At 39.6% G+C, this 44,566-nt stretch carries 40 protein-coding genes (1 of these 40 running past the window's edge); 21 read left to right on the top strand and 19 right to left on the bottom strand.

Translation table 11 applies throughout. The annotated features are described in order from the left end of the window. The 6 genes from BLS33_RS22680 to BLS33_RS22655 all read left to right on the top strand — a co-directional run. On the top strand, positions 1–1,127 hold a 1,127-nt coding region (locus BLS33_RS22680; protein WP_143017673.1), incomplete at its 5' end, for a T9SS type B sorting domain-containing protein. A 28-nt stretch (positions 1,128–1,155) separates the two neighbouring features. Further along, positions 1,156–2,097, top strand: a complete 942-nt coding sequence (locus tag BLS33_RS22675; protein ID WP_089895285.1) for a PorP/SprF family type IX secretion system membrane protein — start codon at positions 1,156–1,158, stop codon at positions 2,095–2,097. A gap of 11 nt (positions 2,098–2,108) precedes the next feature. Then, a complete protein-coding gene (locus BLS33_RS22670; protein WP_089895283.1) occupies positions 2,109–4,022 on the top strand; it encodes an OmpA family protein in 1,914 nt (637 codons plus the stop codon). Between the two features lie 94 nt (positions 4,023–4,116). Beyond that, positions 4,117–5,148: a COX15/CtaA family protein gene (locus tag BLS33_RS22665; RefSeq protein WP_089895282.1), complete on the top strand. Its 1,032-nt coding sequence runs from the start codon at positions 4,117–4,119 to the stop codon at positions 5,146–5,148. 28 nt (positions 5,149–5,176) lie between these two features. Beyond that, entirely contained in the window at positions 5,177–5,671 is a 495-nt protein-coding gene (locus BLS33_RS22660; RefSeq protein ID WP_089895294.1) for an IS1096 element passenger TnpR family protein, read from the top strand. An 87-nt stretch (positions 5,672–5,758) separates the two neighbouring features. Continuing rightward, positions 5,759–6,817 (top strand): nucleoid-associated protein, encoded by a 1,059-nt coding sequence (locus tag BLS33_RS22655; RefSeq protein ID WP_089895280.1) that lies wholly within the window; start codon positions 5,759–5,761, stop codon positions 6,815–6,817. A gap of 82 nt (positions 6,818–6,899) precedes the next feature. Here BLS33_RS22655 and BLS33_RS22650 read toward each other — a convergent pair whose 3' ends face one another. Then, positions 6,900–7,985, bottom strand: a complete 1,086-nt coding sequence (locus BLS33_RS22650; protein ID WP_089895278.1) for a hypothetical protein — start codon at positions 7,983–7,985, stop codon at positions 6,900–6,902. 88 nt (positions 7,986–8,073) lie between these two features. Between BLS33_RS22650 and BLS33_RS22645 the strand changes: the two genes are divergently transcribed. The 4 genes from BLS33_RS22645 to uvrB are packed head-to-tail and all read left to right on the top strand — an operon-like array spanning position 8,074 to position 14,626. Beyond that, positions 8,074–8,976 (top strand): ABC transporter ATP-binding protein, encoded by a 903-nt coding sequence (locus BLS33_RS22645; protein ID WP_089895276.1) that lies wholly within the window; start codon positions 8,074–8,076, stop codon positions 8,974–8,976. A gap of 9 nt (positions 8,977–8,985) precedes the next feature. Further along, on the top strand, positions 8,986–9,825 hold the full coding sequence (locus BLS33_RS22640; protein ID WP_089895274.1) for an ABC transporter permease: 840 nt from the start codon (positions 8,986–8,988) through the stop codon (positions 9,823–9,825). 28 nt (positions 9,826–9,853) lie between these two features. Beyond that, positions 9,854–12,571: a T9SS type B sorting domain-containing protein gene (locus BLS33_RS22635; protein ID WP_089895272.1), complete on the top strand. Its 2,718-nt coding sequence runs from the start codon at positions 9,854–9,856 to the stop codon at positions 12,569–12,571. Positions 12,572–12,631: 60 nt separating this feature from the next. After that, positions 12,632–14,626, top strand: coding sequence for an excinuclease ABC subunit UvrB (gene uvrB, locus BLS33_RS22630; protein ID WP_089895270.1), 1,995 nt, complete (start codon positions 12,632–12,634; stop codon positions 14,624–14,626). 302 nt (positions 14,627–14,928) lie between these two features. On the opposite strand, the gene BLS33_RS22625 is transcribed toward uvrB, so the two are convergent. Next, complete coding sequence (locus BLS33_RS22625) at positions 14,929–15,354, bottom strand: Hsp20/alpha crystallin family protein (RefSeq protein ID WP_089895268.1); 426 nt, start codon at positions 15,352–15,354, stop codon at positions 14,929–14,931. Between the two features lie 284 nt (positions 15,355–15,638). Here BLS33_RS22625 and BLS33_RS22620 point away from each other — a divergent pair, with 284 nt between their 5' ends. Beyond that, entirely contained in the window at positions 15,639–16,001 is a 363-nt protein-coding gene (locus BLS33_RS22620) for a DUF1456 family protein (RefSeq protein WP_089895292.1), read from the top strand. 33 nt (positions 16,002–16,034) lie between these two features. Here BLS33_RS22620 and BLS33_RS22615 read toward each other — a convergent pair whose 3' ends face one another. The 3 genes from BLS33_RS22615 to BLS33_RS22605 form a co-directional block, all read right to left on the bottom strand. Continuing rightward, positions 16,035–16,379: a hypothetical protein gene (locus BLS33_RS22615; RefSeq protein WP_089895266.1), complete on the bottom strand. Its 345-nt coding sequence runs from the start codon at positions 16,377–16,379 to the stop codon at positions 16,035–16,037. A gap of 353 nt (positions 16,380–16,732) precedes the next feature. After that, a complete protein-coding gene (sucC, locus tag BLS33_RS22610) occupies positions 16,733–17,926 on the bottom strand; it encodes an ADP-forming succinate--CoA ligase subunit beta (RefSeq protein ID WP_089895265.1) in 1,194 nt (397 codons plus the stop codon). A 212-nt stretch (positions 17,927–18,138) separates the two neighbouring features. Further along, entirely contained in the window at positions 18,139–18,777 is a 639-nt protein-coding gene (locus BLS33_RS22605; protein WP_089895263.1) for an LON peptidase substrate-binding domain-containing protein, read from the bottom strand. Between the two features lie 168 nt (positions 18,778–18,945). Here BLS33_RS22605 and lysA point away from each other — a divergent pair, with 168 nt between their 5' ends. Beyond that, positions 18,946–20,187 carry a diaminopimelate decarboxylase gene (gene lysA, locus BLS33_RS22600; RefSeq protein WP_089895261.1) on the top strand — a complete coding sequence of 414 codons (1,242 nt, stop codon included), beginning with the start codon at positions 18,946–18,948 and terminating at the stop codon, positions 20,185–20,187. Between the two features lie 116 nt (positions 20,188–20,303). After that, complete coding sequence (locus BLS33_RS22595; RefSeq protein WP_089895259.1) at positions 20,304–20,789, top strand: thioredoxin family protein; 486 nt, start codon at positions 20,304–20,306, stop codon at positions 20,787–20,789. A 313-nt stretch (positions 20,790–21,102) separates the two neighbouring features. Here BLS33_RS22595 and guaB read toward each other — a convergent pair whose 3' ends face one another. The 7 genes from guaB to BLS33_RS22560 all read right to left on the bottom strand — a co-directional run bounded on the left by guaB (position 21,103) and on the right by BLS33_RS22560 (position 28,507). Continuing rightward, positions 21,103–22,575, bottom strand: coding sequence for an IMP dehydrogenase (gene guaB, locus BLS33_RS22590; protein ID WP_089895257.1), 1,473 nt, complete (start codon positions 22,573–22,575; stop codon positions 21,103–21,105). Between the two features lie 51 nt (positions 22,576–22,626). Further along, positions 22,627–23,148 (bottom strand): hypothetical protein, encoded by a 522-nt coding sequence (locus BLS33_RS22585; protein ID WP_089895255.1) that lies wholly within the window; start codon positions 23,146–23,148, stop codon positions 22,627–22,629. After that, complete coding sequence (locus BLS33_RS22580) at positions 23,145–23,684, bottom strand: FMN-binding protein (RefSeq protein WP_089895253.1); 540 nt, start codon at positions 23,682–23,684, stop codon at positions 23,145–23,147. The genes BLS33_RS22585 and BLS33_RS22580 overlap by 4 nt, the downstream gene beginning before the upstream one ends. A gap of 146 nt (positions 23,685–23,830) precedes the next feature. After that, on the bottom strand, positions 23,831–25,009 hold the full coding sequence (locus tag BLS33_RS22575) for a hypothetical protein (RefSeq protein WP_089895251.1): 1,179 nt from the start codon (positions 25,007–25,009) through the stop codon (positions 23,831–23,833). A 269-nt stretch (positions 25,010–25,278) separates the two neighbouring features. After that, positions 25,279–26,874 (bottom strand): alpha/beta hydrolase-fold protein, encoded by a 1,596-nt coding sequence (locus tag BLS33_RS22570; RefSeq protein WP_089895249.1) that lies wholly within the window; start codon positions 26,872–26,874, stop codon positions 25,279–25,281. Between the two features lie 109 nt (positions 26,875–26,983). Beyond that, complete coding sequence (locus BLS33_RS22565) at positions 26,984–27,850, bottom strand: hydroxymethylglutaryl-CoA lyase (RefSeq protein ID WP_089895247.1); 867 nt, start codon at positions 27,848–27,850, stop codon at positions 26,984–26,986. Between the two features lie 30 nt (positions 27,851–27,880). Then, the gene (locus BLS33_RS22560) at positions 27,881–28,507 is read right to left on the bottom strand and encodes a LysE family translocator (RefSeq protein WP_089895246.1); all 627 of its coding nucleotides are present in this window, start codon (positions 28,505–28,507) and stop codon (positions 27,881–27,883) included. Positions 28,508–28,650: 143 nt separating this feature from the next. On the opposite strand from BLS33_RS22560, the gene BLS33_RS22555 reads away from it, so the two are divergent. Continuing rightward, a complete protein-coding gene (locus BLS33_RS22555; protein ID WP_089895244.1) occupies positions 28,651–29,076 on the top strand; it encodes a Dabb family protein in 426 nt (141 codons plus the stop codon). Between the two features lie 31 nt (positions 29,077–29,107). Here the strand turns inward: BLS33_RS22555 and BLS33_RS22550 are convergent, their stop codons facing one another. The 3 genes from BLS33_RS22550 to BLS33_RS22540 form a co-directional block, all read right to left on the bottom strand. Next, positions 29,108–30,151, bottom strand: a complete 1,044-nt coding sequence (locus tag BLS33_RS22550) for a quinone-dependent dihydroorotate dehydrogenase (protein WP_089895242.1) — start codon at positions 30,149–30,151, stop codon at positions 29,108–29,110. A gap of 89 nt (positions 30,152–30,240) precedes the next feature. Next, complete coding sequence (locus BLS33_RS22545) at positions 30,241–30,687, bottom strand: hypothetical protein (RefSeq protein WP_089895240.1); 447 nt, start codon at positions 30,685–30,687, stop codon at positions 30,241–30,243. Between the two features lie 207 nt (positions 30,688–30,894). Further along, a complete protein-coding gene (locus BLS33_RS22540; RefSeq protein ID WP_089895238.1) occupies positions 30,895–33,750 on the bottom strand; it encodes a TonB-dependent receptor in 2,856 nt (951 codons plus the stop codon). 142 nt (positions 33,751–33,892) lie between these two features. Here BLS33_RS22540 and pepT point away from each other — a divergent pair, with 142 nt between their 5' ends. From pepT to BLS33_RS22520, 4 genes are all read left to right on the top strand, one after another. Beyond that, on the top strand, positions 33,893–35,128 hold the full coding sequence (gene pepT, locus BLS33_RS22535; RefSeq protein WP_089895236.1) for a peptidase T: 1,236 nt from the start codon (positions 33,893–33,895) through the stop codon (positions 35,126–35,128). A 185-nt stretch (positions 35,129–35,313) separates the two neighbouring features. Beyond that, positions 35,314–35,976, top strand: a complete 663-nt coding sequence (locus BLS33_RS22530) for a hypothetical protein (protein ID WP_089895234.1) — start codon at positions 35,314–35,316, stop codon at positions 35,974–35,976. Between the two features lie 133 nt (positions 35,977–36,109). Then, positions 36,110–36,538, top strand: a complete 429-nt coding sequence (locus BLS33_RS22525; RefSeq protein WP_089895232.1) for an SRPBCC family protein — start codon at positions 36,110–36,112, stop codon at positions 36,536–36,538. Positions 36,539–36,737: 199 nt separating this feature from the next. Further along, positions 36,738–37,862 (top strand): DUF6920 family protein, encoded by a 1,125-nt coding sequence (locus BLS33_RS22520; RefSeq protein ID WP_089895230.1) that lies wholly within the window; start codon positions 36,738–36,740, stop codon positions 37,860–37,862. Between the two features lie 45 nt (positions 37,863–37,907). On the opposite strand, the gene BLS33_RS22515 is transcribed toward BLS33_RS22520, so the two are convergent. From BLS33_RS22515 to nusB, 4 genes are all read right to left on the bottom strand, one after another. Next, a complete protein-coding gene (locus tag BLS33_RS22515; RefSeq protein ID WP_089895229.1) occupies positions 37,908–39,227 on the bottom strand; it encodes a Gfo/Idh/MocA family protein in 1,320 nt (439 codons plus the stop codon). A 214-nt stretch (positions 39,228–39,441) separates the two neighbouring features. Then, complete coding sequence (yajC, locus tag BLS33_RS22510; protein ID WP_089895227.1) at positions 39,442–39,729, bottom strand: preprotein translocase subunit YajC; 288 nt, start codon at positions 39,727–39,729, stop codon at positions 39,442–39,444. A gap of 25 nt (positions 39,730–39,754) precedes the next feature. Continuing rightward, on the bottom strand, positions 39,755–40,228 hold the full coding sequence (locus tag BLS33_RS22505; RefSeq protein ID WP_089895225.1) for a DUF1573 domain-containing protein: 474 nt from the start codon (positions 40,226–40,228) through the stop codon (positions 39,755–39,757). A gap of 76 nt (positions 40,229–40,304) precedes the next feature. Continuing rightward, a complete protein-coding gene (gene nusB / locus BLS33_RS22500; RefSeq protein ID WP_089895223.1) occupies positions 40,305–41,252 on the bottom strand; it encodes a transcription antitermination factor NusB in 948 nt (315 codons plus the stop codon). A 184-nt stretch (positions 41,253–41,436) separates the two neighbouring features. On the opposite strand from nusB, the gene BLS33_RS22495 reads away from it, so the two are divergent. The 3 genes from BLS33_RS22495 to BLS33_RS22485 form a co-directional block, all read left to right on the top strand. Beyond that, a complete protein-coding gene (locus BLS33_RS22495) occupies positions 41,437–43,191 on the top strand; it encodes an ABC transporter ATP-binding protein (protein WP_089895221.1) in 1,755 nt (584 codons plus the stop codon). Between the two features lie 76 nt (positions 43,192–43,267). Further along, the gene (locus BLS33_RS22490; RefSeq protein ID WP_089895219.1) at positions 43,268–43,639 is read left to right on the top strand and encodes a PUR family DNA/RNA-binding protein; all 372 of its coding nucleotides are present in this window, start codon (positions 43,268–43,270) and stop codon (positions 43,637–43,639) included. Positions 43,640–43,794: 155 nt separating this feature from the next. After that, a protein-coding gene (locus tag BLS33_RS22485; protein WP_089895217.1) for a M14 family metallopeptidase crosses the window boundary here: on the top strand, positions 43,795–44,566 show its 5' end (the start). The gene runs 1,748 nt beyond the window's last position; only the first 772 of its 2,520 coding nucleotides appear in the window; its start codon is at positions 43,795–43,797; its stop codon lies beyond the right edge, outside the window.

The raw sequence follows: 44,566 nt of genomic DNA, 5'->3' as shown, positions 1-44,566 counted from the left end.
CGGCGACACAACTTTTCAACGCCCTCGGGGGAAGCCCACATCCCGGCGGAAGCTGGGCACCGGCACTCGCAGGGGCGGGAACCTATACCTATACCATGACACAAGATCCGTGTTCAGTATCTTCTAAAGTAGTAGTTACCGAAGAAACTAGACCCGACGCCGGATCAAATGCTACGCTTGAAATATGTGCCGGAGCAACGATAACACAAACTGAACTCTTAACACTATTGGGAACAAAAAATACTTCCGGAATATGGAATCCCAATCCTGAAGATGCTGGCCCAGGATCCTATACCTATACAGTTACCGGTGGTCAATGCCCTGATGCCTCATCAACAATAACTGTGACCGTATCTACAGTTGATACCGATGGTGATGGCATAATTGATTGTGAGGAGCTTACTGATGGTACCGACCCTCTTGACGATTGTGACTCTATCGGCGGAACACCATTACCTACTAGCAATTGCGATAGCGATGAACTAACAGAAAAGGAAGAATCAATAATAGGTACAGATCCAACAAATCCCGATACAGATGGTGACGGGGTTATCGACGGACATGAGGTAACCGATAGTACAAACCCTCTAGATATTTGTGACTTTTTGTTAGAAAGCCAAACAGTAACACCATCAAACGCCTGGTACCTATCAGATTGCGACGAAGATATGTTGAGTAATCAGAAAGAAATAGAATTAGCAACAGACCCTACCAATCCTGATACTGATGGAGATACAATAAAAGACGGCCAAGAAGTAACTGATGGAACAGATCCTTTAGACCCCTGTGATTCCATTGGCGGAACACCGCCTACCGGATCATCCTGTCAAGTATATGTTGAGCTTGATTTGGTACAACCCGGAGATATTGAGCATGGAAATTTGAAAATTATTAATATCAATCTTTTTCCCAATAACAATGTACAAGTTTATAACCGATGGGGAGTAGTTGTTTGGGAAACCAAAAGATATGATAATCGATCCAATGCCTTTGATGGTACTTCAAAAGGCAGACTAACCGTCATGGCTAATCAGAAGTTACCTTCCGGCGTCTATTTTTATGAAATAAAATACCTCTCGAAGGGTCAAGAAAAATTGCTGTCCGGTTACTTATACCTTATCCGTTGATTCGGATAAAATAGTTAAAAAATAAGATATGGGAAAAACACTTATTTTATTTACGATTCTGATTTTCGGATGTTGTTTCCCGATTTTCGGGCAACAAGATGCACAATATACGCAGTATATGTATAACACCTTAGCGGTAAACCCCGCCTATGCTGGCTCCAGAGACCAATGGGGAGTGTCCGCATTGCACCGCTCCCAATGGGTAGGATTAGATGGTGCACCAAGCACCCAAACTTTCAATATTAATGGGCCGGTTACAAGTAAATTGGGCTTAGGTCTCTCTATTGTAAACGATGAAATAGGCAACCATACGAACCAAAACACTTATTTTGACGCCACATTCTCCTATTCTATCAAAACCTCGGAAACTGCCAAGCTTTCTTTTGGACTAAAAGCTGGAGGACACGCATTGAATATTGATTTTAACAACCTTAGAAACTATAGTGCCAATGTTCTCTCACCCACAAATACCGAGATATATAAGAAATTTTCACCAAACTTCGGGGCTGGTATTTATTACCATACCTCAAGTTTTTATATGGGCCTATCAATTCCCAACTTCTTAAAAACAGAACATTTTCAAGAATCAGGAGAGACGACCACCTACATTGCTACCGAAAGAATGAACTGGTACCTAATTTCCGGATACGTATTTGACCTTAATTCATCACTAAAATTTAAGCCCGCCTTTCTGTTCAAAGCAATTGAAGGAGCCCCGTTGCAAATGGATTTGTCGGCCAACTTTTTACTCAACGAAAAATTCACACTGGGAACGGCCTATCGATGGGATGCCGCTTTTAGTGGACTTTTTGGTTTCCAAATGTCAAATCAATTTTTATTGGGGCTGGCATATGATCATGAAATTACAGAACTGGGTGGTGCTCGCTTTAATGATGGGTCATTTGAAATATTTCTCAGATATGAATTTATCAAAAAAGAGAAAGTAGATCTAACTCCTAGGTTTTTCTAACAAATTATACAATGAAAGTCAGATTTGTCTATATATACGCTATTCTTATTTTAAGTTATTGCTCAAGCAATGCACAAAGCAAAAAACAAGAGGATAGCAATAATTTTGACAATTACGCACATATGCAGGCGATAAGCACTTATGACGAGTTGGCAAAACAAGGATTCTCACAAGAAGAGATTTGCAAAAATCTCGGCAATGCGAACTATCTAAACGCTCGATATGAAGAAGCCGCCATATGGTACGGCAAGTTATTTGAATTACAAGAAACTACTATTGCCCCAGATTATTTATACAGGTTCGCCCAATCATTGAAATCAATTGAAAATTATGAAGAATCGGATATCTGGATGAAAAAATTTGAAGCTATCAAGGGGAGCGATGTTCGTGCCCTCAAATTTTCAGATAACCCAGAATACTTAGATGACATACGAAAAATGCCGGTTCGTTATACAGTTAAAAACCTTTCATCGGTCAACTCAGATCGTTCTGATTTTGCACCATCGTTTTATTTGAACGATTTAGTATTCTCTACCGACCGGGATATGCAACATATCAATAAGAAAAATAGTAAACCCTATTTAAACCTATACTTGGCCTCTTTTTTGGAGAATGGAGAATACGGTAATGTCTCCAGTTTTTCAACTGAATTGAATATCAAAACCAATGAATCTTCTTCGGTCTTCGCAAAAGATGGCAATACAGTATACTTTACAAGAAATAATTCGAATAAAGGAAACTTTAACCGTGATAAAAAAGGAGTTAGTAGGTTAAAAATATATAGCGCTCGCTCAAAGGGAGGTGTTTGGACGGATATTACTGAACTGCCTTTTAATAACAAAACATATTCCGTTGCCCACCCCACATTGAACGCCAATGAGACTAAATTATTTTTCTCGTCCGATATGCCGGGCACCATTGGTTCATCAGATATTTACTATGTGGATATTAATCCGGACGGCACCTTTGGCGAACCGCAGAATTTAGGACCCAAGATCAATACCGAAGGCAAGGAAACTTTTCCTTTTATTGCCGAATCCGGTATCCTGTATTTTTCATCCGATGGGCATCTTGGGTTGGGAGGTCTAGACTTGTTTTCTGTCGACCTTGAAAACGATGGAATCGTAACTAATATGGGTAGGCCGTTGAACAGTAAAGATGATGATTTCTCCCTGATTATTGACGAGACAGGCCAAAACGGTTTCTTCGCCTCGAACCGTTATGGAGGCATTGGCGGTGATGATATCTATCGATTTGAAAATACTACCGACTGTCTCATTACTGTGGAGGGTATCGCAATTGACAAAGACGATGCGTCAACTTTGGCAGAAACCCTTATTATGGCTTATGACAAAAATCAAACAAAATTGGCCGAAGTTAAAACACAAAGTGATGGCTCATTTTTATTGACCCTACCTTGTCAAGAAGAACAATTTCGTCTGGTAGGCACCCTTAACGATTATGTTGATGCTACTTTATATTTGTCACCCTCAGAAACAAACATTGGAGGTGTGCGGCTTGAAATCGAACAAAAAGAAAAAGTGGCCAATTTAGGTTCCGATTTGACCAAGGTATTAAAATTAGAACCTATCTATTTTGACTTGAACAGTTCCTATGTTCGAACAGATTCATATGCAGAACTCGACAAGGTAGTCGATTATATGCGCAAGCGGCCTGATATAAAAATAGCCGTAGGTTCGCATACCGACAGCCGTGAGGGAGACGATTACAACCTATGGCTTTCGGCCCGAAGAGCGAAAAGAACTGTAGAATATATTACCTCAAAGGGAATAGAAAAAAGCAGAATATCTGGTAAAGGTTATGGTGAGACCCAATTAATCAATAAATGTAGTAACGGTGTTCGCTGTTCCAATAAAGCACATCAACTCAACAGAAGATCGGAGTTTATAGTCATTCAGAAATAAATAAATTTCACTAAAATGGGGCATGTTTTACCATCCCTTTCTTTTTTAATATCCGTCAAGTAGGGTTACTTTTGTACTGCAGATAAATCACCCTATGGTCCAGTTTAGAAAAATAGCAAAAGTTTCATTGATACTTGTGTATTTGGTCATTGTAGCGGGTGCCGTTGTGCGTATGACCGGTAGTGGTATGGGGTGTCCCGATTGGCCTAAATGTTTCGGCCATTACATTCCTCCGACCGACATATCCGAATTAGAGTGGCATCCTAATATTTCGATAAAGAAAGGCCAGGTCATTATTGTCGATGAGACACTTCAGGTTGCCCGTGACGATTTTAAAACATCGACTTCGTACGACGCGACAAATTGGGAACGTTATACCAAACATGATTACGCCGTTTTTAACCCCACCCACACTTGGATAGAGTATATCAACCGTCTTTTCGGAGCCTTGGCGGGGTTGGCTACTTTTGTTCTGGCCCTTTACTCCTTAAAATTCTGGAAAACCAATAAGAAAATAACCGTACTTTCTTGGTTGGTGGTTTTTGCAATGGGGTTTCAAGGTTGGCTGGGCGCAACTGTGGTCTATTCGGTATTGGAGCCTGTAAAAATAACCGTACATATGGTTATGGCATTAGTCATCGTTGCCCTTGTGTTGTATTTAATCTTTGTTTCAAAAAGTACGAAGTCGCATTTTGTTTATGACCCCACACTTGGAAAATGGATAATTTTCGCATTGTGTTTGACATTGATCCAAATAGTATTGGGTACCCAAGTACGCCAGTTCGTAGATGAACAAATAGATCTCTTGGGCCCAGGCACAAACGACCTATGGCTTCATAATCCTGACTTGCTGTTCTACTTACATCGTTCTTTTTCGATAGCTGTGGTAGCCCTTAATCTGTTTTTGGGTTACAAAATCTATTCCCAAAAACTAGGTTTTACAAAAATCTATTGGGTACTGTTACTGATATTGGCCGAAATAATTTCGGGTATGGTCATGTTTTATGCCGACTTCCCTTTTTCAAGTCAATCGCTACACTTGATAATGGCCTCCTTACTTTTTGGAATTCAGTATTATTTAGTTTTAGAAGTCGTTTATGCTAAAACAAGTCATAAAACTTTGTAACTTTGCATTCGCTAAAAATGGAAGGGGAATGATCTATAAAATCAGGGTTATTTTAGATGCTGAAGAAGATATCTTTAGAGATATCGAGATTGATGCTGCGTATTCTTTAGAGGAATTTCACAATGCTATTACGCAAGCCTTCGGATTTGAAGGTAATGAAATGGCATCTTTCTACACCTGTGATGCCGATTGGATCCAAGATGAAGAAATCGCTCTTTTTGATATGAACGAAAGCGGTTCTGATGTACGTTTGATGAATGAAAGTTTTTTGGAGGATGTGCTAACGGAGAATACTCCGAAACTCATCTATGTCTATGATTTCTTGAGTATGTGGACGTTCTTTGTTGAATTGGCCGATATCGTAGAAAAGGAAGACGGTAGATCATACCCCAATTTACTATTTAGTTTTGGCGAATTGCCAGAATTTCCACCGGAAAAGAATTTCGAGTCAGAAAAAACGGTTGATTTGGAAGACAGTTTTGAAAATTACGATGATTTCGATTTCGACGAGAACTGGAACTGACCTTCCCCAGCTCCATTGCGAATCGAACATTGCATCCACATAAAAAAAGATTCTCCTATCCTTGGAGATTAAAACGGAACATACACTATGATCAATCTTTATGCTACCCAAATCGAAAGCCTTTCACTTCATCGTGTTGGCAACAAAAACAAAGGCGAAGGTATATTTTTATCGGCCGAACCCTTTCGATTAAACGATGAAACTTCAGGTTTGCTAAAAGAGTATTTCTTTAAGCCGTTCCGTGAGAAAGAAGAAAACTATTTCCGCTTGGCCAATGAAGTCGACGTTGAATTCAACGAGATTCACAAAATTGTTTCCGATGCGTTTGCCGACCCTTCGAGCATTCATAACAATTCAAAAAAAATTGCCACACACCTGTTCGAGCAATCAAACCATCCGCACATAAAAAATGGCGAAGTATACATCGCCTATTTGAGCGGGGTACTTTTAGATAATGAAAAAGTCGATGCCATAGGAGTTTTCAAAAGTGAGCTAAAGCATGATTTCTTTCAATTTGAAGAAAAAGGAAGTAATCTTGATATCGTAATTCAACAAGGAATCAATATCAACAAATTGGATAAGGGTTGTCTTATTTTCAATATAAACAAAGAAGAAGGCTACAAGGTACTCTCAGTTGACAGCAACCGTTATGATGCTAAATATTGGATAGAAAATTTCTTGGGTGCAAGTGCCCTTACCGATGAAAACTTTTACACTAAAAGCTATCTTAAATTCTGTCAGAACTTTGCAAAAGATGTGGTTTTGCCTGCCGAAGACAAGCAGCAAGAAGTGCTGTTCATGAACCGAGCCGTAAATCATTTTGCAAAAAACGACGCTTTTGAGGAAAGCAACTTTTTGAACGAAGTGATGGAAAACCCGGAACTTATACCGGAATTTAAAAATTACAAAGTAGAAAAAGGCCCAAAATATAGTATTGAAGACGTTTCGAATTTCGATATCGCCAATAAGGCGGTTTCCGATGCTCGTAGAAAAATGAAAAACGTAATCAATTTAGATACCCATATTCAAATTAAATTGGATTTTATAAATCCTGAATCTGCTCAGAAATTTGTCGAAAAAGGATGGGACGAAGAACGACAGATGTACTATTACCTCGTCTATTTTAATAAGGAAGAAAAAAGTTAGTCAACAAATTGACAGAAACAAAGAAGGCTAGAAACGACGCACGTTTCTAGCCTTCTTTGTTTCTAAGCCGTACCCTAATCGTTTAAGAGATTCTGATTTTTTTCTCTAAAATTTGTTTCATGCTTACATCTTGGTAATTCCTCTTCACAAAGTCAAGGGCCAAATTAAGCACTTGTCCCATGGTTTTACATTTTTTAAAATCCATATCCAAGGTAAGGTCGTAAATCTCCGCTTTTAATTGTTCAATGTTTTCGGGTAGTGAAATATCATCAGCCTTGGCTGAGTTGAGCAAACGTTTGATTCTATTTCCTGAACTAATGATCCGTTTTGCCACTATCGATCGCTCTTCGATCTTGTATTGATCTACCGAATCATTCTGCAATTTATTTCGCACCAATTCTACCATGATAAAATTTTCTTTGAAAAACTGTGGGCGATATACCTTTAATTTTCCTTCAAAACATTGCTGGTCAAAATCTATGGCCCGTATACGGTACACTACATGATCAAAGTCGTGAACAGGTACAATGACATAATTGTACGATCGCATATCACCCAATAAACGAATCATACAGCGTTCATTAAATTTTACGAATTCTTTGGCCAATTGCGATTTTTCAGACTCCGTACAATTTGGCAACATGTCTTTTATAAATACATCTCCCGGGATTCCCGCAATATGCTCTTCGATTAGGGTGTCTTTGCATACCAGAAAATTCAGGTTATAGGGCGATAGCATATGCTCAAGTTCTAAACCGTAAATACGTGAGGCATCCGTTTTCTTGACATAAAAATAGGTGAAGTTATCGTTCAGAACATTCCGTACACGAATGCGGAATGGTTTTGAGTTGCCAAAGGTGCAATAATCCACTGCATCTACGTTCAGGTACTGAAAAATATGATCGCTACCGTCAGAATGTAAAATAGAATATACCTTTTTAAGACTTAAATCGATTTCTTGCCGTTCAGAATCGGAATAATATACTCTCACCCATAAAGTATCTTCTTCATCGGCATCATAGACTACGACAGATCCCGCAAAGCGTAATAAATCTTCGTAAAATATGGGAATCTCGATTTTCCGATTGTAGTTATCCAAATATGCATCCAGCTTCGAACTCACGGGATACGTTGGTTTTTTCTTCGACATTAATCGCTCTTCTGACATAGGATATCTTGTTATTTCACTTCTTGATCGTAACAAAATAACGATTTCTTCGTCAACTTACTATAAAGAACCCAAAACTATTCTCGAATTGGAAACCATATTGACCGTAAACAACCTCACCAAAAAATTTGGAATGTTGACGGCCGTTAAAAATTTATCCTTTACAATTGAAAAAGGAAACGTTTACGGCATTTTAGGACCTAATGGTAGTGGCAAGTCGACTACACTGGGTATAGTGCTCAACGTAGTTAACAGAACCCAGGGTGATTTTAGTTGGTTCGACGGACACACTTCGACACACGAAGCGCTAAAAAAAGTTGGGGCCATTATTGAACGTCCGAATTTTTACCCGTACATGACCGCGGAGCAGAATTTAAAACTGGTTTGCAAAATTAAACAAGTATCTCAGGAAAATATCGATAACAAACTAGAACTCGTAGGATTATTAGATCGTAAAAAAAGTAAATTCAAGACCTATTCCTTAGGAATGAAACAACGCTTGGCCATTGCCTCTGCCCTACTCAATGATCCCGAAATCTTAATTCTTGACGAACCCACTAACGGATTGGATCCACAAGGAATTCACCAAATACGGGAAATAATCAAAACTGTGGCATCCCAAGGTACCACCATCCTATTGGCTTCGCATTTATTGGATGAAGTAGAGAAAGTCTGTAGCCATGTTATTATTCTTAGAAAAGGAGAAAAATTGTACGCCGGCTCCGTTGACGGTATGCTGGCAAGTCATGGATTTTTTGAACTACGTACAACGCATACCGAAGAACTGCTTTCTTTTTTAAAGAATAACTCCAGTTTCGGGGAGGTAAAAAACGAAAACGGACTTATCACAGCCTTCCTGACCGAAGCTTTGGATGCAGACACACTCAACAAAATGTTATTTGAAAACGGCATTGTCCTTTCCCAATTGGTGAAAAGAAAAGAAAGTCTGGAAGAACAATTTCTCATTTTGACTAAAAACCAGTCCAATTAATCGATTCTTATGGTACGTTTATTACAAATTGAATTCATTAAACTTTGGAATAACAGGTCTAGTAGAATATTGATTTTTACCTATTTTCTGCTTATTACTTCCATCGCCCTTGTTTCAATGATTAAATTCGATTTTGGGGATATTCATTTTCAATTGGCTGGCCAAGGCATCTTTAATTTCCCATATATCTGGCATTTCAACACCTATTTTGTCGCTTGGTTCAAACTCTTTTTAGCAATAGTCATCGTATCAATGATGGCCAATGAATACAGCAATAAGACCATAAAGCAGAACCTTATTGATGGATTATCAAAAAAGGAGTTCGTACTTTCTAAATTTTTGACAGTTATAGCTTTCGCCTTGATTTCGACCATTTTCATCTTTGTTGTTTCCTTGATTTTAGGGTTGTTATATTCCGATTTCAATGAAGTTTCCATCATATTTTCCGATCTTGAATTTATTTTGGCTTTCTTTCTAAAACTTACGGCTTTTTTCTCCTTTTGTCTTTTTCTCGGCGTTCTGGTAAAAAGATCTGCTTTTGCCCTAGGTTTCCTTTTTATTTGGCAAATAGTCGAAATAATCGCCACGGTCGTTTTGGAGCAAAAAGTTTTCGGAACAAAAAATGGAATGGCCGATTTGGTGACTGGGTTCTTTCCCCTACGGTCAATGTACAATCTTATCGATGAACCAATTACCCGACTCAACGTCATAAAATCGGCGGCAAAGCAACTCGGTGCGGATTTAGGGTCAAACTATCACGTACATTGGTACGAAATGCTCATCGTCATAGGGTGGACGATAATCTTCATTTATTTATCATACGCCCTATTGAAAAAGCGTGATTTGTAGTATCTTGTTGTGATAGTTAGAACACTATATGAACAAGATTACCGCGATTTTCTTTTTTGGCATCCTTTGCCCTGCCTTACTATGGGGTCAAGGAGAAACGCGTAATTGGTATTTTGGCAACGGTGCCGGCATTCAGTTTAATGTTGATGGCAGTGTTACACCACTCGATGGAGGAAGACTAAACACCGTGGAAGGCTGTACTACTATTTCCGATGCCAACGGAAATCTTCTTTTTTACACCAATGGCATCAACGTCTACCGGGCAGATCACGCAGTGATGCAGAATGGCACCGGACTCTTTGGTGACACCTCAAGCTCACAGTCGGCCATCATCGTACCCGACCCCGGAAACACCTTAGGGTATTATGTATTTACGGTAGACACCAATGTTCAAAGAGAGGATATTGATAACGGATTTAATTATTCTTACGTTGATATGAGCTTGGATAATGGGCTGGGAGCAGTTACCATCAAAAACCAAAATCTGCTTGAACGGTGCTCCGAAAAAATATCCGCTGTTGTGAAAGATTGTGACGAAAATTCGTTTTGGGTAATTACGTTGGCCCCATCCAGTTCATATTCAGACACCTATAACACCTTCTATAGCTATGAGGTTGGTTTAGAAGGAGTGGGCCCGCCGGTCACGAGCTCCATGGGTTTGAACATTACAGACAAAAGAGGATACCTGAAACTATCACCGAATGGGGAAAAACTGGCCTGCGCCAATGGCGAATCGGGTATGTTTCTCTTTGATTTCGATGCTGATACCGGAAGGGTTTCCAACCCACTCTCCCTTCAGGTAGATGTTACAAATTTTGCACCCTACGGGGTAGAGTTCTCTTCGAACAACCGCTTTTTATACGTTCACAGTAGCAATGACAATTTTGAGGGTCCGCACTCTTCTTCACTGATCCAATACGATTTAGACGATGCCAACCCGAATAATAGCCGTCGGGTACTGGATGAACGGGCTATTTTTAGAGGCGCCCTACAATTGGGGCCTAATGGAAAAATATATAGAGCACTCTCCCAAAGTTATCAGTCCGGCACCAATTACCTAGGTGTGATCGAGAATCCCGATGACCAAAACACCACTTACACCCATGATGCCATTAACTTAGGAACTGGCAATTACGCCACACAAGGGCTCCCTCCATTTGTACAATCCTTTTTTGATAAAATAGATATTATTAGAGGAAACGGTACCAACAGTGGGTTCTTACCCTTATGCGTTGGAGACAGTTATTCTTTGGAGGCCCCAATTTTTTTAGACGGCACCTATTCGTGGTACAAGGATGATGTACAATTACCCGGAAACGGTCATCTTTTGGAAATCGATAATGCAGCTATCGAGGCCAGTGGCATGTACCGTGTACAAATCGATAGGGCTGGTTTTGGCGGATGCCCCGTTCAAGGAAGGGGTGAAATTCTCGTGGAGGACATACCCGCCCCTGTCAATGCAGTTTTGATCCAATGTGATAGCGATACCGACCCAAATGATGGCATCGCAACATTCAACTTATATCAAGCATTGGATGTACTCACAGGGCCGGATACCGATTTTTCACTTCTTTTTTATGAGAACCAACAAGATGTCGACGATGAAGCACCGATTGCAAATCCCGAACGTTATCAAAGCTCCGGAAACGGACAACAGCTTTGGGTACGGGCAATCAATAACGCAGGTTGTTCAGGTACGGCACAGTTAACGCTGCAGACCAACCCTGTGACCATCGTCCCCTCCGAGATACAGAATTTTTATGGTTGTGACGAAGATGCCACGGACAATCAACTTGCCGGCTACCTTGACCTTGATTTTCTTGCATCGAACTATGAAGGATTCGCCGTATCATTCTATGCCGATTTAAACAATTTAACTTTCGAAGAGAATGCTTTGACCGGTACTGAATTATTGGAAGACGGTACTACAATTTACGTACGATTGGAAAATGATGGACAATGTGCCGATATCGAGCTAATAATTTTACGTATCGACCCTAAACCTGTGGTAAACATACCTATCGAAATTCCAACATTGTGCCTTAATGACCCATCGATATTCTTAGAAGCAGAAGAAGGTTTTCAAGGTTACGAATGGATTCGTATTATGGAAAACGGAACGCACGAGGTAGTCGCCGATGGTCGTATCGCGAATCTTAGTCAAGGGGGGGAATATCTTTTACAGATTACCCGAAGCTACACCGATGCCAATGGTCTACATAGCTGCTCGAATACCGCTAGCTTTACGATACCGGAATCTAATATTGCCAGTTTTGCCCAAGAACCCGAGATTTTAGATGTATCGGAGAACAATATAGTTACCATATTCGTTGAAGGGGAAGGCGAGTATGAATACGCATTACACGATGAAAATGGCCCGTATCAAGATACAAACGTATTTCAAAATGTACCCGCAGGTTTTATTGAAGTGTTCGTTCGCGATAAAAATGGTTGTGGTCTTATCAATACGACGGTTTCAGTTGTGGGCCACGATAAATTCTTTACTCCGAACAACGATGGTGTCAACGACTTTTGGCAAATCAAAGGTATCGATGATATGGTACAGGCAGATTCCTTCATCACGATCTATGACCGTTACGGCACCTTATTGGGGCGCGTAAGTCCGAATACCAATGGCTGGGATGGTAAACAGAATGGTAGATTACTGCCTGCTTCCGACTACTGGTTTCGTGTGCAATTACAGGATGGACGTGAATTTAAAGGTCATTTTACATTGAAAAGATAAGACCTCCACATTATTCTTCGAGCCCTATTCTAAACCATACTTCTTTTGTATTTTTAGCGTATGAAATTCAAAGTAGTTTCCACATTCAAACCTACAGGCGATCAACCCCAGGCGATAAAGCAACTCGTCGAGGGAATGGAAGCCGATGAGCGGTACCAGACCTTACTAGGGGTTACTGGTTCAGGAAAAACATTTACGGTAGCCAATGTCATTGAAAACGTACAGCGGCCAACCCTCATTTTGGCACATAACAAAACCTTAGCTGCGCAATTGTATTCTGAATTCAAGCAGTTTTTTCCCGAGAATGCTGTGGAGTATTTTGTTTCATACTACGATTACTATCAACCCGAAGCCTACATTCCCACTTCGGGACTTTATATCGAAAAGGATCTTTCAATAAATGAGGATATTGAAAAATTACGCTTGAGTACAACCTCCTCCTTATTATCAGGGAGACGTGATGTTATCGTGATTGCTTCAGTTTCTTGTCTTTACGGTATCGGTAATCCGGTGGAATTTCAAAAGAATGTGATTTCCATACAGAAAGATCAGGTTATCGCACGAACGAAGTTTTTGCACCAATTGGTTCAAAGCCTTTACTCCCGAACCACGGCCGACTTTAGAAATGGTAATTTTAGGGTAAAGGGCGATGTTGTAGATGTCTTTCCCAGCTATGCAGACCACGCTTTTCGTATTCATTTTTTCGGAGATGAAATAGAGGAAATAGAAGCCTTTGACCCATTTAACAATAACGTAGTGGAGGTCTATGAAAACCTTAATATTTACCCAGCGAATATGTTCGTTACCTCTCCAGATGTCTTGCAGAATGCCATCCATCAGATTCAAGCGGACATGGTGGCCCAAGTGGAATATTTCAGGGAAATAGGCAAGCCCCTGGAAGCCAAACGCTTGGAAGAACGAACGAACTTCGATCTTGAAATGATACGCGAATTGGGTTATTGTTCGGGAATCGAGAATTACTCAAGATACTTGGATGGTCGCGAACCCGGAACCAGACCATTCTGCCTTCTGGACTATTTTCCCGATGATTATTTAATGGTGGTCGATGAAAGCCATGTTACGATACCCCAAGTACATGCCATGTACGGTGGTGACCGTTCAAGAAAAGAAAACTTGGTGGAATACGGTTTTCGTTTGCCCGCAGCCATGGACAACAGACCCTTGAAATTTGAGGAATTTGAAGCCCTTCAGAATCAGGTCATTTATGTTAGCGCAACCCCTGCGGACTATGAATTGCAACTAAGCCAAGGTGTTTTTGTAGAACAGGTAATTCGCCCAACAGGACTTTTAGACCCCATTATCGAAGTACGACCGAGTTTAAATCAAATCGATGACTTGGTCGAAGAGATACAACAGCGTGTAGAAAAGGATGAACGTACATTGGTAACCACCTTGACGAAGCGTATGGCCGAAGAATTGGCAAAATACCTGACCCGTATACAAGTGCGCTGTAGATATATTCACAGCGATGTAGATACTTTGGAGCGTGTCGAAATTATGCAAGATTTGCGTAAAGGTATTTTCGATGTACTCATCGGAGTTAATCTTTTACGTGAAGGATTGGATTTACCGGAAGTATCACTTGTGGCCATTTTGGATGCGGACAAAGAAGGTTTCTTGCGCAGTAATCGTTCATTGACCCAAACAGTAGGTCGTGCTGCGCGACATTTAAATGGGAAGGCTATAATGTATGCCGACAAAATTACGGCCAGCATGCAAAAGACGATTGATGAAACAAACTATCGCCGCGAAAAACAAATGAACTACAATACAAAACACAATATTACACCTACCGCTTTGAACAAAAGTTTGGATAGTGTACTGGCTAAAAATTCAGTTTCGACCTATCATTTCGAGAAGGAGGAACTACGTGCCGCAGAACCCGATTTGGAATATCTGACCAAAGACCAAATTGAAAAAATGATACGGGGAAAAAGAAAGGAAATGGAGAAGGCCGCCAAAGATCTCGACTTCATGCAAGCGGCAAAATTGAGAGACCAAATTAAAGTGCTACAAGCACAAGGAAAAGAATAATTCCTGAATTCATCACTTAATTCTCACCTTAAGGACTAAAAACTGAAACCTTAAATATTTAAATTATATTTTATACCTTAAAAAACTGGTTAATAAGTAATTATTTTAATTTTTAGACTTATCTAAAAATGACAATATAGCCAAATAAATCGAATTTATCTTCTTCAATTTCTAGATTAGAGGCACCACAAAAGAAAATAAAAAAAAGCGTTCCGATTTCTCGAAACGCCTTCTTAACTAACCAACCAAAACAATCATTATGCAATTTTTTTAAGCGAAATTTGCATAATTTATTTTATCGTTTACGATAACTCAATCATTCTTTTAGGCTTAGGAAGTGCCTCTTTCTTTTTAGGTAAAACAAACTTCAAAAGTCCGTTTTCATAGGTTGCTTTTATCTTCTCCCCATCAATAGTTTTAGGTAAGGTAAAAGCTCTTTTAAAAGAAGAATAAGTAAACTCCCTCCTCGTATAATTTTCTTCGGTAGCATTCTCTTCAGATTTCACTTCCGAGGAAATAGTCAAAACATCTTTATCCACTTCAATGTTGAAATCTTCTTTTTTTCTTCCAGGCACCGCCAATTCCAATTCAAAATCTTTTTCATTTTCCTTGATATTTACCGCAGGAACAACATGGGTAGCATTTTCCATTCCTCCGAACCAATCGGGCCTAAAAATTTCATTCATCAATGAAGGAAAAATCGCGTCGTTTCTTTTTACTATGCTCATGATATTATTATTTTAATTGTTAAACTTTGATTACACACCGTAAAAGACAATCTCTATACCAAATGAAAATTACTGCCTTTATGTCTTGTTTAGACGCTTAACTACTGCCATATTGTCAAAATAGGACTGGTTTAGAAGTGAAAAACAGTCAAAAAATCAGCAATTATCACTGACATTATGGTGCATATTCTCCACCAACAAGGTTTATGATAAATATTCAAAGCAAATTTCTTATTAATCAATTGACTATAGTTAATTTGCACCACCTAAAAAAGATATCGAATATGACCAATAATGATGTTTTAAAGAAATTGAGAGTAGCCCTAAAGCTACGCGACGATGAAATCGTAGAAATATTGACCTTGGTAGATTTCAAAATATCAAAAAGTGAACTCGGGGCCTTCTTTAGAAAAGAAGATCATCCCAAATATATGGAGTGCGGCGACCAAATATTGCGTAACTTTCTAAACGGACTAGTCATCTATTTACGTGGCACCAAGGACAACCCTAAAAACCCCGGAGATGTGTTAATTAAAGCCTCGACAAGCACTATCCGCAGCAAAAGACCTGACTTTAAGGAACAACAATTAAAACGTATGGATAAGGACATTACTCCCGTGAAATACAAGAATAAAAAAAGGTCCTGAGTTACAGGGCCTTTTTTAAGAGCTTTTACAGATTCATATTCTACCGGCCACTACACGAATAGGGATTATATAGGTCTCCCCTTCTTTATAGCTTGAAAATTCAACTTTCTTGTAATTCAATTTATACTTTATTGCATATTCCAATTCCTTACTATTGGAATCAATGGTCAAAATGACAATTTCATGATCCCGATTTACGATAAACCGTACATCTGCGGTCTGATCCACCAATTCAGCATCAAATGCGTTTTTTTTCAGAAGACTCCAAATTCTTGCCGTTAGTTGTTTTGTTGGCTTTTCCGTTTCCGGGCCATTCGCCCACATACTTCCCGTTACCAATAGCATTGCAGCTATTAGCATCAAACTAATTTTTCTCATGACTTGTTGTTTTTACCCCGTCCTACCAAAATCCCATAAGAAATAGGTGTACTGGGTTTGATTATTAATTGATTGATGATGATACTCTACTTAAAAGACGGCTCTGATTAAAAAATGTTACATCTTGAAGACGGTATTCATAATATTTTTATTCGCCATTACCGTATTTTAAAAGGATAAAATGGAGACGCTCTGCTCAACAAACAAGACGTGCTTTATTGAGAAATTTTATCTAAACATAACCGAACAAAGGGTTGTGCGACCTTACGGTCTGATTTGAATGAGGAAAAATAAAAGCAAAAAAAAGACCATGCTTGCACACGGTCTTTTATCATTTATTAGGTAACGAAGTTTTAGCTCAATAAGGCCTTTACTTTATCGGCCGCTTCTTGAAATTGTACCGCGGAATGCACGGCTAAACCAGAATTATCTATAATTTCTTTAGCAAGCTCTGCATTTGTACCCTGCAAACGAACAATGATAGGCACTTTAATAGCATCACCCATATTTTTGTAAGCATCAACAATACCTTGGGCCACACGATCACAACGAACGATTCCACCAAAAATATTAATCAAAATAGCTTTTACAGCGGGATCTTTCAATATAATGCGGAAGGCCTCCTCTACTCTTTTTGCATCGGCAGTACCACCAACATCCAAGAAGTTAGCGGGTTCTCCACCAGCCATCTTAATCAAATCCATAGTAGCCATTGCCAACCCGGCACCGTTTACCATACAGCCAACATTACCATCTAGATCAACGTAGTTCAAGCCCACTTCTCGCGCTTCCACTTCTATGGGGTTCTCTTCTCTAAGATCGCGCATTTCAGCATATTGCTTTCTTCTGAAAAGTGCATTGTCGTCTATAGAAACTTTGGCATCGACGGCCATAATCTTATCATCGGAGGTTTTTAACACGGGATTGATTTCGAACATACTCGAATCACTTTCCGAATATGCCTTATAGAGTGCCGTAACAAATTTGGTCATTTCCTTGAAAGCCATTCCTGAAAGACCTAAGTTGAAAGCAATTTTTCGGGCTTGAAAAGATAATAAACCAGTGGCAGGATCGATTTCTTCAGTATAAATTAAATGTGGAGTCTTTTCCGCCACTTCCTCAATATCCATTCCTCCTTCGGTAGAATACATAATCATGTTGCGACCTGTTCCACGGTTTAATAATACCGACATATAAAACTCGTTGGTTTCACTATCACCTGGGTAATAGACATCTTCAGCGACCAAGACTTGGTGTACTTTTTTACCTGCGGCCGAAGTTTGAGGAGTTACCAAATTCATTCCGATAATCTGTCCGGAAATCTCTTCTACTTCCTTAAGGTTTTTGGCCAATTTAACACCGCCACCTTTTCCACGTCCCCCAGCATGCACTTGAGCCTTTATTACGTGCCAACCCGTTCCGGTTTCCTCCGTCAATTGTTTTGCGGCATCTACCGCTTCCTTTGGAGAATGTGCTACAATACCTCTTTGTATTCGCACACCAAAACTGGCTAAAATTTCTTTTCCTTGATACTCGTGAAGATTCATATTGTCTAAAGGTATTGGGTTCGGATGCAAAAATAGGAAACGAAACCGATTTACCCTAATGAAAAACTGTAAGGAATTTTCAGAACATCAGAGGTGCTCTATTTTTCAAGATAACCTCTAGGGAAGCTCCTAAAATTTCGTTTGCTCGGAACCTTGTTTTAGTCCGTAACACAGCTAAAACATGTCGTATCCGCATTGAACAATTAATGGTGCTACGATTTAAGACCGTCAAAGTCGAGGGGATCGAAGTTTTTAAAGTGACCATTTAGTTCGATTGTCTTCTTAGTTCTATCTACTTCCTTAAGCACGGTTATGGTAGCTCGTAAATGTTTTCTCAAAAACTCAAGACGCTCGCTTTCCTTAGCTATTCGCAAGAGTTCATATTCTTGATCGAAAGACAGTCCCATTTTATGGGCCAGTACATAGCTATGAAATTTATCTATGGGAACAGGGCTAAAAGGAACGTCCATCAAACCATAGAGCTCTTCCAAACCTTCCAACACCTTGAGTTTTGCCGACTCTTCGCCATCATTGACCGTATCCAAAAAATTCACCGTGCCCCCTGCGTAAAGCTTCCCTTCTAAATTACTTTCAAATTCAACAATTTCAAATACCTGCCTGGCGACACAAACAACATCCATTTCCCCGTCTTCATAAGTCGTCACCACTTCGACAAGCTGCACCTCCGTTCCAAACTCAATACGGTCGTTAATATAAACCGGTATTCCAAATGTGATAGCTTCTTTCCTACAATCACTGATCAATTGCTTATACCTATCCTCAAAAATATGCAGCGGCACAGTTTCACCTGGAAAAAAGATTGACCGTAATGGAAATAAAGGTATTTTCATGCTTTAATATTTGGTATAAAATTACGACTGCCGAAGCGTATTAGCAAATTAAAGAATAAACACTATTTGTTATAAATGTAACATTTTGTTGTATTTTAAATAGTTGTGGCCGATTTTTTTGTAGATACAAATGTAACATCCTAAATTCGCATTAAATATTGAAGTACTATGAAGAATGCTGATTTGCTCAAAATTGCAAAAACCTACGGAGATCCCGTTTATGTATATGATTCTGAAAAGATAACGGCGCAGTTCAAACGATTGACAAATGCCTTTAAAAGTGTCAAGAATTTAAAACTGAATTATGCAGCCAAGGCACTTTCAAACATAACGGTCTTGCGATTGATGAACAGTTTGGGAAGCGGACTTGATACAGTTTCCATTCAAGAAGTACAGCTGGGACTCATGGCAGGCTTCAATCCAGAAGATATCATCTTTACGCCCAACGGTGTTTCTCTTGAAGAAATCGAAGAAGCTGCCGCATTGGGCGTACGGATCAACATAGACAACCTTTCCATTTTGGAGCAATTCGGAAGCAAGCATCCTGATATTCCAGTGTGTATCCGAATAAATCCGCACGTAATGGCGGGGGGCAATTCGAATATTTCAGTAGGCCATATCGATTCAAAATTTGGTATTAGCATTCATCAAATTCCGCATCTTTTGCGTATCGTAGAGCTTACTAAAATGAATATCAATGGGATACACATGCATACGGGCAGCGATATTTTAGATATCGACGTGTTTCTCTATGCTTCTGAAATTCTTTTCGAAACAGCAAAAAACTTTAAAAATCTTGATTTTATCGATTTCGGAAGTGGTTTTAAAGTTCCTTACAAAGAAGGTGACATCGAAACCAATGTGGAAGAACTCGGAAAAAAATTAGGAAGCCGATTCAATGAATTCTGTAAAGAATACGGCAGAGAACTCACTCTAGCTTTCGAACCAGGTAAGTTTTTGGTTAGTGAAGCCGGATTCTTTTTAGCTAAGGTCAATGTTGTAAAACAGACAACCTCGACGGTTTTCGCCAGTGTAGATTCTGGATTCAACCATTTGATTAGACCCATGTTCTACGGAGTTTCGCACAAGATTGTGAACATATCAAATCCTGAAGGTAGGGAACGCTACTATTCGGTAGTGGGCTATATCTGTGAAACGGATACCTTTGCGAGCAATCGGCGTATCAACGAGATTTCCGAAGGCGATATTCTTTGCTTTAGAAATGCTGGTGCCTATTGCTTTACCATGTCGAGCAATTACAATTCACGATTCCGGCCACCGGAAGTTTTGTGGCATGAGGGCAAAGCAATATTGATTCGAGAGCGGGAAACATTCGACGACCTCATCAAAAATCAGGTCGATATTAAAGATTTGTTTTCCACAAAAAAGGAAAAGGAAGCGGTAAAATAAACCTCATTTATTTTCGTTAGTTTTGGTATAGTTGTTGGACTAATGACCAAAAACGTGCTCGAATGAAACGAATCGCTAAAATTGCCTCAAAGAAGACCTTTTTTTTACTATGCCTTATGTTGATGGGTATGGTTTCGAATGCCCAAGAAGTAAAATGGCTATCTTGGAACGAGGCCGCGCAATTGGCCACTACAGACGAAAGCCCGAAAAAAATATTTATCGATGTTTACACGGATTGGTGTGGTTGGTGTAAAAAAATGGACAAAGACACTTTTCAAAATGCCGAAGTGGCGGCTTACATGGCCGAAAACTTTTATATGGTAAAATTGGATGGTGAGGGCAAAGAGCCTATCGAATTTAAAGGAAAAACTTATAAATTTATTCCATCGGGACGAAAAGGGTATCATGAATTTGCGGCTGCATTGATGCAGGGTCGTATGAGCTACCCGACAACCATATTTTTGGATGAAGGAATGAACATGCTTTCTCCTGTACCAGGTTACCAAAAACCCGAGCCCTTTCTAAATATCGCTAGATATTTTGGTGATAACATATATAAGGAAAAGGATTGGCAGGCCTACAGCGGAAAAGGAAGCAAATAAGTACTAATCTTTGTTCAACTCAATTAGCATCGGCAGAAAAATATCTTTGACAATGGAGAAAGAAAGTTTGTCTTCATTTGGATAAGAGACTGACCAAAAACATTCCACTTGACAAAACCCGTGTGAATCTCATTTTTGATTATTTAACTATAGTTAAATTTAGAAAAGTTTTAATTACCTATTCCTCAAAGTCTTTCAGAAGCTATCTTCTTCAAAATTTTGGTATAGTCTCTTAGGAAGAAGATTTTCAAAATAAGCTATAAAAAAAGCCCTTGTAAAGGGCTTTTTTTATACTACCAGATATAGATGTCATTTACCTGCTATAATTCGGAGACTCTTTGGTTATGGTTACATCATGGGGATGGCTTTCGTTGATACCACTGGCCGTAATTTTCACGAACTTTCCATTTTCCTTAAGCGCGGCAATATCCTTGGCGCCACAATAGCCCATACCAGCACGTAACCCTCCAACGAATTGGTGTATGCTTTCATAGAGTTCTCCTTTGTAGGGTACACGACCCACAATCCCCTCAGGTACTAATTTTTTAATATCGTCTTCCACATCTTGAAAATAGCGGTCTTTGCTACCTTCTTTCATTGCTTCAACAGACCCCATACCGCGATAAGATTTGAATTTTCGTCCTTCGTAGATAATGGTCTCTCCCGGTGATTCTTTGGTACCGGCCAGCAAGGACCCCAACATCACCGTATCTGCCCCCGCCGCAATGGCTTTGGGAATATCTCCTGTATAACGGATACCGCCATCCGCAATAACCGGTACACCGCTGCCCTTTATGGCCGCCGCAACTTCCAACACCGCCGAAAACTGTGGAAAACCGACTCCTGCCACAACACGGGTAGTACAAATAGAGCCCGGGCCAATACCAACTTTTACGGCATCTGCCCCAGCTTCGACCAAGTATTTTGCTGCATCACCAGTGGCAATGTTGCCCACGATAACTTCTAAATCAGGGAATTTTTTCTTAATATCCTTTAAAACCATAACCACACCTTTCGTATGACCATGAGCCGTATCAATAACTATCGCGTCGACCCCCGCATTGACTAAAGCCTCTGCCCTATCAACAGCATCCGGAGTTACGCCAACTGCCGCAGCAACACGCAAACGACCGTATTGATCTTTATTGGCACTCGGTTTTTGAGTTAATTTTGTAATATCCCGAAAAGTGATAAGTCCGACTAGTTTATTGTCCTTATCGACTACCGGTAGTTTCTCGATTTTATTTTCTTGAAGAATGTCTTCGGCCTGCCCTAAAGAAGTTCCTTCACTAACGGTGACCAATTTTTTTGAGGTCATTACCTCGGAAATCGGACGATCGTTATTTTTTTCGAAGCGTAAATCCCTATTGGTTACAATACCCAATAATCTTCCTGCGTCATCGACAATAGGTATACCCCCAATACTGTATTCCTTCATGTAAGCCTTGGCATCGCGTACCACGGAATCTAACGGAAGCGTTACTGGATCAATGATCATACCACTTTCGGCACGTTTTACCTTTCGTACTTTCATGGCCTGCTTTTCAATGCTCATGTTTTTGTGCAATACACCGATACCACCTTCTTGGGCCATGGCAATGGCCATTTGTGATTCGGTCACCGTATCCATGGCGGCAGAAACTACAGGTACATTGATAGTAATGTTACGGGTAAATTTTGATTGAATATTGACCTCCCGAGGAAGTACTTCGGAAAATGCGGGAACCAAGAGTACGTCATCATAAGTGAGACCTTCTCCTAAAATTTTATTTATGTGGGCTTGCATGGCAATTAAGGATTAATTGCGTGCAAATGTACTGATTTATTTCGGATAATTTTAGTTGCGGGGCAAAGGTTTCAAAGTCAACTGATATAGTACCAAAAAAGCCGATAATGTGAAGGTTGTAGTCATTAATATACCTGAAAAAAGTACCACGTATTTCATCCAAAGCATACCGGCCCAAAGCATATAAATACCCCCGAAAGTTAATATAACGGACAAAAACGGCTCAATTGTCAAAAACAACTTCCAATTTTTTGGAAGCTTAGTAAGCCACACTAACCCTCCCAATAAAAAAAAGATAAAAGACATGGAGAGAATATGTGTGTGTATAATGGTGAGCATTTCACGCTCGCCCTTCTTAAATTTCATTTCAGTTACCTCATCCTCTACCCCTAAGTCACTATCTTGATCTTCGTTGCCCAGGTAATTTTCTTCAATTCCAGTTGGCGAATTGGTACTCGTCTGACCGACAAATAAAAGTCCGGTATAGAAACCCAAAGATAATATTAACACAAAGGATCCGATAAAGATTTTTATCTCCTTGGGAAAGGTAGAAAGCAATCCATTATATTTCATTTCAGAATTTCCTTTTTCTGAAGTATCTCAATAGTCTGCAGAAGATTGTCCATTGCTTTGGTCATCGATCGTACAGAAATCGTAGCCCCTGAAATTCCGTCTACATTGGTTCTGGGGTCTAAGCGATCTCCACCTGTTTTCCCTAAAAATTGTTTCAACCATCTTTTGCTTCCTATTTCTCCGCCGTATTCTTCCCTGTAGATGAGTATTTTCGAATTGATCACTACAAGATTGGTATCAAACACTACTAAATAGTCGAATTTTGCCGTTTTACTAGGGGCCTGATCAACGAAGGCATAACCCAAAAGTTCTTTATTATTACTAATGCTATAAAAATTATCAGCAGTTATTTTTGCCGGAAGTTGATTGTTCAACGTATTAGATACCGTAACAGACTGCCAGGAAAATTCGGCAATTTCAAAAGTTTTTTCAATTTCTTTTTGCACCCTTTTCTCCAAATTTTTCGGAAGTCCGAAACCGAACAAGAAAAATGTGGCAATCAATAAAATAGCAGAAGTGTGTTTTCCGTATCGCATAGGCAAATATATTAATTTAGACTCAATCTCAATAAGCTAAGGCCAAATAATTTATCCGTACGGTTTAGCCTGAATTCATAAAAATCGAAAAAATAAACTACAGTTTCACGTAGCGTCTAAGCCCAGTTAATTGAAAAGCCACTTCATTAGAACCAAACTCCGATGCCAAAATTCAATCTATTCTTTACATCACCACTATCAACGGCATTGCTGCGAAATTGGTAATCGCCCTTTACCACGACACCCGAAACAATGTGATAAGTCAAACCTGTAGTAACATCGGTACGATCGTAGGCCTCATTTTTGGCTAAAGAACCTGCCGTATCGGCATGTGTATCATATTGCTCATAACGTGCAAAAGCAAACAGTTTTTGCTTCTTATTGGTTGGAAGCAAGTTATAGCCTCCTTCAATATACCAACCCTGAAGCGCACTACCCAAGTCTCTGCCTGTCTCGGTGTTATATGCTTCGGTATCGGATAGGGCAGCGTGGACAAATTGACCCCTTGCCGTAAAGCGTTGATAGGCATAACGTGCATCAAAGCCGATCATAGAAATTCCGACATTGGCCCCGTCAATTTCTTCGACATTATCGGTCGCTTGCGTCTTTCCAAAGTATCCCGATAGTCCCAAACGAAGTCCTGAGATACCATAATAATCTAATTTGGTAGAAAAATTAGGGCTATCAACAGTTGATTTAATGCCTTTTTGGCGACCCCCGCGCAAACCGCTAGAGCCTCCTAAAAATCCTGAAAGACCGCCTTCTCCATCAGCTTCGGTCGATTTAAAGCCATTGAAAACATAAGCTTGGTAGCCTAACGAAATATCGTTAAAACGACCACTGACACCCAAACCAAGTTCACGCCACGTCGTCGGTACAATTGCATTATCCATTTCTGGGCGTTCGGTTCCGTTAAACGTGGTCGGTTCGTGGTACTCGTTGATAATACCCATAGGCACTAGCATCAAGCCGCCACGAAGGTTTACATTATTGGCTATATTATAATTTACAAAGGCCTGCTCGACAAATACTTCCTCAACATGTTCGAACTCGATTTCAGTAAAAAACTGAACTTCATCGCTGAACCGGTATCCCAATAATAATACCAAGCGCTGTATATCCAATTCTCCATTATCGCCTTCGGGTTGATTGTATAGCATTTCGCCGTAGGCACCTACGGTAACGGCCGAACCATAATTTCCTGACATTATTCTCTGGGCAGCGTTCAGTTGTTTTTGGGGATCCAACATGATCGAATCCGTCTTTGTTTGAGATAATAAAATTGAAGTGCTCAAGAAAGCGAAAAGAACTAAAGTATGTCTCATTTTTTGGTTGATTTTATTTAGACCGATTTAAAATAGCTAGTAAAATTCAGCGGCAAATTTAATCCCAAAAATGAACATGGCAAATTTAACTTATATTAAATCTAAATAAATCTTCACTTTTAACACAATAATTCCCAATAGCAATTTACAATTGCCTGAAAAGACAAAAAGAATACAGGAGTTCTAAAGTAGAGCGAAGAACGATTGATTATCGGAGGCTTCAGTGAATTTTTGAGTGTACATTTTAACTAATACGCTTAACAATTATGTCACTCCCATTGAAAGGCAAAATACATACATTGTTCACTACCTACATTTTTTATGGCATGGGGAATATTTCCGGAAGCAAAATAAAAATCACCCTCTTGAGCAGTATATTTCTCATTTCCTATCTCCATTTCGGTATCGCCGTTTATCATCAATATAATTTCCGAAGCTTTGTGCGTATGGGGTTCATGACTCTTTATTCCTGCGTTCAAATTGGTCACGTGCATTTCGTAATAAGGACACATTGCCGTGGCGCGGTGAAAATAGTTTCGAATGCCCCCTTTATCATGTTCCTTGAATTTTAAATCATCAAAATCGATTATGAAGGAGCCGCCATCTTTTTTACCACGACGTTGGTCCATTGGTCTTTTCGAACGATAAACCATGGTATAATAGGTAGCGTCTGTTGATGCGCAGGTAATAGACCCTTTATCACCAGGCAGTAAAACCATCACACTATTGGCGCCAATAGTTTTCTTTTTTTTATTTACGGAAACCCGAAGTTCGCCTTCCTTTACAATAACGATTCGCTCGTTTTGAGAATCGTTCAAGCTTATGGGGGCGGAAGCATTCGTCAAATGGACTGTCTTTAGTTCCATATCGTCGAAATAGAAGGTTTCACCAGCCATCATTACCTTGTTTTCATTGTCGTTTGGAAAAGAGTAAACCCCCGAATCTGCTAATTCGGGAACCACATCACTCCATAACCAATTCAATGATTGGGGAAGGATAGCCCCGCCATGATTGCCGTTATGAGCACCGGTACCTTGGACAAACTTATAGTTATACCCCTTAAATTTCAATGCTGATTCCATTTGCAAGTTGGCCAACCACCAATTGCCATATTGGTTGTTAAGGTCATGAGAACCGTCTTGTAGAAATACTTTTATATCCTTTTTATCCTGTTGTCGAATCATGGGGGGATAGGCATGCCCTCCGCGTATATCGGTAAAACTACCAATGTGGCTCAATACTTTATTGAAATGCTGCGGAAAGAACCACGCCGCTGAAAATGCACAGATACCACCTGAAGAAATACCACCAATTCCCCACTTTTTTGGATCATCAGAAATAGTAAAGTTCTTTTTTAGTTCCGGAATCATTTCCTCCAACAAAAACCGACCATAGGTATCGGAGACATCATCATACTCCGTACTTCTGTTGGAAGCTCTCCACGGATTCTCCGGTGTCGGCATATTTTTATCATGCCCCGGATTGATGAACAGGCCAATAGTAACAGGCATTTTTTGTTGGGCTATTAAGTTATCAAAAACCGTGGGTGCCCTAAAGTCCCCATCTTCCTTTACATAAGTGTGTCCATCTTGAAAAACCATAAGCGCTGCCGGCTCCGAAGGTTTATATTGGGCAGGCACATAAACATAGTAATCTCTAATGGTATTCGGAAAAATTGTGCTCTCCCAAGTATGTTTTGTCACTGTTCCATGTGGAATACCTTCATATTTGTCAGAATCTGGACCATGGGGATATTCCTCTTGAGAATAAACCAGAAAGGAAACCAAGAAGGTAAATGAGATAATGGCATTAAGACAAATTCTTGAAATAATGCAGAAGCCTTTATGTGTAGCTGGAAGTGACATAGAATGGTTTATAATTGGATACCTTAAATATAACTATTAAAAACAAAAAAGGTCATCTTAGGTTGGACTGGGAGACTTTCAAGAAAACTTACTAGCGTATACACCTTGATCATCTATACTTTAAAAACAGCTCGGAGGCTTTATTGTAAGCTGCCTCGAATACCATCCAATTAACACCAGAATCAACTTTTTCCGCGGTAAAATAGGATAGCATTTTCTCCGTAGGCATATTTCCAGTAAGTTCATCCTTAGCCATGGGGCAGCCACCAAAACCTTGGACAGCACCGTCAAACCTTCGGCAACCGGCCTTATAAGCCGCATTAACTTTTTCATGCCATTTGGTGGGCGTAGTGTGCAAATGTGCTCCAAATTCAATTTCAGGATATTGTGGTATCAAATTCGAAAAAAGGTAATCGATAGTCTCTGGGGAAGAGGTACCCACTGTATCGGATAGCGACAATATTCTTGCGCCCATTTTGGCCATCTTTTCTGTCCACTCGCCCACAACCTCAACATTCCAAGGGTCACCATAAGGATTGCCGAAGCCCATAGAAATATACGTCACTACTTCTTTATTGGCCGCATTGGCGAGATCAAAAATCTCTTTTAAAACTTCAATACTTTGTGCTATCGTCTTATGGGTGTTTCGCATTTGAAAGTTTTCTGAAATAGAAAAAGGATACCCCAAATATGAAATTGCCTCATGTTGACAAGCGTCTTGAGCACCACGTACATTTGCCACGATGGCCAACAGTTTGCTCTTCGTTTTTGATAGGTCTAATCGAGAAAGAACTTCGGCCGTATCCACCATTTGGGGAATGGCCCTGGGAGATACAAAACTACCAAAGTCAATAGTATCGAACCCGCACCCTAGCAGTGACTGAATATATTTTACTTTCTCCGGCGTTGGAATAAAAGTCTTAATACCCTGCATGGCATCGCGTGGGCACTCAATAAGTTTAACTTTTTCAGACATAGACCTTAAAACTACCCCTTAAAAATACTACTAATTATTCGATAACAAGATAAAGACACCAATGCCGATAAACACAAAAACCTGAAACCATTTGAGGTATCCAGCTATGTTTTCGTTTCTTTTTACATAGTCTGAAATGGTACCTGCCAGAAGGGCAATAAATCCGAAAACAAAAAAAGAGACTACAATAAAAAGCAAACCGAGAATAAAGAATTGTGCCGCAGTGCCCAACGTATCGCTAAATAAAAAACCAGGAAAAAAAGCCAAAAAGAAAAGGGCCACCTTTGGGTTTAACACGTTCATAATAAAACCCTGTCTAAACAATGACCAAACCCCTTTTTTGGGAACGATATCATCAGACAATTTTAAGCTGGCTTCACTTTTTAGCACTTTATAGGCCAAGTAAAATAGGTAGAGCGCTCCGAACAATTTTATGGCAAAAAAAAGCTGGTCATTTTCTCGAAGTAGTGCCGATACTCCGAAGGCAAGCAAACTCGTATGCACCAAACAGCCCGAAAGTAATCCGGCAACAGTGGCCAAACCATACTTTTTACCATGTGCCATACCCTGCATTAAGACATAAATATTATCCGGGCCCGGGGTAATGGCCAAAGCAGCTGTAGCTAAGATAAAAGTGTATAAAATTTCGTAGTTCAATATAAAAGGCTACAGTTAAGTTGTTACAACTTAAAATTTACTTGTATTGATTCTGGGCTTCTTTTCTTCTGGCTTTAAATCTACAAAACCCAAGAGAGTATTCATCATTTTTTATATCTTTCCAACAAACTAAAATAAACCAGATGAAAAATATAGGTTTTACTTTACTATTTATGATGTCGTTTTCCGTATTCGGATTTTCGGGAAGCGAAGAAAAAAATGATATATCCACAGAAAAAATAGAAAATTCAATGGCTCAAGATAGTCTTTTACGTCACGTGGTACTTTTTAAGTTCAAAGAAGGAACAGCCCCAGAAAAAATTAAGGAAATCGAGGATGCCTTTGCGGCATTACCTTCGAAAATTCCACAAATTATTTCTTATGAATGGGGATTGAACAATAGCCCCGAAGGATTGAACAAAGGCTTGACCCATTGTTTCTTTTTGACATTCAAATCTGAGGAAGACCGTGCGATATATTTACCACACCCTGACCATAAAGCTTTTGGAGCCTTACTATCAGGTCATTTAGATGATGTTACTGTCGTAGATTATTGGGCTTCAAAGTAAAGATCAGTCGTCGAATTATATATAACCAACCCTAGTTTTTCTGTTGCGCCAAAATCGCCTTATTGATTCTTTTGATAAGGCTCGGCCCTTCATAGATAAAACCTGTATAGAGTTGTATCAGATCGGCACCGGCCTCTAATTTTTCAAGTGCGTCTTCTGCGGAATGTATTCCGCCCACCCCGATTATTGGAAATGCCTTGTTACTTTTTTCTGCCAAGAACCGAATAACTTCGGTACTTCGTTGGGTCAAAGGTTTTCCGCTTAGCCCTCCATTTTGCTCGGTTAAAACCATATCGGACTTTAATCCTCGACGTTCAATGGTCGTATTGGTAGCGATAATTCCATCAATTTTTGTCGTTTTGACAATAGAGATGATATCCATCAACTGGTTTTCAGAGAGATCAGGTGCTATCTTTAGAAGTATGGGTTTTTCGGGTACCGATTCCTTTCCGGCCTGTTTTGAATTTTGTTTTTTAAGTTCGAGCAACAAAGCGGTCAATGGTTCCTTATCTTGAAGTTCCCTCAAACCTGGGGTATTCGGCGAACTAACGTTTACCACGAAGTAATCGACGTAATTAAAAAGGGCATCAAAACAAATCAGGTAATCTTTGATCGCCTCCTTATTGGGGGTAACCTTGTTCTTTCCGATATTACCTCCTACCAATACTTTATGCTCTTTCTTCAACCGTTCCACCGCATCAAAAACACCCAAATTATTAAATCCCATTCGGTTGATAATCGCCTCGTCGGCCTTTAAACGAAACAATCTTTTTTTAGGATTTCCTTTTTGGGGTTTCGGAGTCAAGGTGCCAATTTCAACAAAACCGAAACCGAAATTCGAAAATTCATTATACAATTTAGCATCTTTATCAAAACCTGCAGCAAGACCAATGGGATTCTTGAAGGTCAACCCGAAAACCTGTCTTTCAAGACGTTTGTCCTCTATTACAAAAAGTGATCTGAAAAGGCCGGAAAAACCCAACCTTGAAAGAAATCGTACCAGCGAAAAGGTCAAATAGTGTGCTTTTTCCGCATCTAACAAGAATAGAAAGGGACGTACAAAAATTTTATACATGGGTTACCGTGAGATTTTTTCAAAAATACGAACTTAAGTATGGTAATCTTATGGAAGCCCGTGATTTTTTCAACAACCTAGAAAAAGTTTCATTCGGGGGAGATGCTATCGGTATAAACTGCGGGAATGACTTTGATAGGGTCGCGAAAAGCCTCTTTACACAAGCTTCTATAACGCTGGTACTGCTTTTCGTTAAAGGTCTCTAACAGTCTTGTGTCGCTTTCTTTCGAAAGTTCGACCATTTTCAGTTGAAGTTTTTTGTATTTCTGTGCCAGTACGATCATTTCTGCTTCTGTGCTCTGCGGATGTTCGGCAAAGAGTTTTTTGGCTTCCTCTTCCAAAACCTTGTTTGAAACCTCAGCCTTGCCCTGAAGTTCTTCTAAAACGGCTATCTGCGCTTCATTGAGCTGGAAAATTGTAATAATGTTCTCCGTTTTGCTACTACCGAGGCCCAAGGTACAATCTGGTAGTTGGGCATGACAGAGAAATGAAATAAAGAAAAGAACTGAAAATGACGCCAAGGCTTTTACAAACATAATTTTAGTTTAAGAAATCAAGTGCGGTCTTTGCACTACTATAAACAGAATTTTTCTTTAAAAATTATATAGTCCATTTTGAAATTTATCGCCGAACTCATCCATTTTTTTTGTTAAATCTGTTATAATACATTTTATATCAAACCTAATAAAAAAGGCCGCGTGAAGCAGCCTTAATCATTTTTTTCCAAAGTAAAAGTAATAAAACTATTTGAGCGAGAAACTTAATCTGGCGAACAAGAACCGTCCTCCGATACCAAATTGCTGTGCCCTACGCGACCAATCAAAGCGGCCCGAACTTCGGTTGCCAAAGGCATCCTCTGCCCTGTCAGGATAGATATCGAACAAATTATTCGCCCCTATGGTAAAGGTAAGGGCATCAGTTGCCTTATACCCTATAGAAAGATCGGTTACCAATTTGGTGCCAAATACCTGTTGATTGGCAACTGTAGTGGTAGCTTCGGTAACTTCCCCAAAATAAACATTTCTTAAAAAAATGATGAACTTATCAGAGGTAAGACTGTTCGATAAATTTACTTTTGTTCTAGGCACCGCTTCTTCAAGATACACTCTACTGTCTTCAGGAAAATAAGTACCGACCAAACCGGCATCTCGCAATACTTGGGAAGCATTGATATCACCAATTTGATTTGTTTTGGAAAATGTACCCGCCAAATCAGATTTCAACCGCCAGTTACTTCCTAAGTCAGTTTTATGGGTAATGACAACATCTAAACCTCGGGATTCAGTATTGATGGCATTGGCAAAAAACGAAGCTGCCGTAGCATTCGCCTGCCTTAACAAATTATCCAATTCCGTACCTGTCCCTGGCCCTTCAAACTGGCCTGTATAAACTACCCTATCATTGATTTCAACGTAATAACCATCAACAGTTAGTGTCAAATTCGCGTCAGGAATTTTTGCGGTGAGCCCCAAACTGACACTGCTCGAAGTTTCTTCTTTTAATTCGGGAATACCCAAAAGTTTTGCCGCCCTACTATCATTGGCAAAAGTGCCCACTTCTTGCGGATTACCTTCATTATCAAAAATAGTGGATGTGGAATTAAAATTGATTTGGTGTAATGAAGGTGCTCTAAAACCGGTATTCACGGCACCACGAATATTCAGATTGTCGGAAACCTTATAACGCGATGCGATTTTAAAGTTTATAGTCGAACCAAAATCACTATAATTTTCAAATCGGGATGCAAAACTAGCCAAGAATTTTTCAGAAAAATCAGCTTCCAAATCTATATAACCTGCAACGCTACTGCGCCCTCTAGACAATTCATTCACTGGTGCAAACCCCGGGAATACCTGTGAGCCTCCCGGTCTGGAATTTCCAAAGAAATCTTGTGAAGGCTGCTGGGAAGCTAAGGTAATCCGCTGTCCGTTTGCAGTATATTGGGCATAAGATGCTTCTTCACCAGCTATAATATCGTAGTTTTCTACCCGGTACTCAGCACCAAAAGCAATGTTCAATCCCGACATCACATCGTCAAAGAATTGGGTCACATCTAAATTTGCGGTGTTTTGTAAAAAAGAAAATCCACCCGCATCAAAGAAAGTTGGAGAGGCATTTTGCATTGAGGCATTGAATGTATTGCCAATGGTGTATAAAAAGGCATTCTTACCATAGGTATTACTCAAATCAACACTCCAATCGCCAATAGAACCCTTTATTCCTACAGATAGCGATTGATCTTTGATATTCGAATTGATTTCCGGTAAAAATCCATTGATATATGCTGGGGTATAGGTTCTGCTCTGATTTGGCAGTCTATAAAAGCCCGCTGAATTTCCAGTACGCGAACTAATTCCGGCAAAGGCATATACTGCTGTTCCATTATCGTCTAACGGAAGTGAGAAATTACCGAATAACCGGCCCCCGCGTAATGCAGATTGGCCCACCCGCATATTATAATCGCTTCGTTGTTGCCCGCGTGCGGCAAGTTCGGCTTGGGTCGCATCGGCACCTAGTACTTCACCCAACTCTTCTTTTGTCGTTGCCCCATTTAAATTGATTCCGGCTTGATTCGCATACTGAATAACATCATCGACGTCATCATCCAACAAATTACTAATATCGTAGCCATCAGAATTGGCAACCCTTTCTACCGTATTGTAAAGATTAAATATTTCACCTTCCCATTCTTTCATTCGGCTATATTCCGACCGTACATCAAAATCACCGGAGAAATTGATAAAGCCTCCGTTATCTCCCAAGGCAACACCGTAACCAGCTGCAATATTCGTGGTTGCACCATCTACACCACCGGTTTGATCATTGGCATTTTTTGTGAAATTGGCTCCCGTGGTAACCGTAGTGGTCAATTCGTTCACACTTTTGTTCAATATTATATTGATTACTCCAGCAATGGCATCGGAACCATATTGTGCAGCCGCACCATCTCTGAGTACCTCAATACGTTGAATGGCCGCTGCAGGAATAGCATTTAAATCGGTTCCAACGCTTCCCCTTCCAAAAGTTCCATTTACATTGATAAGAGACGAAGTATGTCTTCGTTTACCATTAATAAGGACCAGAACTTGATCAGGGCCTAACCCTCGTAAAGAAGCGGGATCAATGTGATCAGTACCATCGGATATTGTTTGGGTATTCGAGGTAAACGAAGGAGCCACAAAATTTAAAATTTGGTTTAAATTTACCTGCGGAGCCACATTATTCAGTTCACTAATATCGATTACATCAACAGGAACCGTACTTTCGGTAGCTGTTCGATTGGGGTTTCTCGACCCTACAATAATAACCTCGGATAGTGCCACACCAGATGTTAGTTGAATACTCATCTCGGTACTATTGACAGTGACTTCTTTGGTTTCAAAACCGATATAGGAAACGATCAAAGTGTCGCCCATGGCTACATCAATAGTAAAATTACCATCAAAATCGGATGTGGTACCCGTTGTAGTTCCTTTCTTGACGATGGATGCGCCCGGCAGCGGCGCTCCATCGTCATCTAATACATTCCCCGTTATCTGTGCATTGGCAAAGCCAACACCCCATAAGAAAACGACAATAAAAAAATAGTGCTTGTTCATATAGTTGTTTTTTTTGAATTAATATTGCCTAAAAGTTACGGAATTTTACCCTTGATTAAGGAAAACACGTAAAAATCATTCAGTATTTACGTTGTACGATGATAGGTAGATTCCATTATTGTATTTTTAAAGAAAATTTTTGATGCAACATATTATTGATCGTTTTATCAGCTATATCTCGATAGACACGCAAAGCGACCCAACTTCAAATACAACCCCCAGTACTGAAAAACAATGGCACTTGGCCAAACTTCTTGTAAGCGACTTAAAGAAAATCGGTATGCCCGAGGTCTCTATTGATGACAACGCCTATATTATGGCGACCTTACCGAGTAACATTGATATCGAAGCACCTACCATAGGGTTTATTTCTCATTTTGACACATCTCCCGATTTTTCGGGTACCAATGTACGTCCGCAGCTCATCACCAATTATGATGGCGGTGATATTATTTTAAATAGAGAGATGGACATTATTTTGTCTCCTGATTATTTTGAAGACCTATTGCTATACAAAGGCCAGACCCTTATTACTACAGATGGTACTACGCTACTGGGGGCCGATGACAAAGCTGGTATCACCGAAATTGTTACAGCAATGGAACACTTGATCGAACATCCCGAAATAAAACACGGGACAATAAAAATTGGCTTTACCCCCGACGAAGAGATAGGCCGTGGAGCCCATAAGTTCGATGTCTCGAAGTTTGCCGCCGATTGGGCCTATACTATGGATGGTAGCCAAGTGGGTGAACTTGAATTTGAAAATTTCAATGCGGCCGGTGCCAAAGTCGTAATTAAAGGAAAAAGTGTACACCCTGGTTATGCCAAAGATAAAATGGTAAATGCCATAACCATCGCCAATGAGTTTATGGAACTACTTCCTCCAAACGAAACACCGCAACGAACCTCAGGTAGGGAAGGCTTTTTTCATGTACATCATATGAAAGGAGAAATAGAACATGCCGAATTCGAATTGATTGTTCGCGACCATGACAAAGGTCACTTTGAAAAACGCAAACAGTTGTTACACGATATTACCAAAGAACTAAACAGTAAATATGGTGGTTGCATTCAATTGGAAGTAAAAGACCAATATTATAATATGCGTGAAAAGGTAGAACCCGTTATGCACATTGTTGACATTGCGAGAGAAGCTATGGAAGCAGTTGGCATAACCCCCATTATCAAACCCATTAGAGGAGGTACCGACGGTTCACAACTCAGTTTCATGGGGCTCCCCTGCCCTAATATTTTTGCTGGCGGTCATAATTTTCACGGGAAATACGAATATGTACCTGTAGAAAGTATGCAAAAGGCGGTTGAAGTTATTGTAAAAATTTGCGAACTCACTGCATCAAAAAATCAGAATGTTTAGTGCAAAATAAGGATATCTAAAAACCGATTATCCCAGTTTTCCAGAAGAAAGCTAAATGCCATTTTCAGCCATTTATGAAGTATTCTAATAACAGCTCGGTCTCCAAATACAACACTTCAGAGATTTAAACTTTAAAAAGCTAAGCTATATCTAGAATTTTGATGCATAGATTCAATTAAAACCAGATGGAAGAAACAATTACAATTTTAATCTACATTCATGCATTTTTAGGTGGACTTGGGCTTATTACAGGTATTGGAAGCGTCATCGCAAAAAAAGGAGGCAAACCTCATAAAAAAATGGGGAAGATATTCTCCTATGCGATGATTACCAGTTCTTTGATTTCTCTAATTATAGCCCGGATGCCCAATCACGAAAATTTATTTTTATTTTTAATCGGCATATTTACCATATATATGGTGTTGGCCGGCAACAGGGCCTTAACATTCAAGAACAAAGCAAAAAACAAAGCGAACATCTTAGACCAAGGCATCTCGGGCATAATGCTAATCGCTTCAATGGGTATGTTAGTTATTGGAATGATTGGATTATTTCAGAAAAATGACGCTTCAATTCTGTATTTGTTCTTTGGAGGGTTCGGCGCATTGTTGACCATAAAAGATTACCAAATGTTCATGAATTTTACCAAAAACAAAAATATGTGGCTCAAAAATCACCTAAGCCGCATGGTTGGTGCGCTCATTGCTTCTTTCACGGCATTTATGGTTGCAGGGCTTCACATCGGAACCATATTTATATGGTTGGCACCAACGATTCTTGGCACCTTTTACATTGTATATTGGAAGAAAAAATTACAGGTGAAACCAGTTGCCAGGGATAATGGTTAACATTAGAAAACTAAACCTGTAAACTGTATTTTTAAGTCATATGGAAAGAACAATGCGATTCTTTACATCAATAATAAACAACTTTGGTGAACAGCCTTAGTAGCTAATAGGAATTGTTCTGAAAGCTAAAGACATGACATACGCGATTTACCACAATTTAGAGATAAATGCGCCTATCTCCAAGATTTTCCAGGCCATAACCGAACCGAAACATCTTGAAAACTGGTGGCCTTTTAAATGTGAAGGAGTTCCTGTCGAAAACGAAGTCTATAATTTTTTCTTTACACCGGAATACGATTGGTATGGCAAAGTTATAATAGTAGAGAAAGACAAAGCTTTCTACATTAAGATGACCAAATCTGATAAGGACTGGGACCCAACCTCTTTCGGTTTTGATTTGGAACAAAAAACAGCTAATGTTCAAATTAAATTCTGGCATATAGGATGGCCATCATGCAACGACCATTTTAAAAGATCATCCTTTTGTTGGGCCATGTTGCTAAGCGGATTAAAACTCTATGTGGAGAAAGGAAAAATAGTGCCTTTTGCAGAAAGAGACTAAATGAGTTTCCGGCTATAAAATCTGATAGCCTACCATAAAATAAAGATTTCCCCCGTGTGCTCCCTAGTTAAAAAGTAGCGACCACCAACCTTATTTTTTATTTAATGTGAGTTCTATTTATAAGAAATCAGTAATTTTAAAGAGCAATCGAGGGACTTTTAGACCACTTTTCAGTTGCAAGCTACAGACAGAAAAGACCATGCGCATACTTCTAGCCATATTGATTTCAATACACGGAATTATACATTTGTTCGGATTTCTGAAAGCATTTGGCATTTCCGAATTTAATGCAATAACCCAACCGATTTCCAAACCTTTCGGAATTATTTGGTTAATGGCATTCATTCTATTTCTAACAACTCTAGTTTTATTCTTAATTCAACACAATGGCTGGTGGATGATTGGAATTTTAGCCGTTTTACTCTCACAGTTTCTGATTATATTATATTGGCAAGATGCCAAGTTCGGTACACTTATAAATTTGATAATCATTACATCCATTCTTATTGCTTATTCCTCATACGACTTTAAGAAAAAGATAAATGGAGAAACAGTTCAAATGCTTACTTCTTCCGAAGCCTCAAAAAAAACTATCGTTTCAGAACAAATGATTACTGACTTGCCGACCATAGTTCAAAAGTGGGTTGTCAATAGCGGTATTTTAGGCAAAGAACTTGTGCAAAACGTGTATTTAGAGCAAGACTTGCAAATGCTCATGAAACCTGAACAACAAAATTGGAACAATGCCAAAGCAAGACAGTATTTTACTATTCAACCACCAGGTTTTAATTGGACCGTAAACCTAAAGATGAACCTTGGTCTGTCACTGGTCGGTAGAGATAAATTTGAGAATGGAAAGGGAGAGATGACAATTAAGCTATTTTCCCTTATTCCAATTGTAAATTCCAAAAACAGTGAAAAAATAAATCAAGCGACATTACAGCGGTATTTAGCTGAAATTGTGTGGTTTCCCTCCGCTGCTTTAAGTCGTGATATCACTTGGGATCCTGTAGATGATTTTTCGGCCAGAGCAACAATGGAGTATAATGGTACAAAAGGTTCGGGAGTATTTCATTTTGACGCGAGCGGAAATTTCAAAAAGTTCGTAACTATGCGATTCAAAGATGAAAAAGATTCCCAACCCACGCAATGGTCTGTTCTCGCAACCAAGACCGAAGAAATCAAGGGTATAAAAATACCCGTGGAATTAAAAGCAAATTGGAAATTAGAGAATGGGGATTGGACATGGTTAAAACTTAAAATAACGGACATTGCGTATAACACGCAAAAAATTCCTGTACCCAACAATCCTAAAAAACCGTAGATCATCCCTGAAGTTCGAACTTAAATATCCGAAGGTTATAAAATGTTAGACCAAGGGTAGTTTCCAGCCGTTATGATAGTTTGCCTTTAAATGTACATTGGCAGCGGTTTCTTTGAAATTTCCTGTCTCGGCATCCCAATAAATACGGTTTCCGGTTTTAAAGGCTACATTACCCATATGGCAAACAAGTGCAGCATCATATCCCACTTTTATAGGCGCATGTAATTTTGAAGCATCCCTACTTTTAACTGCTTCGATAAAATTCACCGTATGCAGGTCGAGTCCGCTACCTTCATTCTTTTGTAGCGGGATACGCTCCATACGATCGTCCTCGGGAATGACTTCCCAACCCTTGCGGTCCAACACAAGTGTTCCATTGTTGCCAATAAAAGAAATTCCGTGGTCTCGGCCGTAATTACCGTTACTTATTCCAGTGGCATGCTCCCAAAGTATCGAGAAGCCGTCATATTCGTAAACGGTTTGCAGGGTATCAGGTGTTTCAGAGGCATCATCTTTATAGGCGAATTTTCCCCCAAGGGCCATTACAGATTTCGGGGTACCGGCCTTCATACCATAAAGCGCATAATCGATAAGATGTACACCCCAATCGGTCATAAGTCCCCCAGCATAATCCCAAAACCATCTAAAATTAAAATGGAACCGATTGGGATTAAAGGAACGTTCTGGCGCGGGACCAAGCCACATTTGATAATCTACCCCCTCAGGTGGTGCACTATCGGGAAGTATAGGCACAGGTTTCATCCAACCTTGGTAGGCCCAAGCTTTAGACAACCGTATTTCACCCAATTTACCTGAATGTACAAAATTAATGGCATCGACAAAATGAGGCTGGCTTCGTTGCCATTGACCAATTTGAACCATTCGATCGCTAGAGCCCACATAATTAAGCATGATGTTGGCTTCTTGAACTGAATTTGCAATTGGCTTTTCACAATAAACATCCTTGCCCGCCATTAAAGCATCGGTCAATTGCAGACAGTGCCAATGGTCCGGCGTACCGATAAGGACCACGTCGATATCAGGGTTCTCCAGCAACTTTCTATAATCTCGATACCACATCGGTTTTTTAAGACCTGCTTTTTCCAAGTCGGCCGTACGTGCCTCAAGAACACTCTTATCTACATCACATAGGGCGATTACGTTTACTTCACTAATCTTCAACATGGAGGTCAGGTCACTAAAACCCATACCATTGCACCCAATCAAACCTACATTGATTCGATCATTAGGACCTACTCTTTTTCGTATAGTGGCCAATAATTCCATAGGAAAGAGAACAGAGGCGCTGGTACCAGCGATTGCCAAGGTGCTCTTTTTGATAAAGTTGCGTCGATTGCTTTGCATATTACAGTATTTACGGCTATGAATATAGCAATTTTAGCGCTAAACAACTACAATAAACAACGAGGGAAACCTTTTAAATTCACTTCCCTTAAGACCAGAAATAAGTTACACGCAGATGTTCAATGAACATAAAAAAATCGTGTAACCTTCAAATTTTGGCAAAAAAAAGCACCAATTTCAAAATTGGTGCTTTTTTAAAAATATTATCGTGCCCTTATTTTTTCTCGGGTGCACTTAGTTTTTTGCTCATCTCTAGAGAAATGGCCGAACGATCAAATTTTAGCTTTCCGGCCATGGTCTCTAAAACACAAGAAGAATCCTTGTCGTTCAGTTCGACCACTTTGCCATGTAAACCACTTTTGGTGATAACGCGATCACCTCGCTTTAATTCTGCGGCAAACTTCTTTTCATCTTTTTGACGTTTCATTTGAGGTCGTATCATAAAAAAATAAGCTACGACAAAAATCAAAATCATCGGAAGAAATTGTCCAATGTCACCCATGTATGTGTTCTTTTTAGTTAATTAATTATTGGGCAACAGGACCCTTTGGTGCGGCATCTTTAGGGGTAACAAAAGCTTTAATACGCAAAAGCTCTTGACCTTTTTCAGTGTTCGCGGTTACAGTTATTGTTTTAGTCACTTGATTTTGCCCTGATCCGTTAAATTTCACCTTTAACTCACCTGTTTCACCAGGAGCAATTGGGTCTTTCGGTGGATCTGGTACCGTACACCCACAGCTACTCTTGGCATCGGTGATAATCAACGGTGCATTACCGGTATTGGTAAATTTAAAAACGGTTTCTTGTGGTGTATTTTGATCGATAGTACCGAAATCGTGCTCCGCTTTCTCGAACTCCATCACAGGAACTTGTTTTCCAGCTTCGTCACGCTCTGCGGCCACGGCCACATTGTCGCTTTTTATTTTGCTTGATGCATTGTCTTTACAAGATGCTGTAATAAACAGACCTACTAAACCAAATGCCAAAATTATTCTTTTCATAACTCAGGATTTTTAATATTAATTAATTGAGAGATACCTATTCAATTTATTTAAACTGCAAAATTAAAGAAATATTTTATAACAGCCCTCGACCTGTTTTATTTAGTTTGCCGTCGGCCTTGTATTCCTTGAGTAATTTATCAAGAATTCCATTAATAAAAATACTGCTCTTGGGCGTTGAATATTCTTTGGCTATCTCAAGAAACTCGTTCATTGTGACCTTTTCTGGAATTGAAGGAAAATTAAGAACCTCACATATTGCCATTTTCAAAAGAATAGAATCGATATCAGCAATACGATCTTTGTCCCAATTCGGAGTTTTACCCTCAATCTCTTTTTCCAATTTCGCATCGTTCAGCAATGTTTTGGTCAAGAGTTTTTTGGCAAAATCCATATCAGCATCATCTTTCAGTAACCTAGGCAGAAAAAAGCCATCATCTTGGTCTTCTTTTACCTTTTTAAGCTGCTTCACGATATAAGTGTTCACAATCGGAATATCGTCGACCCAAGTCAGCTTATCATCTTCCAGATATTCATAAATTTTCTCGTTCGGCGCAATAATCTCTTTGAAAAGTTGCAACATAAATTGTTTATCCAATTCATAGGTGCTCGATGCACTCGTCATGTACTTGGCGTAAATATCGCTTTCAACGATCTCCTTATAAATGAGTTTTACATATTCATCGTTGAGATACCAGTTTTTTAATTTTCTGTTGTCAAACTCATTCTTTAAACGCGTATTGCCCACAATTTGCGCCAACACCCTATTCTGAACGAATTTTTCTTTATTAGGATAAGCATCCGTAGCACTGGCCATATACTTCTTCGAAGAAAGCTTTACCTGCTTGGCGGCCATTTGCTGTACTTCAATCAAAAGACTGAGATTCAGCAGATATAAAGTGTACATATTTTCAATACTTACCTTTAAAAACTTTTCCTGTTTTTCAAGGGAATCGTCTTTAGATTGTGTCAAGGCATAAATGCATTGCATCACCTTTACCCGAATATGCCTTCTTGTAAGCATTTAGAAAGAACTTTTAGATTGAGTTTGGTTTCACTACTAGGGCGCAAAAATAACAATCCTTTTTCTAATACCTACCATAAGAAAGCGTCTTTATCTTATGTATTTTATAACATTTGTTTTTACTGCAAACCCCTATCTTTGGCAAATTGAAGATTAAAACCTATTCCGATAGCCAACACATTACATGAAGGAACTTAAACACGTTAACAAATACTTCAAAAAATATTGGTCAAAACTACTGATCGGTATTATCATCACCATCATCGCCCGGGTTTTTCAATTGGTAATGCCCACCTATGTCAAAAAATCGATCAATGTAGTTGAAGATGCCTTAAGCGGAAAAATAACGGATGCTTCTGCGGAGAATCTGCTCATGGAGTTTATTCTCATCATTGTTGGGGCTGCTCTGTTATCTGGTTTTTTTACCTTTTTGATGCGACAGACCATAATAAATGTGTCACGATATATCGAATATGATTTAAAAAATGAAGTTTTTGACCACTACCAGTCGCTAAGTTTAAATTTTTACAAAAAAAACAGAACGGGCGACCTTATGAACCGAATTAGTGAAGATGTGGGACAGGTTCGAATGTATGCCGGCCCCGCCTTGATGTATGGTATTAATACGGTCACTCTTTTTGTATGTATCATTCCATTGATGTTCATCACCGCTCCCACCCTAGCGGCCTACGCCTTGATTCCCCTGCCCATATTATCGGTCTTAATCTATAATATTAGCAAGGTCATTCATAAGCGCAGTACCATTGTTCAAGAATATCTTTCCACCTTGTCTACATTTACACAAGAGGTTTTTTCAGGAGTTTCTGTGATAAAGGCCTACGCCCTAGAACCACAGATAAATGGTGAACTGCAGCTTTTGGCGGTCGAGGGAAAGGAAAAAAGTATGGACCTTGCCAAAGTAAATGCCTGGTTTTTCCCACTCATGGTACTATTAATAGGAATCAGTAATATTCTTGTCATTTATGTAGGGGGCAAACAGTATATTAACGGTGAAATCGAGTCTGTCGGGGTCATTGCCGAATTCATCATTTATGTAAATATGTTGACCTGGCCCGTTGCCATAGTAGGTTGGTTGACCTCTATAGTTCAACGCGCCGAAGCTTCTCAAAAACGTATCAACGAGTTTCTAAAGTCAGAACCAGCTATCAAAAATGAAGAAATTGAGGCTACCCCCATTACCGGTAAAATTGAGTTTAAAAATGTCTCTTTCACTTACGAAGACACCAATATTACCGCACTAAAAAATATTTCGTTTACCATTAAGGCAGGAGAAACAGTGGCGATTCTCGGAAAAACAGGTTCTGGAAAATCGACAATTTTAGATTTAATAGCCCGATTGTACGACGTTACCGAAGGAGAAATCCGTATCGACGATATACCCATTAAAAAAGTGAACCTAAATAGTTTAAGGGAAGCTATAGGCGCAGTACCTCAAGATGCCTTTTTATTTTCAGATTCGATTAAAAATAATATAAAATTCGGAGATCATACCGCTTCCGACGAAGATGTGGTCAAAGTAGCCAAAAATGCAGCGGTTCATGAAAATATTATGGGCTTTGCCAAGAAATACGAAACCGTTCTTGGAGAACGAGGTATCACTTTAAGTGGAGGTCAGAAACAACGTGTTTCTATAGCACGTGCCTTGCTGAAAGACCCGGAAATATATTTGTTCGACGATTGTCTGTCTGCGGTAGACACTGAAACGGAAGAAGAAATTCTAGGAAATCTAAAAAAAGCCTCCCGAAATAGAACCACACTTATCGTGAGCCACCGGGTGTCATCGGCAAAAAATGCCGATAGAATTCTAGTGCTTGAAGACGGAACGTTGCTTCAAGAAGGAACGCATGATGATTTAATTGCTGTCGAGGGTTATTATAAATCACTTTATTTAAACCAACTATCTGAGAAAGAAAACTGAAAATTTGTTGTTGAATCAAGTTTTTTTTTACATTTTTGATATGATAATGAAGTATGAACAATAGACACCACATCAAATGAGCGAAAAAGATTTAATGGACCAGGAAGAGATTCACTCCAAAGTTTTAAGGGCAGGAAGAAGGACATATTTTTTCGATGTCAGGAGTACGAAGGCAAATGATTATTATTTGACGATTACCGAAAGCAAGAAATTTACGCACGACGATGGATCGTTTCATTACAAAAAGCACAAAATATACCTTTACAAGGAAGACTTTGCGGCCTTTAAGGAAAATGTTGAGGAAATGATGGATTTTATCATCGATGAAAAAGGAACCGAAGTTATATCAGAGCGGCATCAGTCAGATTTCAAAAAAGAAGAGCCCATTCAAAATGGCGAAGTAAAGACTACGGAAAGCTTTACCGATGTCAGTTTCGACGATATTTAATATTAAAAATTCTTGAATAAAAACGGCCCTTCAATATGAGGGCCGTTTTTTGTTTGATTTATTTGTAGTAAATCCATTTGATTATATTGCTCGAATAGTCTTGACACAACATCTAGTATTGGTTACATTTATAACCTGACTAAATTCAAAGTGGCATGAGAAACATTCTATTCGCATTACTTTTGATACTCTTTCAAAATATAAATGCACAAGAGTCGGTAGACTTGGATTATTACCTTCCAGATAATATCACTTACGACCAAAGCATTCCCAAGCCACAAGAAGTAATCGGCCACGAAGTGGGCGAATGGCATGTTACCCACGACAAACTTGTATTTTACATGCATGAGTTGGCCAAGGCGAGCGACCGCATAACAATTGAAAACAGGGGGCAGACTTTTGAGGGGAGACCGCTTCTTTTACTTACGGTGACCACACCGCAAAACCATAAAAACATTGAGAAGATTCGTGAAGACCATTTGGCCTTGACCGAGGTCAATACCAGTTCGCTGAATATCGAGACCATGCCCATCGTTGTTTACCAAGGTTTTTCAATACATGGTAACGAACCAAGTGGTTCGAATGCAGCTCTGGCCTACGCCTATTATTTGGCGGCTGCACAGGGGCCTGAAATTGAACGTATTTTAGAAAACATTATATTATTGGTTGACCCAGCCTTTAATCCCGACGGATTGCAGCGCTTTGCATATTGGGCCAATACCAATAAAAGCATCAATCTGAATGCCGACAACAATGAGCGCGAGTACCATGAAGTCTGGCCTGGTGGCCGTACCAACCACTATTGGTTCGATATGAACCGAGATTGGCTTCCGGTACAATTGCCCGAAAGTCGTGCACGTATCGAAACGTATCATAATTGGATGCCCAATATTCTTACCGATCATCACGAGATGGGCACCTCCTCTA

It is taken from the genome of Kriegella aquimaris (genome assembly GCF_900103215.1).
GTDB lineage: Bacteria > Bacteroidota > Bacteroidia > Flavobacteriales > Flavobacteriaceae > Kriegella > Kriegella aquimaris.
Note: the sequence above shows the minus strand (reverse complement) of the source record. Positions and strands in the feature narration are given on the sequence as shown.

What these genes read in the sequence shown, in the direction of transcription:
- BLS33_RS22675 (WP_089895285.1), top strand. Translation starts at nt 1,156, where the DNA reads ATGGGAAAAACACTTATTTTATTTACGATTCTGATTTTCGGATGTTGT.
- BLS33_RS22670 (WP_089895283.1), top strand. Translation starts at nt 2,109, where the DNA reads ATGAAAGTCAGATTTGTCTATATATACGCTATTCTTATTTTAAGTTAT.
- BLS33_RS22665 (WP_089895282.1), top strand. Translation starts at nt 4,117, where the DNA reads ATGGTCCAGTTTAGAAAAATAGCAAAAGTTTCATTGATACTTGTGTAT.
- BLS33_RS22660 (WP_089895294.1), top strand. Translation starts at nt 5,177, where the DNA reads ATGATCTATAAAATCAGGGTTATTTTAGATGCTGAAGAAGATATCTTT.
- BLS33_RS22655 (WP_089895280.1), top strand. Translation starts at nt 5,759, where the DNA reads ATGATCAATCTTTATGCTACCCAAATCGAAAGCCTTTCACTTCATCGT.
- BLS33_RS22650 (WP_089895278.1), bottom strand. Translation starts at nt 7,985, where the DNA reads ATGTCAGAAGAGCGATTAATGTCGAAGAAAAAACCAACGTATCCCGTG.
- BLS33_RS22640 (WP_089895274.1), top strand. Translation starts at nt 8,986, where the DNA reads ATGGTACGTTTATTACAAATTGAATTCATTAAACTTTGGAATAACAGG.
- BLS33_RS22635 (WP_089895272.1), top strand. Translation starts at nt 9,854, where the DNA reads ATGAACAAGATTACCGCGATTTTCTTTTTTGGCATCCTTTGCCCTGCC.
- uvrB (WP_089895270.1), top strand. Translation starts at nt 12,632, where the DNA reads ATGAAATTCAAAGTAGTTTCCACATTCAAACCTACAGGCGATCAACCC.
- BLS33_RS22625 (WP_089895268.1), bottom strand. Translation starts at nt 15,354, where the DNA reads ATGAGCATAGTAAAAAGAAACGACGCGATTTTTCCTTCATTGATGAAT.
- BLS33_RS22620 (WP_089895292.1), top strand. Translation starts at nt 15,639, where the DNA reads ATGACCAATAATGATGTTTTAAAGAAATTGAGAGTAGCCCTAAAGCTA.
- BLS33_RS22615 (WP_089895266.1), bottom strand. Translation starts at nt 16,379, where the DNA reads ATGAGAAAAATTAGTTTGATGCTAATAGCTGCAATGCTATTGGTAACG.
- sucC (WP_089895265.1), bottom strand. Translation starts at nt 17,926, where the DNA reads ATGAATCTTCACGAGTATCAAGGAAAAGAAATTTTAGCCAGTTTTGGT.
- BLS33_RS22605 (WP_089895263.1), bottom strand. Translation starts at nt 18,777, where the DNA reads ATGAAAATACCTTTATTTCCATTACGGTCAATCTTTTTTCCAGGTGAA.
- lysA (WP_089895261.1), top strand. Translation starts at nt 18,946, where the DNA reads ATGAAGAATGCTGATTTGCTCAAAATTGCAAAAACCTACGGAGATCCC.
- BLS33_RS22595 (WP_089895259.1), top strand. Translation starts at nt 20,304, where the DNA reads ATGTTGATGGGTATGGTTTCGAATGCCCAAGAAGTAAAATGGCTATCT.
- guaB (WP_089895257.1), bottom strand. Translation starts at nt 22,575, where the DNA reads ATGCAAGCCCACATAAATAAAATTTTAGGAGAAGGTCTCACTTATGAT.
- BLS33_RS22585 (WP_089895255.1), bottom strand. Translation starts at nt 23,148, where the DNA reads ATGAAATATAATGGATTGCTTTCTACCTTTCCCAAGGAGATAAAAATC.
- BLS33_RS22580 (WP_089895253.1), bottom strand. Translation starts at nt 23,684, where the DNA reads ATGCGATACGGAAAACACACTTCTGCTATTTTATTGATTGCCACATTT.
- BLS33_RS22575 (WP_089895251.1), bottom strand. Translation starts at nt 25,009, where the DNA reads ATGAGACATACTTTAGTTCTTTTCGCTTTCTTGAGCACTTCAATTTTA.
- BLS33_RS22570 (WP_089895249.1), bottom strand. Translation starts at nt 26,874, where the DNA reads ATGTCACTTCCAGCTACACATAAAGGCTTCTGCATTATTTCAAGAATT.
- BLS33_RS22565 (WP_089895247.1), bottom strand. Translation starts at nt 27,850, where the DNA reads ATGTCTGAAAAAGTTAAACTTATTGAGTGCCCACGCGATGCCATGCAG.
- BLS33_RS22555 (WP_089895244.1), top strand. Translation starts at nt 28,651, where the DNA reads ATGAAAAATATAGGTTTTACTTTACTATTTATGATGTCGTTTTCCGTA.
- BLS33_RS22550 (WP_089895242.1), bottom strand. Translation starts at nt 30,151, where the DNA reads ATGTATAAAATTTTTGTACGTCCCTTTCTATTCTTGTTAGATGCGGAA.
- BLS33_RS22545 (WP_089895240.1), bottom strand. Translation starts at nt 30,687, where the DNA reads ATGTTTGTAAAAGCCTTGGCGTCATTTTCAGTTCTTTTCTTTATTTCA.
- BLS33_RS22540 (WP_089895238.1), bottom strand. Translation starts at nt 33,750, where the DNA reads ATGAACAAGCACTATTTTTTTATTGTCGTTTTCTTATGGGGTGTTGGC.
- pepT (WP_089895236.1), top strand. Translation starts at nt 33,893, where the DNA reads ATGCAACATATTATTGATCGTTTTATCAGCTATATCTCGATAGACACG.
- BLS33_RS22530 (WP_089895234.1), top strand. Translation starts at nt 35,314, where the DNA reads ATGGAAGAAACAATTACAATTTTAATCTACATTCATGCATTTTTAGGT.
- BLS33_RS22525 (WP_089895232.1), top strand. Translation starts at nt 36,110, where the DNA reads ATGACATACGCGATTTACCACAATTTAGAGATAAATGCGCCTATCTCC.
- BLS33_RS22520 (WP_089895230.1), top strand. Translation starts at nt 36,738, where the DNA reads ATGCGCATACTTCTAGCCATATTGATTTCAATACACGGAATTATACAT.
- BLS33_RS22515 (WP_089895229.1), bottom strand. Translation starts at nt 39,227, where the DNA reads ATGCAAAGCAATCGACGCAACTTTATCAAAAAGAGCACCTTGGCAATC.
- yajC (WP_089895227.1), bottom strand. Translation starts at nt 39,729, where the DNA reads ATGGGTGACATTGGACAATTTCTTCCGATGATTTTGATTTTTGTCGTA.
- BLS33_RS22505 (WP_089895225.1), bottom strand. Translation starts at nt 40,228, where the DNA reads ATGAAAAGAATAATTTTGGCATTTGGTTTAGTAGGTCTGTTTATTACA.
- nusB (WP_089895223.1), bottom strand. Translation starts at nt 41,252, where the DNA reads ATGCTTACAAGAAGGCATATTCGGGTAAAGGTGATGCAATGCATTTAT.
- BLS33_RS22495 (WP_089895221.1), top strand. Translation starts at nt 41,437, where the DNA reads ATGAAGGAACTTAAACACGTTAACAAATACTTCAAAAAATATTGGTCA.
- BLS33_RS22490 (WP_089895219.1), top strand. Translation starts at nt 43,268, where the DNA reads ATGAGCGAAAAAGATTTAATGGACCAGGAAGAGATTCACTCCAAAGTT.